Raw genomic sequence first — 57,671 nt, forward strand, 5'->3', positions numbered from 1 at the left:
TCTTTACCTGAGCGGCATTCCACCTTGCCACAGTGCGGCCACGAAGACAGTTTCTTCGTCACGGGTGTCGTGCAGGACGACTATTGAGCTTCAGATTCCCTCGGGCGCATCGACGGCGCTCGCCTCCCCGGTGACCACGACGCCGTGCTACGAGGGTCTTTGGTTTGTGGCGCTACAAGACCTGTGGTCAGGGAAGGAGATCTGCGGGGCCGCCGGGTTGCTGCCGCCCGGACGGCGGCAACCCGGCATTGGGTCGGTGGGGCGTCGTGGCGGTGGTCGCTTGCGCGCTGGTGACGATTGGCTTGCTAATGGGCCGCCGTCACGGGGGGAGGGGCGGTGATGGGCGGCGCGGCGACGGCCAGCCACAACTTGGCGACCAGTTCGCTCCGCCCATCGGGCACTGGAGTTCAATTGACGATTAATGGCGACTCCGCTTGAACTTGACGAGAGCGTCTGCCGCTGCCGGTGTCTGACACCCTTGGGAGACGCACTTGGTATGAAGCGAATCTCACCAGGCTGTCAGACACCTGATTCGGTCTTACGAATTTGTGAGTGTCAGACACCGGAATCGGTCCTACGAATCTGCGGGTGAAAGGCACCAAGACCAAAGGCAGCCACACGCGAAGCGTCATCGCTACGCCGCAAGACGCTGAGTAAGTCGCCGGAGGCCGCCCGCGCGGCCGAACGGAGACGGGCACCGCAAGGTGCTTCTGACCCGAAGAGTTCTACACAAAAATGCCAAGCACGCCGACCGCCCCAACGGCTTGAAGACTTGAATTGCCAGAGTCCGGTGCGGTGGCGGCCCGGGGCGCGCGGGGCGTCGATAAGCCCGAGGGAATCGGAAGGCAGTCGCCGGAGGCGACAACGACGATGACGACGGGGCAGTCCGGAGCGAAGGCTCCGGACCGCAATCGTGGCCCCGCGCGCCCCGGGCCGCCACCGTGCCGGACGTCTTAAGAACCCAAGCCTAGGGGAAGCCACGGGACCATCCCAAACGCCTCAAACCAATACACACTCCGAAGCCTCAGGCCCACTCAACCGCACCCGAAACTCCCGGAGTTCATCCCGCCGAAAAACATGCACATTCACCCGATCCCCAGCCCGGTACTGCGCCAACAGCAACTCCAACCCCGCCGGCGCATCCACCCGCAGCCCATCGATCGCCACCAACACATCCCCGGCAGACAACCCACCCTTATGTCCAGCCCCGCCTTCAAGCACGGTCGCCAGCGTCAGTGACTCACCTTGCTTGCGCGTCCGCACGTCCAATGACGGGATATTGGCCGACGCCTTCCACTGCAGCTTTACACCCTGCGTTTCAAGCAAGTCAGCCAACGGCACATCCGCCGTCCCGTAAGCATGCCGAGCGATGAACCGCCGCGTATCCACGCCCGTCGCTTCCTCGATCAGCGCGGGCAATCCATCCTCCGGCAACCCTTGCGGCTTGCCTCGATAGAAATCCCGCCCATAGCGATCCCACAACAACCGCATCACATCATCCAGCGAACGCGCGCCAGAGGATTCGTCCCGGATCAGCAGGTCCAACCCCAGCGCCACCAACGCGCCCTTCGTGTAATAGCTCACCAACGCGTTCGGCGAATTCTCGTCCTGCTTGTAATACCGCGTCCAAGCATCGAAAGAGCTTTCGGCAACCGACTGCTTATGCCGCCCCGGCGTGCGCGCCACGCTCGTGATCGTCTTGCCCAGCAGACGCAAGTAATCCGCACGCGTGATCGCGCCCGAGCGCAACAGCAGCAGATCGTCGTAGTAAGACGTAAAGCCCTCAAACACCCACAACAACCGCGTCAGATCCGGCTGCGAAAGATCGTAAGGCGCGAACACATCCGGCTTGATCCGCTTCACGTTCCAGGTATGGAAATACTCGTGGCTCACCAGCCCAAGGAATCCCCGGTAGCCGTCGCCCTGGCCTTGCTGGCCCAGCACAGGCAGGTCCTTGCGCGCCGTCATCAGTGCCGTGCTTGCGCGATGCTCCAGACCCCCGTAGCCGTCGCCCGTCACCATCGTCATGAACACATAGCGGTCCGCGCTGTCCAGGAACGGCGCCCGCTTCGTGCGCGGTTCGAAAAACGCAATCTGCGTCTCGCAGATCTTCTTCACGTCTTCCGTAATCCGCGCCAGATCCAGATTCGGCGCAACCCCCGTGAACACCAGCTCGTGCTCCGCGCCGTGCGCCACAAAGCGCGACACCTGCGGCGTGCCCATTTCGACAGGGTGATCGATCAGCGCGTCATAGTCCGGCGCCAGATACAGCCCGAAGCCGTGCCGCCGTGCCGCGCCCTTGTGGCCTGCGGCCTCTGGCAGGCTCGTGTACACCTTCCAGCCGTCGATGCCTCGCGGCGGCGCCAGGTCCACCAGGCAGGGTTCATGGTCCTGGCCCTGCACGCGCAGGAACACGCTCGTACCGTTGAAGAACCCGTGCGTCTCGTCCAGATGCGCGCCGCGCACCGACAGATCCCACGCATACACCGTGTATTCAATCCGCAGCGGCCCCTCGCAAGGCGCTGCCTGCCACGTGTGGTTGTCTGTTTTGTCGACATTCACCCGCCGCGTTCCCGAATAGGCGGTCAGCGACTCGATCTGCCGCGAGAAATCGCGAATCAGGTAGCTGCCCGGAATCCATGCCGGCAGCGACAGGCGCTGGCCCGCGGGCGAGGGCGATGCGATCGTAAGGGTTATCCGGTAGCGGTGGCCGGCGGGATCGTGCGGCGCAAGGCGGTAAAGTATGGGCGGTACGTCATCAATTTTTTTCATGGCTCATATCTTATTACCGGAGACATTCATGAGCGAGTCGTTTGTACTGGTCGAAACCCGGGGCCGAGTCGGCCTGCTGACGCTGAATCGTCCCAAGGCGCTCAACGCGCTGAACGATCAGCTCATGGATGAACTCGGCGCCGCGCTGCTCGCGTTCGAGGCCGATCCCGAAATCGGCTGCGTCGTCATCACCGGCAGCGAAAAGGCCTTTGCCGCCGGCGCTGACATCGGCGCCATGAAAGACTGGTCCTACATGGACGTCTACGGCAGCGAATACATCACCCGCAACTGGGAAACCCTCAAGCGCATCCGCAAGCCCGTCATCGCCGCGGTCGGCGGCTATGCGCTCGGCGGCGGCTGCGAACTCGCCATGATGTGCGACATCATCATCGCCGCCGACACCGCCAAGTTCGGCCAGCCCGAAATCAAGCTCGGCGTCATCCCCGGCGCCGGCGGCACGCAACGCCTGCCGCGCGCCGTCGGCAAGGCCAAAGCCATGGACCTCGCGCTGACCGCCCGCATGATGGGCGCCGAAGAAGCCGAACGCGCCGGTCTCGTCTCGCGCGTCGTCGCCGCCGACAAGCTGCTCGAAGAAGCCCTCGACGCTGGCACCGTCATCGCCTCCATGTCGCTGCCCTCCGTCATGATGGCCAAGGAATGCGTCAACCGCGCATTCGAGGGTTCGCTCAACGAAGGTCTGCTGTTCGAACGCCGCGTCTTCCACTCGCTCTTTGCCACGGAAGACCAGAAGGAAGGCATGGCCGCGTTCACCGAAAAGCGCAAACCCGACTTCAAACACCGTTAATCCTTGTTACGTCCGGGCCTGCATCCCCAGCAGGCCCTTCATTGCCCCGCGCGCCCTATGACGGCGCGCTTTTTCATGGTCATCTACGGGCAATCCCCAGGTTTCGCCTTGAAACTTCTGGCTAGCACCTTGTTGCAGACTTCGGCCCTATCCTGATTGAGCGTCATCCCGAGGTGCCGCGCCAGAGCGGCTTGCCCCCCACACTGGCAAGTCCCGCGCGGCGGCTCGATTGCAAACAAAATCAAGAAGGAGCCTTGCATGCGTATACCTACCGCTACCCGCCGGCTGTCCACGGCTGCGCTCGCCGGCGCGCTCAGCGTCTGCTTTCTCAATGTTGCCCAGGCTCAATCGCCGCAGTCCACGCTGCGGCTGGTCTCCGAGACGCCTTATCAGGCCGGCCAGGCCGCCGCTCCTCAGATGAGCGAGGCCGAGTTGCGCGACACCGCCATCGACGCCTACGTCTATGCGTATCCCATGGTGCTGATGGAACTGGCCCGCCGCCAGGCCACGGCCGTGCAAAGCCCGCTGGACGGCAAGGCGCCGATGAACCAGTTCGGCCACAAGGCCGCGTTCCCCGACCCGCGCGCCACCGACGCGCCGTGGCCTAGCGCCGACGCGCTGTATTCCAGCCTGTGGTTCGACGTCTCGCGCGCCCCGCTCATCATCAGCCTGCCTGACACCGGCGGCCGCTACACCGTGCTGTCCGCGCTGGACATGTGGAGCGACGTCTTCGCCTCGCGCGGCACGCGCACCAACGGCCATGGCGCCCAGTCCTTCGCCATCGTCGGTCCGCACTGGAACGGCACCGTGCCGGCGGGCGTCGACGTGATCCGCGCCCCGACCTCGACCGGCTGGCTGATCGGCTGGACGCAGGCCGGCGGTCCGCAGGACTACGCCGCGGTCAATCAGATCCAGTCCGGCATGACGGCGCGGCCGCTGCTGGTGCCCGTGACCCCGGCCACCACGCCGCGCGGCCGCAATGCCGGCAACGCCTTCCCGCAGACCGGCTCCAGTGTCGGCACCGCACCGATCGGCAGCACGCTGCCCATGCCGGCCCCGGCGACCACCGTGCCCGATGGCACCCCGGCCGAGCAGGTCGCGGGCATGGATGCCGCCTCGTTCTTTGCCGTGTTCTTCGACGCGCTGCGCAACAACCCGCCGCATGCCAACGACACGCCCATGCTGGACCGCATGCGCCGCATCGGCCTGGATGACCGTCAGCCCTTCTCGTATGGCCGTCTGAGCCCGGCCGTGCAGCAGGCCCTGACGGATGCGCAACCGCTGGCGGGCCGCCGTATCGCCGACAACGTCTCGCGCCTGGCCACGCCGATCAACGGCTGGAACACCGTGCTGACGGGCATCGGCACCTACGGCACCGACTACACGCGCCGCGCCGCCATCGCCTACGCCGGCCTGGGCGCGCCGACGCCGGAAGACGTGCTGTATCCGGTCACCGTGTCTGATTCGAAGGGCCGTCCGCTGGACTCGAACGAAGACTACGTGCTGCACTTCGACAAGGGTCAACTGCCCCCGGCGCAGCTCTGGTCGCTGCATGTCTACAACAGCAAGTACGGCTTTGCCGAAAATCCGGCTAACCGCTACGTGATCCGCAGCACCGACGGCCTGAAGTACAACGCCGACGGCTCGCTCGACATCTACGTCCAGCGCCGTGATCCGGGCGAGTCCAAGCGCGCCAACTGGGTCAGCACGCCGGCCGCCGATGGTCCGTTCGTGCTCAGCATGCGTCTCTATGCGCCGCAGAACAGCGCCCTGGACGGGCAGTGGGCGCCGCCGCCGGTCAAGGAAGACTAAGGTCCGGCAAGGGCGCGTCCGGCAGACGCGTATCTGTTAAGCCCATCGGGCGCGCGGTTTCCTGCAAGGGGCCGCGCGCCTTTTCATGAGCGGCGCGCGCTTGCGGACACGACTCGGCGGGCCGCTCGCTCGTCCCCAATTTTCCCGCCGCAAGCGGGCGTTGTTGCCGCCTTACAAACGGCCGAAAGTTCATTTGCTAGGGTGCAAAAAACCAAGCTATACTCTGCGGGTTTGACGCTTGCGGGATAAGAAACATGCGCCTAAAAAAGCGCGTCGATTCCCTCAGGGCCAAGTTAAGCGGGGAAGTTTGATGCAGCAGAGCTCCATGCAGCAAGGGCAGGGGAAGAAACCCGGTCTGAGGCCCGGCCTGGATCAGGATTCGATCGATCCGGATGTGGTGGAAGTTCTGGTACTCAGTGACGCGGATCGCGCGGCGCTGAATGCACAAGCTAGCCGTGGGCTCTTGTTGGCATTGGCGGCGCAAGGCGCCATGGGGCTCGCAGCAGCAGTAATAGCGGGGGTTGTCGGAGGGGCGGCGGCAGGTTGGTCGGCGCTGGCGGGGGCAGGAGCGTATTTCATACCCAATGCGTTGTTCGCATTGCGCCTGGCTGTCAGCGTTCGGGCCGGTAAGGCCAGTCCCTTTACCTTTCTCTCTGGTGAGTTGATCAAGTTGTTCGCAACGGCATTGCTGTTGTGGCTGCTTTCGCGTGTAACGCATGACTGGCTTGTCTGGCCTGCCGCGTTGCTCGGTCTGATACTCACATTGAAAGGCTATCTCCTGCTTCTGATGTTCCGCAGGCTGTCTTAGCGCCGAGTAAGTTGCGGCAAACGAAATCGTGGAATCGTCCGGTTCGCAAGGACCGGGCATACAGCAAATAGGATAGGTTCAAATGGCTGCTGCCAGCGACGTGTCGCCTCAATCCGCGTATATTCAGCATCACTTGGTGCATCTGAACAATACGGGTGAGAAACAGAGCGCTATTGCTCAGTTCGACATCATCAATTACGACTCGTTGTTCTGGTCCGGCCTGATGGGCCTGATCGTCATTTTCTTCCTGTGGCGCGCCGCGCGCCGCGCCACCAGCGGCGTTCCTTCCCGCTTCCAGGCCTTCGTGGAAATGATCGTCGACATGGTCGACGACCAGGCCAAGGGCATTGTCCACAACGCCAAGAGCCGTCTTTTCATCGCCCCGCTGGCCCTGACCGTGTTCCTCTGGATCATCCTGATGAACGCGCTGGACCTGCTGCCCGTCGACCTGCTGCCCTCCATCTGGCGCCTGACCGGTCTGGGTGCTGAGCACGGCGATCCCCTCTATTACCACCGCATCCTCCCGACCGCCGACCTGAACGTGCCGATGGGCATGTCGCTGGGCGTGCTGCTCCTGATGTTCTACTACGGCATCAAGATCAAGAAGCCGGGCGGTTTCGTCAAAGAACTGTTCACCGCGCCGTTCCATGCGCATGGCCTGGGCGCCATCGTGCTGGCCCCGTTCAACCTGCTGCTGAACATGATCGAATACGCCGCCAAGTCCGTGTCGCTGGGCATGCGGTTGTTCGGCAACATGTTCGCCGGCGAACTGATCTTCATGCTGATCGCCCTTCTGGGCGGCGCCTGGACCGGCTTCAACGGCGCCAGCATCGGCTTGGGCATCGGCCACATCCTGGCCGGCTCGATCTGGGCAATCTTCCACATCCTGATCGTTCTGCTCCAGGCCTTCATCTTCATGATGCTGACGCTGGTGTATCTCGGTCAGGCTCACGAAGGCCACTGATCCCCCGAATTTCCGGCGTCGGCCACCCGGCCGGCACCGGATAGCAAGATTATCTTGCATTGAGCTGTACCTCTTATTTTTCAATTTTTGACTTCAGATTTCTAACCAAGGAGTTGTCATGACCAACGTCGCTTTCGTTGCCCTCGCTTGCGGTCTTATCATCGGTCTGGGCGCTATCGGCGCTTGCATCGGCATCGCACTGATGGGCGGCAAGTATCTGGAAGCTTCGGCTCGTCAGCCTGAACTGATGAACGCTCTGCAAACGAAGATGTTCCTGCTGGCTGGCCTGATCGACGCGGCATTCCTGATCGGCGTGGGTATCGCCATGCTGTTCGCCTTCGCCAACCCGTTCGTCGGCTAAGGCACCGCCCGCCGGCAAATAGGTGGGTCATGACGCTGGCGGCGATGAGAGCAACGGCTCCATCGCCGGTCAGCAAAGTATCGAGTGCTCCGCGACGCCCCTTTCCGGGTGCGGTCGGAGCCGAAAGGTGTTAAAGGAACGACCGTGAATCTGAACGCGACGATCATTTTCCAGATGCTCGTGTTCTTCGTTCTGGGCTGGTTCACGATGAAATTCGTGTGGCCTCCCCTGACGAAGGCGATGGACGAGCGCCGCCAAAAAATCGCCGACGGCCTGGCCGCCGCCGAGAAGGGCAAAGCCGACCTGGCTCAAGCCCAGGCGCGCGTCAGTCTGATCGAGGCTTCTGCCAAGTCCGAAAACCACGCACGCATCATCGAGGCCGAGAAGCAAGCCGCCTCCCTGATCGAGCAGGCCCGCCGCGAAGCGGAAGCCGAACGTGCCCGCATCGTGGCGCAGGCTGCCCAGGATGCCGCGCAGGAAGTCCAGCGCGCCCGCGAAGCGTTGCGCGACGACGTCGCCGCGCTGGCCGTCAAGGGTGCTGAACAGATCCTCAAGCGCGAGGTTGACGCCCGCGCACACGCCGAGCTGCTGAACCAGCTCCGCGCGCAGCTCTAATCCGGGACCGTCATGGCTGAACTTTCCACTGTTGCCCGGCCCTACGCTGAAGCGCTCTTCAGCGCAGCGCGCGACGACAAGGCCGGTCTGCCGGCGTGGGCCGACCTGGTCAGCGAAATGTCGCAGGTCGCCTCCAACCCCGACGTGCGCGAGGCCATGGCCGATCCGCGTCTGGGCGACAAGCAGCGCGTCGAACTGTTTACCGGCCTGATCAAGGCCGATTTGCCGCAAGCCGCCCATAATTTCATCGAGCTGCTGGTCGAAAACGACCGGCTGCTGCTGCTGCCCGAGATCGCCTCGCAATTCGTCGCGCTGCGGAATCGTCACGAAGGCACGGCGCAGGCGGAAATCACCAGCGCGTTCGAGCTCAGCGATGCCCAGGTCAAGGATCTGGTCGGCGCGCTTGAACAAAAATTCGGCCTCAAGCTCAAGCCCAGCGTTACCGTCGACCCGTCGTTGATCGGCGGCGTGCGCGTGGCCGTCGGCGACCAGGTGCTCGATACTTCCGTACAAGCCCAATTGGTCCGCATGCGCGATCAGCTCGCCGCTTAAGGCTACTAACAGGATTCCAGGAGTCAATATGCAACTCAATCCCTCCGAGATCAGCGAACTGCTCAAGAGCCGCATCGAGGGCCTGGGCGCTTCGGCTGATGTCCGTACTCAGGGCACCGTCGTGTCCGTGACCGACGGTATTACCCGCATCCACGGCTTGTCCGACGTGATGCAGGGCGAAATGCTCGAATTCCCCAACAACGTTTTCGGTCTGGCGCTCAACCTCGAGCGTGATTCCGTCGGCGCCGTTATTCTGGGCGACTACACCGGCGTTTCCGAAGGCGACCAGGTCAAGACGACCGGCCGCATTCTGGAAGTTCCGGTTGGTCCGGAACTGAAAGGCCGCGTGGTCAACACGCTGGGCGAGCCGATCGACGGCAAGGGCCCGGTCAACGCCAAGGCCACCGACATCATCGAAAAAGTGGCGCCTGGCGTTATCGCCCGCCGCTCGGTGTCGCAGCCGCTGCAAACCGGCATCAAGGCTATCGACTCGATGGTTCCCATCGGCCGTGGCCAGCGCGAACTGATCATTGGCGACCGCCAGACCGGCAAGACCGCCGTGGCCGTCGACACGATCATCAGCCAGAAGGGCAAGGGCGTCACCTGCGTGTACGTCGCTATCGGCCAGAAGGCTTCGACGATCAACAACGTGGTCCGCAAGCTCGAAGAGCACGGCGCGATGGAATACACCATCGTCGTGGCCGCCTCGGCTTCCGACTCCGCCGCCATGCAGTACCTGGCCGCCTACGCCGGCTGCACGATGGGCGAATACTTCCGCGATCGTGGCGAAGACGCCCTGATCGTTTATGACGATCTGACCAAGCAAGCCTGGGCCTACCGCCAGGTCTCGCTGCTGCTGCGCCGTCCGCCGGGCCGCGAAGCCTACCCGGGCGACGTGTTCTACCTGCACTCGCGTCTGCTGGAGCGTGCTGCTCGCGTCAACGAAGAGTACGTCGAGAAGTTCACCGAAGGCGCCGTCAAGGGCAAGACCGGCTCGCTGACCGCGCTGCCGATCATCGAAACCCAGGCAGGCGACGTGTCGGCCTTCGTTCCGACCAACGTGATCTCGATCACCGACGGCCAGATCTTCCTGGAAACCGACCTGTTCAACGCCGGTGTCCGCCCCGCAATCAACGCCGGTATCTCGGTGTCGCGCGTCGGTGGCGCTGCCCAGACCAAGGTCGTCAAGAAGCTGTCCGGCGGTATCCGTACCGACTTGGCGCAGTACCGTGAACTGGCCGCCTTCGCGCAGTTCGCCTCCGACCTGGACGACGCCACCCGTCGCCAGCTCGAGCGCGGCAAGCGCGTCGTTGAACTGCTCAAGCAGCCGCAATACCAGCCGCTGCAAGTGTGGGAACTGGCCGTCACGCTGTACACGGTCAACAACGGCTACCTGGATGACGTGGACGTGGCCCAAGTGCTGTCGTTCGAGAAGTCGCTGAAGGATCAGCTCAAGAGCAAGCACGCTGCTCTGATCCAGCGCATCGAAGACACCAAGGAACTGTCCAAGGACGACGAGGCCGAACTGGCCGCCGCCGTTCAGGAATTCAAGAAGCACGGTGCTTTTTAAGAAAGTGATGGGTTAGGCGTCCCAGGCGCCTCACCCATCCTTCCCGGATGGTTGAGGCGCGAGCGGAACCCATCGGCCAGTCTTCACAGGAAAGCGCAATGCCCGGAATTAAGGAAATCCGAACCAAGATCAAGAGCGTGCAAAACACGCGCAAGATCACCAAGGCGATGGAAATGGTCGCCGCATCCAAGATGCGCAAGGCGCAGGAGCGGATGCGTGCAGGCCGTCCGTACGCCACCAAGGTGCGCGAGATTGCTGCGCACCTGATGCAGGCCAATCCCGAGTACAGCCACCCGTACCTGGTCGAACGCGAAATCAAGGCGGTCGGCGTGGTCATGGTGACGACCGACAAGGGTTTGTGCGGCGGCTTGAACACCAACATCACCCGCGTGATGTTGGGCAAGCTGAAAGAGTTCGAGAAAGCCGGCATCGCCGTGCAAGCGACCGCTTTCGGCAACAAGGGCGTGGGTGTGCTGACCCGTATCGGCGCCAAACTGGTTTCCCAGGAAGTGCAACTGGGCGACAAGCCGCAACTCGACCGCCTGCTGGGCGCGATCAAGGTGCAGCTGGACGCCTACCTGGAAGGCCGTATCGACGCGCTGTACGTGGCCTCGACCCGCTTCGTCAACACGATGAAGCAAGAGCCGCTGTTCCTGCGTCTGCTGCCGTTGGCCAGCGGTTTGGAAGATCCGTACCAGACGGGCGCCGATAGCCTGGCCAAGACCTCGGAAGTGAAGTCGGAATACAGCTGGGATTACATCTACGAACCCGACGCCCGTAGCGTGATCGACGACCTGCTGCAGCGTTACGTTGAAGGCCTGCTGTACCAAGCCGTGGCCGAGAACATGGCTTCGGAGCAGTCGGCCCGGATGGTCGCCATGAAGGCGGCGTCGGACAACGCCAAGAAGGTCATCGGCGATCTGCAACTGGTCTACAACAAGACCCGTCAGGCCGCGATCACCAAAGAAATTTCGGAAATCGTAGGGGGCGCTGCCGCCGTTTGAGGCAGGCAGCATCCCGTCAAAAGCTATCAAGCAAGGAATCGACATGAGCAACGGAACCATCGTTCAGTGCATCGGCGCCGTGGTGGATATTCAGTTCCCCCGCGATCAAATGCCCAAGATCTATGAAGCGCTTACTCTGGCCGACGAGGGTTCCTCGTTCGCCGAAAAGGGTCTGACGCTGGAAGTGCAGCAACAGCTGGGCGACGGCGTGGTGCGTACCATTGCGCTGGGCTCCAGCGACGGTCTGCGCCGCGGCATGAAGGTCACCGGCACGGGCGCCCCGATCTCGGTGCCCGTCGGCACCGGCACGCTGGGCCGCATCATGGACGTGCTGGGTCGTCCCATCGACGAAGCCGGCCCGATCCAGCACGAAGAAAAGCGTGGTATTCACCAAGCCGCTCCCCGTTTCGACGAACTGTCGCCTTCGGTGGAACTGCTGGAAACCGGCATCAAGGTTATTGACCTGGTGTGCCCGTTCGCCAAGGGCGGCAAGGTCGGCCTGTTCGGCGGCGCCGGCGTGGGCAAGACCGTGAACATGATGGAACTCATCAACAACATCGCCAAGCAGCACAGCGGTTTGTCGGTGTTTGCCGGCGTGGGTGAGCGTACCCGTGAAGGCAACGACTTCTACCACGAAATGGAAGAGTCGAACGTTCTGGACAAGGTCGCCATGGTGTTCGGTCAGATGAACGAACCCCCCGGCAACCGTCTGCGCGTCGCGCTGACCGGCCTGACGATGGCCGAGAAGTTCCGTGACGAAGGCCGCGACATCCTGTTCTTCGTGGACAACATCTACCGCTACACCCTGGCCGGTACCGAAGTGTCCGCACTGCTGGGCCGTATGCCGTCCGCCGTGGGTTATCAGCCCACGCTGGCCGAAGAAATGGGCAAGCTGCAAGAGCGCATCACGTCGACCAAGACCGGCTCGATCACCTCGATCCAGGCCGTGTACGTCCCTGCGGACGACTTGACCGACCCGTCGCCTGCCACGACCTTCCAGCATTTGGACTCCACCGTCGTGCTGTCGCGTGACATCGCCGCCCTGGGTATCTACCCGGCCGTCGATCCGCTCGATTCCTCCAGCCGCCAGCTCGACCCGCAAGTCGTCGGCGAAGAGCACTACTCGGTTGCCCGTGGCGTGCAGCAGACGCTGCAGCGCTACAAGGAACTGCGCGACATCATCGCGATTCTGGGCATGGACGAACTGTCGCCGGAAGACAAGCAGGCCGTGGCCCGCGCGCGTAAGATTCAGCGCTTCCTGTCGCAGCCGTTCCACGTTGCTGAAGTCTTCACCGGTTCGCCCGGCAAGTACGTTCCGCTGGCCGAAACCATCCGTGGTTTCAAGATGATCGTCAACGGCGAGTGCGACTCCCTGCCGGAACAGGCGTTCTACATGGTCGGTTCGATCGACGAGGCCTTCGAGAAGGCCAAGAAACTGCAATAAGGAACCGATATGGCTACCCTGCATGTGGATGTGGTCAGCGCAGAGGAAGCGATCTTCACCGGCGAGGCGAAGTTCGTGGTTCTGCCTGGCGAGTCGGGTGAACTGGGCATTCTGCCCGGCCACACCCCGCTGATCTCGCGCATACGCCCCGGAACGGTCAAGATCGTTCGTGCCGACCAAGGCGAGGAAAACATCTTCGTCGCCGGGGGTATCCTGGAAGTTCAGCCGGGCAGCGTGACGGTCCTGGCCGACACGGCTATCCGTGCCGCCGACCTCGACGAAGCCCGCGCCCTGGAAGCGCGCCAGAAGGCCGAACTGGCCCTGGCCAACGCCAAGGACAAGGCTGACATCGCTGTCGTCGAAGCCGAGCTCGCCATGCTGGCTGCGCAAGCCATCGCGGCGCGCAAGCTGCGCCAAGGCGGCCGCTCGCACTAAGCGGCAATGCGGTTTCCGGGCTTGTCCCGGCGTACAAAAAAAGCGGCCCTCGGGCCGCTTTTTTTCATTCCTCTTTGTTGCAGGGTGTCTGACACCTGAATGCGTCCGATATTTTGCCGAGCCCGCGTCAACCTGCGCTGCCCCTCGGTGCTACGCCCTGTAGCGGCCTGCCGCAATGCGTTCACTACGAATAGTCGGCACGGGGTCTGCAACAGTAGCCTTCAGTTTTTGCGATGCAAACGAGGAAGGCATGCGAGACGTGCTGGATTGCGGGGTGCTGCTGGCGCCCGGTCATGAATCGACGATGGACGCCTGGATCGCCGGCCATCAGGCCAAGGTGACGCGTGTGCGGCTGCATCCGGTGTCCCTGGCTTCGCCGGCGCTTGCCGAGGCGCCGCCGGACTCCCTTGCACAGCAGGCGTTGTCGCTGCGGCGCTATGACGCTTGCATTCTTCCCGTGGCGCCGTCTTCGCTCGCCTGGGCCCGCATGGCCTTGCAGCAGGCGCGCGGCGCGCTCACAACGCCCGTTCTGCTGCTCATCCACGACGTCAAGGCGCCCGCCATTCTGGACTTGCTCAGCCTGGGCGCGGCGGACTTCATCTCGCAGCCGGTGTGCGTCGAGAGCCTGCGGGTGCGGCTGGTTCGCCTGGCTCGCCGCGGCGCCGTGCGCCGTGCCGGCGTGACGGGTAGCGTCCATGAGCATCCCGTCAACTATCTGGGCGAGCATGCAGAGGCGCAGGGTGCCGAGCACGCGGCATATCCGCCCCACGCGTCACGCGCGGGATCCGCGCGTCCAAAGGTGCCGGCCGACATCGTCGAGCACGCTTTGAGCAGCTTGCGGCACCAATACCGGCGCGGCGTGCCAGAAACATTCCGGGCGGCGAAGGCGCAGGTGGTGAACGGCTTCGAGCGCGAATACATCCGTCACGCGCTGTCGCGCCACGGCGGCAACGTCGCACAGGCCGCACGTGCTTGCGCCAAGCACCGCCGCGCGTTCTGGGCGCTGATGCGCAAGCACGGCATTGAAGCCGCGCCTTACCGTCAGGCGGCGCTGGCCGCGGCGCGGATGCACGACATGGGTTGACGCTAACCAGGCGGCACGCCCGCAGCCGCCGCCCATTGCGCCCGCTCAACCCCGTCAACGCGGGCGCGACCCGCCTTGTCAGCCAGGGGAAGTAAACTCACGGCTTCCGATCATCGAGGTTAGCCGTGTCTGCTCCCCGTTTGAAGAACGATGTGTTCTTGCGCGCCCTGATGCGCGAACCCGTGCCCTACACCCCCATCTGGCTCATGCGCCAGGCGGGTCGCTATCTGCCCGAGTACCGCGAGACGCGTGCGCGTGCAGGCTCGTTCATGGGGTTGGCGCAGAATCCGGACTATGCCTCGGAAGTCACGCTGCAGCCGCTGGAGCGCTACGACCTGGACGCGGCCATCCTGTTTTCGGACATCCTGACCGTGCCCCACGCGATGGGCCTCGGGCTGGACTTCGCTGAAGGCGAAGGCCCGCGCTTTGCGCATCCCATCCGCACCGAAGAAGACGTCGCGCGCCTGGCGGTGCCCGACATGGACAAGCTGCGGTACGTGTTCGATGCGGTCAGCACGATCCGGCGTGATCTTGACGGCAAGGTGCCGCTGATCGGCTTTGCCGGCAGCCCGTGGACCATCGCCTGTTACATGGTCGAAGGCAAGGGCAGCGACGACTACCGTCTCATCAAGACCCTGCTGTATTCGCGTCCCGATCTGCTGCACCGCATCCTCGAGATCAACGCCGAAGCCACGCTGCAATACCTGAACGGCCAGATCGCGGCCGGCGCTCAGGCAGTGATGCTGTTCGACAGCTGGGGCGGGGTGCTGGCCGACGGCCTGTTCCAGCAGTTTTCGCTGGCTTACACGAAGAAGGTCGTCGCCAGTTTGACCCGCGAACACGAAGGGCGGCGCGTGCCGGTCATCGTCTTCACCAAGGGCGGCGGCCAGTGGATTGAAGACATTGCGGCCTGTGGCAGCGACGCAGTGGGCCTGGACTGGACCGTGGATCTGGCGGCGGCCCGGCGCCGCACCGGCGACTCGGTCGCGTTCCAGGGCAATCTGGATCCGATGGCGCTTTTTGGCGCTGGCAGCGCCATTCGCGCGGAAGCGCGTCGCGTGCTGGACGCGTTTGGCCCGGTGGGCAAGGGCGGCCATGTGTTCAATCTGGGACATGGCATTTCGCGCTTCACTCCGCCAGAAGCTGTAGCTGAATTGGTCGATGAAGTCCACCAGTACAGCCGCGCCTTCCACGCGTAAGTAAGTGAACGCTTCGGCCCCAAGGGCCGAAGCAGATGGGCCGCCCGGGGGCGACTTGTGCACATAAAATCCGGGGTCGGGGAAAACCCTCCCCAAGCTGGCTTACAATCTGGAAACCGGCTTCAAGTGCCTGTTTTATATCGGAAAATGTCGCTTATCAACAGGGATGCAATAGTTTGTGCATTCTTGCCATATTCCATTTTCTGATGTTGCTCTCGCCTTTTCCCCAAAGTTATCCACAGGCGCCGGTGGATCAATGGCGCGGCGGCGAGCGAGAATCCTCCAACGTGGCGCCGTGCGTTCCTCATCCTTTCGGCTAGTCCTATTTCATTAGATGAATGTCCCCAGACTCCATGCCTGACGCGCAAGCGAATCCCGACACCGCAGCGGTGTGCTGGGTGCGCGTCGCGCTGGACGTGCCGCTGCCTGGCCCGTTCGATTACCGCAGCGACGCGCCGATTCCGGCCGGCCTGCGGGTGATCGTTCCGTTCGGCCGGCGCAAGATGATTGGGGTGGTCGTCGACAACCCCGCAGAGCCGTCTTTCGAGCCCAAACAGATCCGTCCGATCGAGGCGGTGCTGGACGATCTGCCCCCTTTTGACGAAGCGTGGTTGCGCATGGCGCGCTTTGCGGCGGACTACTATCAACGCCCGTTGGGCGAGGTGATGCTGCCCACGCTGCCGCCGCCGCTGCGCAAGCCCACGTCCTACCAGGGCAAGCGGTCCGGAGAAGGGCCCGTGGCGCGCATGGATGCGCGCAAGCGCAAGACCGCGCGCGCGCCGGCCACGCCCGACCAGCCGCCGGCGCTGAACGAGGCCCAGGAGGCGGCGGTGCAGGCCATCGGCGCGCTGGGCGGATTCAAGCCGGTGCTGCTGCACGGCGTGACGGGCAGCGGCAAGACCGAGGTCTACCTGCGCGCCGCCGAAAAAGTTCTGGCGGCTGGGCGGCAGGTGCTGCTGCTGGTCCCCGAAATCAATCTGACGCCGCAGCTCGAAGCCGCGCTGCGGGCGCGCCTGGAAACGCTGGTCGGACCCGAGGGGCTGGCGGTGATGCACAGCGGGCTGTCCGACGGCGAGCGGCTGCAGGCGTGGACTCGCGCCCAGCGCGGCCAGGCCCGCATGCTGCTGGGCACGCGCATGTCGATCTTCGCCCCGCTGACCGAGCTGGGCCTGATCGTGGTCGACGAAGAACACGATACGTCCTACAAGCAGCAGGACGGACTGCGCTATTCGGCGCGCGACCTTGCCGTGTGGCGCGCCCACGATCTGAACATTCCGGTCGTGCTGGGGTCCGCCACGCCGTCGCTGGAAACCTGGCAGCACGCCGAGCGTGGCCGTTACCTGCGCCTGACGTTGCCCGGCCGCGCGCGGTCCAGCGAGCTGCCCAAGATCCGCCTGGTGGATACGCGCCGCCTGCAGATGAAGCAAGGGCTGTCGCCGCAGCTGCTCGAGGCCATCGGCCAGCGGCTCGAGCGCAAGGAACAGGTGCTGATCTTCCTGAACCGGCGCGGTTATTCGCCGGTGCTGCATTGCCAGTCCTGCGCGTGGGTCAGCAATTGCCCGCGCTGCACGGCCTTTACCGTGCTGCATCGCACGGACTTTCGCGGCCATCGCCTGCAGTGCCACCACTGCGGCTATCAGGCCCCCGTGCCGCGCGCCTGCCCCGAATGCGGGGACCAGGATCTGGCGCCCATGGGCCGCGGCACGCAGCGGGTCGAGGAGCACCTGGCCGAACTCTTTCCCGAGGCGCGCATCCTGCGCATTGACGCCGACAGCACGCGCAAGAAGGGCAGCGCCGAAGCGCTGTTCGCGTCCGTCCACGCCGGCGAGGTCGACATTCTGGTCGGCACGCAGATGGTGGCCAAGGGGCACGACTTTGCGCGGTTGGGGCTGGTCGGCGTGCTGAATGCGGACTCCATGCTGTTCGCTCATGATTTCCGCGCGCCCGAACGCCTGTTCGCGCAGCTGATGCAGGTGGCCGGCCGCGCGGGCCGCCATCAGGGCAACGGCGAAGTGCTGATCCAGACCGGCTATCCCGAGCAGCCCGTGTACCAGGCCTTGCTGCGCCACGACTACGCCGGGTTTGCGCGCCACGCGCTGCACGAGCGCGAAAGCACCGGCTTGCCCCCTTACGTCTACCAGGCGCTGCTGACCGCCGAGGCGCGCGAACTCAAGGTGGCGCAAGCGTTCCTTGAGCAGGCCCGCGTGCTGCCCGAGGGCGAATGGGCGGCCGATTTTCCCGGCATGGAAGCGATCATGCTGTACGACCCCGTGCCGCTGCGCGTCGTGCGCGTGGCCAACATCGAGCGCGCGCAGCTGCTGGCCGAAAGCAGCAGCCGGCCGGCGCTGCAGGCGTTTCTCGCATCGTGGTCGCATCACCTGCCTTATCTGGCGAACGAGGCGCGCGTGCGCTGGCAACTGGAAGTCGATCCGCTGGAAATCTGATAAGCGATAGGGCGGCACGCTCGTGCGACGGGGCGCCGCGGCCCCGCGCCGCTGGCTGGCTGTCGCGCATCGCAGGACTCCCCGTGTACCGTTCGCCGCTGCGACGATGCGCCGGTGTTGCGCACCTGCGGCCACGTGGGGCGCCTCTGCGGCAACCCCCCGATGCGCCTTCGACCCGATTGTTCTATGATCGTCTTCCTCTATCGCACCGGCGCGGCAGACCCGTTGCGGCGGCTGCGCCCGTCCCCTTTTTCTCGCGTTTTTCCGGCCCATTGACGGGCAGCGGCAGGCCTCTTGCTTGCCGGCTGCGTTGGCATGGCCGCCGCGACGCATGACGATCTGAATCTCCAATGTCCGCAAGCGAACCGATTGGCCACGGCATGAATCCCGCGCAGCGGGAGGCGACGCTCTACCTGGACGGCCCTTGCCTCGTCCTGGCGGGCGCCGGCAGCGGCAAGACGCGCGTCATCACGCAAAAGATCGCCTACCTGCTGCGCGAATGCGGCTACATGGGCCGCAATGTCGTCGCGCTGACCTTCACCAACAAGGCCGCCCGCGAAATGGACGAGCGCGTGAAGACGCTGGTCGACCGCAAGCTGTCCAAGGGCCTGATCATCAGCACCTTCCACTCGCTGGGTGTGAAGATGCTGCGCGAAGAAGCGCGCAACGCGGGCCTGAAACCCACGTTCTCCATCCTGGACGCCGACGACGCCATGGGCATCATCCAGGAACTGCTGGCGACCACCGACAAGGCCCGCCTGCGCCACGTGCAGGGCATCATCTCGCTGTGGAAGAACGCGCTGCTGGAGCCGGACGACGCCGCGCGCGAAGCCATCACCCCGGGCGACGTCGAAGCCGCCAACGTCTATCGCAGCTACGCCGCCACGCTGGCCGCCTATCAGGCGGTGGACTTCGACGACCTCATCCGCATTCCCGCACAACTCCTGGCCAGCAACGAAGAAGTGCGCACCCGCTGGCAGAACCGCGTGCGCTACCTGCTGGTGGACGAATACCAGGACACCAACGTGTGCCAGTACCGTCTGGTGCAGTTGCTGACCGGCCCGCGCGCCATGTTCACCGCCGTGGGCGACGATGACCAGGCCATCTACGCCTGGCGCGGCGCCACCATCGAGAACCTGGCCAAGCTGACCACCGACTACCCGAACATCAAGCTCATCAAGCTGGAGCAGAACTACCGATCGGTGCAGCGCATCCTGGCAGCCGCCAACCAGGTCATCGAAAAGAACCCCAAGCTCTTCGAAAAGAAACTGTGGTCCGAGCTGGGCGTGGGCGAACCGATCCAGGTCTCGGCCATGGACGGCGAGGAGCAGGAGGCCGAATCCATCGCCATGAAGGTGTCCGCCGCGCGCTTCGAACGCCAGGCGCAGTGGAAGGATTTCGCCATCCTTTACCGCAGCAATCATCAGTCGCGCATCCTGGAACAGGCGCTGCGCAACCTGAAGATTCCGTACACGATCTCCGGCGGGCAAAGCTTCTTCGACAAGGCGGAAGTGCGCGACATCCTGGCCTACCTGCGTGTGCTGGCCAACGACGATGACGACCCCGCCTTCATCCGCGCGGCCACCACGCCCAAGCGCGGCATCGGCCAGGCGACCTTGCAGGCGCTGGGCCAGTACGCCGCCAGCCGTGAACTATCGCTGCTGGCCGCCGTGGCCGAGACCGGCCTCGAAAGCGTGCTGGCGCCGCGCCAGATTGACCAGCTGCGCACCTTCGCGGAATTCATCCGCCGCATGCAGTGGCGCGCCGGTCGCGGCGCGGCCTCGGGCAACGACGCGGCGCCTGCGGAACCCGCGGGCGCCATCCTCGACGACCTGCTCGAAGCCATCCAGTACGAGCGGCACCTCTTCGAACTCTTCGAAGAACGCCCGGCGCAGACGCGCTGGCAGAACGTCCTGGAGCTGACCGGCTGGCTCAAGCGCAAGGCCGAGGAAGACAACATGTCGCTCTTCGATCTGGTGCAGCACGTGGCGCTGGTCACGATGCTGGAGCGCGGCGAGGAAGAAGCGCCCGACGCCGTCAAGATGTCCACGCTGCACGCCTCCAAGGGCCTCGAATACCCGCACGTGTACTTGGCCGGCGTGGAAGAAGGCCTGCTGCCGCATCTGGGCAAGGACGACGAAGTCGGCGATCCTGCGCGCGCCGCCGAAAACCTGGCCACCCGCATTCAGGAAGAACGGCGCCTGATGTACGTCGGCATCACGCGCGCGCAGCGCAGCCTGCACCTGAGCTGGTGCAAGCGCCGCCGCCGCGCGCGTGAAGACCTGGTGCGCGAGCCGTCGCGCTTCATCGAGGAAATGGGCCTGGGCGACGTGCGCATCCAGGAGGACGACGCGACGGCCGCCATGAGCCCCAAGGAGCGCATGGCCATGCTGAAGGCGCTGCTGAACAAATAGGGGGCGGCCGCGGGCTTGAAAGAACGCGCGCCCCGCTCCTACACTGGCCTATCCGGATCGAAGGAGCGCATCATGTGCCGTTGGCTGGCTTACACCGGTAGTCCCCTGCAGATGGAGAGCGTGCTGTTCAAGGCCAAGCACTCGCTCATCGAACAAAGCCTGCATTCCCGCCTGGGCGCCACCACCACGAATGGCGACGGTTTCGGGCTGGGCTGGTACAGCCGCCCCATCGAAGGCCGCCCCATCGAACCGCCGTTCCGCTATCGCAGCGTGCATCCGGCCTGGAACGACCGCAATCTGCGCGAGGCCGCCCGCGCCATCCACGCACCGCACTTCGTCGCGCACATCCGCGCCGCCACCGATACCCCCGCGCAAGAGACCAACTGCCACCCTTTTCGGCACGGGCAATGGCTGTTCGTGCACAACGGCCTCATCCGCGACTACCCGCTGCTGCGCCGTGATCTGATGCTGATGATTGCGCCCGCGTATTTCGGATCGCTGGAAGGCTCCACGGACTCCGAGGTGATGTTTCTTCTGGCCCTTACGTTCGGCCTGGACGAAGACCCGATCCCCGCAATCGCCCGCATGGTGGGCGCGGTCGAGGAAACCGGCCGGCGCCACGGCGTGGCGCATCCCATCAACATGACCGTATGCGCGCTGGACGGCGAGCGCCTGATCGCGGTGCGTTATTCCAGCGAAGGCGACTCGCGCACGCTGTTTCACAACACCTGCGTGCGCCACCTGCGCGAACTCTACCCGGACAACGCGCAGATCGCCGCCATGGACGACGATGCCTTCCTGCTACTGTCAGAGCCGCTGTCGGACATGGCCGGTGTCTGGGAAGAAGTGCCCGAATCCACCGCGATCATCGCCGGACGCGGCGACGTGCAGCACATGCGTTTCGCGCCGATTCCGCCGGGCGAGTGATTTCCGTTCAACGTGCGGGAATTGGGGTCATCAAGCACGTAATCCGCATATGGGGGAGAATACGGCTCGCAAGACATTGCGACGTCCTGGGCCGCGATAGCACCCCAATCCATTCAGGAAGTTGCATGACAGATAGAGAAACCCCGCAGGCCATAGACGCATTCGCGGTGTTTACCCGCACGGGGAGCGCCCCGGATTGCTTTGAATTGCACGAAAACGGAGTCGTCAGCCAGGAAGGCGGCGCCCGCACCTACACCGCATTCGCGGACATCCAGGATCTCTGCCTCTACACCGGCCAGCCGGACTCGCCAGCAGGATCTGCCGACCGCCTGGCGTACCGCAGCGCTGCCCAAGGCGCCTGGACAGTCGCCGCCGGCATCGACGAATTCCCTGCGTTCATGGACGCCTTCCGCTCGCAGTACGTGGCGCGCCGGCTGCCGGTTCTGGAATCGCTGACCGAGCAGGGCGCGCGCGTCACGTTCCGCTATATCACCGGCGGCACCTTCCCCAACCTTGAAACGCGCGAAGTGTCCTTGTCCGCGCAAGGCCTGCACATCGACGGCGTCACGTGGCCCTACGAGTCGCTGCAGCCCATCGATCTGAATGACTGGACCGACACGGTCACCCTGCAGGACGACAGCGGCAAGACGGTCTTCTCATGCCGCGTGGCGCGCATCCTGAGTTCCGACCTTTTCGTCAACCTGGTGTACAACCAGCTGGGGCAAACGGCGGAATACGCCTGACGCCAAGGCGCCGGCTCAGGTAACCGAGCGCACGCCGCATGATTGATATGGCCGCTCGCAGCGGCCATATTCCATTCAGTGCCCCGAATGCAGCGCGGGATTCAACGTGCCCCACGCCGCGGTCCGCACCAGCGCTTCCACCGCGCCGGTCTGCGAGTTGCGGCGGAACAGCAGCCCGTGCTGACCGGCCAGCGACACCGCCTTGACCACCGCGCCCTCCGGCGTCAGCACCCGTGTGCCAGCGGTGACGTAGCAACCGGCCTCGACCACGCAATCGTCGCCCAGCGAAATGCCGATGCCCGAATTGGCGCCAAGCAGGCAACGCTTGCCGATGGACACCACCTGCTTGCCGCCACCCGACATGGTCCCCATGATCGACGCGCCGCCGCCAATATCGGTGCCATCGTCCACGATCACGCCCGCACTGATGCGGCCTTCGACCATGGACGCGCCGAGCGTGCCGGCGTTGAAATTGCAGAACCCTTCATGCAGCACGGTGGTGCCCGGCGACAGATGCGCGCCCAGCCGCACACGCGCCGTGTCCGCGATACGCACGCCACTGGCCACGACGTAATCGGTCATGCGCGGAATCTTGTCCACGCCACGAATTTCCAGAACCTGCCCGGTGGCGCGCAGATGCCAGCGCAGCGCGTCAACCTGATCCACCGCACAAGGCCCCACCGAGGTCCACGCGACATTGGCGAGCACGCCAAACAACCCATCCAGATTGGCGTCATGCGGCCGGATGAGCCGATGACTGAGCAGATGCAGACGCAGGTAGGCGTCGTGAGCATCAGCGGGCGGCTCGTCGAGCGAGGAAATGGCGGTGCGCACGGCAACGATATCGACCTTGCGGCGCGTGTCCCGGAAGAGCGCCGTGGCCACGTGCTCGCCAAGCGCGGCGCGCGCTTCCTCAGGCGTCAGATGACGAGTCCCGGTGGGAGGGGCGTTGTCGGCGAGCGAGGGACGCGGATACCAAGTGTCAAGGATGGTGCCGTCGGCGGCTAACGTGGCTAGGCCGTAAGCGATGGCGCTGGTGGGGGCGGCGGACATGAGAGATGGTGGGGGATGGCGATTTTGGTGGGCGACATTCTAGGCGAATGGATCTGGATGATGGTGGTATTTGGATGGTGGTGGGTTTGTCTACGGATGTAGTTATGGCTAGGTGTCTGAGACCTGCTGAGACGGTGATCCGAGCTGACAATCGTCTTCGTCAGGGTGTCTGATATCGGCCCTCGAGACATCAGCCTTCGTGGCGGCAGGTCTCCGTAGGTGGGAGTGTCAGTATTTTTGTGTTTGAGGCGTTAGAAGCCTGATAGTTGTTTCTATCAGGCTTATTGATGCTATCTCAGCGATACGGGTCAGTGAAGCGTTCTGCATAAATCACGGCGAACTGGTTCATAGCGGCCTTCCAGTCGTGCGTGGCGCTGCCCCAGGCCCCGGTGATGTTGCGCAAGACCAGCCACAGTAGCTTGGTGGCGGCTTCGTCGCTTGGGAAGTGACCTCGCGTTTTCACCGCGCGGCGCAGTTGGGCATTAATGCTCTCGATCGCATTGGTGGTGTAAATCACCTTGCGGATCGCCGGTGGGAACGTAAAGAACGGGATCACACGGTCCCAGGCCCGGCGCCATGCGTCAGCGATCGGGGCGTAGCGCTGGCCCCAAGGGCCTTGCTCGAACTGCACGAGCGCGGCCAGCGCTGCCTCCACGGTCGTCGCCGTATAGATCGGCCTCAGTGCCGCAGCCACCGTCCGGCGCTCCTTCCAGCTGGCGTATTCCAGGCTGGATCGGATCAGGTGCACGATGCAAGTCTGCAGCGTCGTGGCCGGGAACACCGCGCTCAGCGCCTGCTCCATGCCTTTCAGACCGTCAGTGACAGCGATCAGGATGTCCTGCGTGCCGCGGGTTTTGAGCTCGTTGAACACCTTAATCCAGAACTTGGCGCCCTCAGTCTGCTCGATCCACAGGCCCAGGATGTCGCGCGTGCCGTCTGGCAACACCGCCAGCGCCAAGTAAACGGCCTTGTTGCGCACCACGCCGTCCTCGCGGATCTTGACCCTCAGCGCGTCGAAGAACACCACCGGATACATCGTCTCCAGGGGCCGCGTTTGCCAGGCCGTGACCTCGTCCATCACCGCGTCGGTCACCGAGCTGACGAACTCCGGCGAGACTTCCGTGCCGTACTGCTCGAGCAGAAACCCTTGGATTTCGCGCACCGTCATCCCGCGGGCGTACATGGCGATGATCTTGTCGTCGAACCCGGTAAAGCGGCGCTCGTGCTTGGGGATCAGGATCGGAGCGAAGCTGCCATCGCGGTCGCGTGGGATCTCTACCCGAAGCGGCCCATCATCGGTCAGGACCGTCTTGGAGCTCTTGCCGTTGCGTTGATTGGTGGCCTGCTCGGGGCGCTCGCCGCCCGCCGGGTAGCCCAGATGGTGGCCCAATTCCGCTCCAAGGGCCCGTTCGATCAGCGCCTTCTTGAACGCCATCGACAGGTCCTGCACCGCCTCGGCGGTCATCGGGCCTTTGACGAATTGATCAACCAACTCTGCGGGAATCGCCGGCAGTTCCCTCAGCGGTGTCTTTTTCTTGGTAGCCATACATGCTCCTTGAGCAACATGTTAGGCCCCAAACACAAAATTTATGACACTCCCCCGTAGGTCGCCCGACGCCGCGGTCCCCGTGGGCACGATCGCCCACGATTGCGGTCCGGAGCGAAGGCTCCGGACCGCAATCGTGGCCCCGCGCGCCCCGGGCCGCCACCGTGCCGGACGTCTTAAGAACTCAACTCATCGCGCAAAGCAACAAGAGCTAGATCAAGCCAAATCCCGCAGCAGCAATTCCCAAAACTTCAACCGCTGCTCCAACGTAGACACCAGCACATACTCATTCAACGTATGCGCGCCATCCCCATCCGCTCCCAACCCATCCAGCGTCGGAATACCCATTGCCGACGTGAAGTTGGCATCGCTGCCGCCACCCGTCATCGGCGCATCTTCAAGCAAGAAGCCCGCGCGATCCGCAAACCCCTGCACCAAGGCCAGCAACGCAGCCGCCGCCTCCGTCTTCACCATCGGCGGACGGTTCAGTTCCACGTCGATGTCCAGTTCAACGTCCGGACCCACTGCGCACAGTTCACGCATCCGGCGCAGCACGTCTTCCGCGGCGCCCATGTCAGGCACGCGGAAATCCACCACGCAGCGGCACAGCGCCGGAACCGTGTTCGTGACCGTACCGCCCGCGATGGTCCCCACGCTCACCGTGATGCCACGGTCGTAGTCCGTCATCGCTTCCAGCGCCAGCACCTGGTGCGCCATCTCGCGGATCGCGCTGCGGCCCTTCTCGTGTTGCATGCCTGCGTGGGCCGGGCGGCCCTTCACGTTCAGATTCAGCATGCCCGTCCCCTTGCGTGCCGTCACGCACTTGCCGCCGTTGGGGCGGGCCGGTTCGCACACCAGCGCGTACTTTGCATTGGCGGCGAAGCGTTCGATATGCGCGCGCGAGGCGTGGCTGCCCGTTTCTTCGTCGGGCACCACCAGGAAATCCACCGGCAGTTGCGTCGCACCCGGACGCGCCACGCCGGCCAGCGCCGTCAGCGCCAGATAGATACCCGCCTTCATGTCATAGCTGCCCGGGCCGTAGAGACGGTCGCCGTCGATGCGCACCGGGTTTTCCAGCAGCGTGCCCACCGGATGCACCGTATCCATGTGCGCCAGGATCAGGATGCCCGGATGCGTATCGCCCGGCGCGCGGTTGGTCGCGTACAGCAGCGGGCCCGTCGTGGGCCCCAGCGACGACAGCTCCACCGTCAGGCCGGCCGCAGCCGCGTAGTCGGCGATGATGCGCGCCATCGCGGCGATGCCTTCCGGGAAGTTCGACGGCGACTCGCATTGCAGCCAGCTTTGAATGCCGGCGACGATCTGTTCAGTGCTCTGGGTGTTGGACATGGCGGTATCGGATTTCAGCAATGGAAAAGGAATTCAGGCGACCTGCTGGCCGGCCAGGCGGGCGAGCTCGGCATCGTCGGGCATCTTGCCATCGAACCACAGGCTCGCGCACACGGCAGACATCGCGCGGCCGTCGTGGCCGATGCCCGGCACCACCTGCAGCTTCCAGCCAAACGGCACGCCACGGCGCTCGGCCTCTTTGCGGCCGAATTCGAAGTAGTTTTGCGCACGGGCAAAGCGGTGCGGGCCCTGGCGCATTGCCGCGGGCTCGGACGGCAGGTTGGGATCGTTGGTCTCGATGTCCTTGTCGCCCGCCAGGATCGTCATCGGGTAGGCCAGCAGCTTCACCAGATGGTCCTCGGTCAGCCCCACGCCGTCCATGCCCTCGGGATAGGGATGATCGAACGTCGGCAGCGTGTACCAGCCCGGATTGCCCGCCGTCACCGCCTTGAACGGCGCGTGCGGTTGGCTGCTCATCAGGCGGTGGACAAACTGGCCGCCCGCGCTGTGGCCGAACAGGTAAACGTTCTGCCCGTCGGTGATCTCGCCGGCGATCATGTCCTTGATGACGTTGCCCACCAGCGCATACGTCCAGCCATCGATGTGGCGCGGATTGCCGCCGGCCGAAAACACGCGGCCGTTGTTGTAGCTTTCAACGCCCGGCCAGATTTCGTTCGAGAACGTCAGCGCCACGATCAGCAGCTTGTGCTTGTCGGCGGCTTCGACCCAGAAATCGCGGTATTCGTCGCCGTTGCGCAGCACGCCGTGCTGCACGATCACCACCGGGCGGTCCGGCGTGTAGCCGTAGGGGCGATAGGTCTGCAGCTTGAACGGACGGTCGTAGTTGCGGTCCTCGTCCACGTACAGGATCGCGTTGCGGCCCGCATGGCCCATTTCGATGGCGATGCGGTCCACGTTGGACATATCGGAAGGTTTCATCAGGCGCTCGCTTCGTTCAGGTGGCAGGCCGACCAGTGGCCCGCCGAGATTTCTTTCAGGGCCGGCGCCACTTCACGGCAGCGCGGCATCGCGTGGGGACAGCGGGGGTTGAACGTGCAGCCGGACGGCGGATTCAGCGGCGACGGAATCTCGCCCTTGATCGGCGTGAATTTGCGGCCGCGGCGCGCCACGTCCGGCACTTCGGCCATCAGCGCCTGCGTGTACGGATGATTGGCGCGGGCAAAGATTTCGGCCGACGTCGAGATCTCCACGATCTTACCCAGATACATGATCGCGACGCGGTCCGAGATGTGCTTGACCACGCCCAGGTCATGGCTGATGAACAGGTACGTGAAACCGTGCTGTTCGCGCAGGTCCATGAACAGGTTGATCACCTGCGCCTGGATCGACACGTCCAGCGCCGCCACCGGTTCATCACAGACCAGGAACTTGGGCGCCACCATCAGCGCGCGGGCGATGCCGATGCGCTGGCGTTGACCGCCCGAGATCTGATGCGGGAAGCGGTCGCGGTATTCGGTGGCCAGACCCACTTCCGTGAGCGCCTGGTCGACGCGGGCGGGGATCTCCGCCGGGGGCGCCAGCTTGTGCACCTTCAGCGATTCGCCCAGGATCTGCCGCAGCCGCTGGCGCGGGTTCAGCGAGGCCTGCGGATCCTGGAAGATCATCTGCACGCCCAGCGTGTACGCCAGCTTGTCGGCGCCGCGCAGGCGGTTGGCGTCCAGGCCCTGGTACAGCAGCTCGCCTTCGGTCTGGCGATGCAGGCCGGCCACGACGCGTCCCAGCGTGGACTTGCCGCAACCGGACTCGCCCACCAGGCCCACGACTTCGCCGCGCTTGATGGACAGGTCCACGCCGTTCACCGCGTACACGGTGCGGCGGTCGATGGGGCGGCCGGTCAGGGCGAGAATGCGTTGGGCCAGGTCAGGCCGCTGCTCGAAGCGCTTGTGGACGTTCTTGAGCTCGATGACGGGGGTATCGGCTTGGCTCATTGCTTACTGTGCCTCGCGGGCAATCGGCACGTAACAGCGATAGCTGCGCGAACCTTCGGTGGTGACGGAGGGGGCCTGCTCGGTGCAGCGCGTGACCGCGTTGACGCAGCGCGGCCGGAACGCACAGCCCGACGGACGGCCCGCCAGGCTGGGCGCCATGCCGTTGATCTGGTGCAGGCGCGCGCCCGGCTGCGTGGCGCCGGGCATCGAGTCCAGAAGGCCCTTGGTATAGGGGTGGCGCGGCGCATCCAGCACCTGTTCGACCGGACCGCTTTCCACGATACGGCCGGCATACATCACGGCCACGCGGTCCGCCAGCTCGGCCACCACGCCCAGGTCGTGGGTAATCCAGATCAGCGCGGTGTTGTGCTCGCGGCAGATCTGCTGCATGCGGTACAGGATCTGGCCCTGGATGGTGACGTCCAGCGCGGTCGTGGGCTCGTCGCAGATGATCAGGTCGGGTTTGTTCAGCATCGCAATCGCGATTGCCACGCGCTGACGCATGCCGCCCGAGAATTCGTGCGGATAGCTCTTCAGCCGCTTTTCCGGCGACGGGATGCCGACCATGGCCAGCGCCTCGCGGCAGCGTTCCTCGGCCTGGGCGCGCGGCACGTCCTCGTGCGTCAGGATGGCTTCCATCATCTGCTCGCCGATGCGCAGCACCGGGTTCAGCGTCATCAGCGGGTCCTGGAAGATCATGGCGATGCGGTTGCCGCGCAACTGGCGCATCTGCTCTTCAGACAGCTTGCGCAGGTCCGTGCCCTTGAACTTCACTTCGCCGTCGACGACTTCGCCCGGCGGGTCGATGAGGCCCAGCAGCGAAAAGCCCGTGACCGACTTGCCCGAACCGGACTCGCCCACCAGGCCTACGATTTCGCCACGGCGCACGGTCAGGTCGACACCGTCGACCGCCAGCCACGCGCCGGCCTCGGTATGGAATGCAGTGCGCAGGCCGCGCACATCAAGAAGAATGTCGCTCATGCTCGACGAGGATCCAGGCTTTCGCGCAGGCGGTCACCCACGATGTTGATGGAGAGGATGAGAACCAGCAGCGCAATGCCCGGGAACAGGCTGATCCAGTAGTCGCCCGACAGCAGGTATTGGAAGCCGTTGGAGATCAAGAGGCCCAGCGACGGTTCGGTGATCGGCACGCCCACGCCCAGGAACGACAGCGTCGCTTCCAGCGCGATCGCGGTCGCGATCTGGATGGTGGCGAACACCATCACCGGACCCAGGCAGTTGGGCAACAGGTGAAAGAGCATGATGCGCCACGCCGGAAAGCCCAGGTTGGCCGCGGCCTCGACGTATTCCTTGCGGCGTTCCTGCAGGGCGCGGCTGCGCATGATCCGAGCGTAGTGGCCCCATTGCACCAGGACAAGCGCCAGGATCACCTTGTCGACCCCCCGGCCCAGCACCACCAGCAGCACCAGCGCCACCAGAATGGTCGGAAAGCCCAGGATGAAGTCGACGATGCGCATCAGCACGGTGTCGACCCAGCCGCCGATGTAGGCGGCCACCAGGCCGATCGCGCCGCCGATGGCGGTTGCCAGCACGACGGCGGACAGGCCCACCATCAGGCTGATGCGCAGGCCATACAGGATGGCGCTGAGCATGTCGCGGCCCTGGTCGTCGGTGCCCAGCCAGGCGATGCTGCCGTCCATCAGCGCCTGGCGCGGGGCCAGGCGCCCGTCCATGAGCGACAGGTTGGCCAGGTCGTACGGATTCTGCGGCGCGAAGAATGGCGCGAAGACCACCAGGATGATCAGGACGGCCAGCGCGATGACCGAGCCGCGCACCGTGGGGCGCGCATGCAGTTTTTTCAGGATGGCGGCGCGCCGGGGCGTCTCGGCCAGAGGCTGGACGGTGCGGGTGCGGCCGGGATTGGGAGAGTTAGCCATGGCGGTTCAATGAGCGGGGGCCACGAGCTGCACGCGCGGGTCGAGCGCGGCGTACAGGATGTCCACAACCAGGTTGATGATGACGAAGATCAGCGTGACCAGCATCACGTAGGCGACGACGACGGGGCGGTCGAGCTGGTACACGCTGTCGATCAGCAGCTTGCCCATGCCGGGCCACGCGAACACGGTCTCGGTGATGGTCGAGTAGGCGATCAGCGTGCCGAACTCCATGCCGATCACCGTGACCACCGGGATCAGGATGTTGCGCAGGATGTGGCGGCGCACGATGCGGCCGGGTTTGACGCCCTTGGCGCGCGCGAACTTCACGTAGTCCTGGCTGCGGGCTTCCACCACGCCGGAGGCCGTCAGGCGCAGCACCAGGGCGATGTTGGCCAGCGCCAGGTTGATGGCGGGCATGATCAGGTGCGACCAGCCGTCGGCGGTCAGGATGGACAGGCGCACGCCCAGCACGGTCACCGTGTCGCCGCGGCCGGTGGCGGGCAGCCAGCCCAGCCAGACGGCGAACAGCAGGATCAGCATCATGCCCTGCCAGAAGTTCGGCAGCGAAAAGCCCAGCACGGACGAGGCCATGATGCCGCGGCCCACGTACTCATCGCGGTACAGGCCCGCGATCAGGCCCAGCGGAATGCCGATCACACAGGTCAGCATGATCGCGACGATCACGAGCTCGAACGTGGCCGGAATGCGCTGCACGATCAGTTCGATCGCCGGGATGCCGTGCACGAAGGACGTGCCCAGGTCGCCGTGCACCGCGCGCCACAGGAAGCCTGTGTACTGCTGCCACACGGGCAGGTCCAGGCCCAGGCGGGCGATCATCGCCTCGCGCGCGGCCTGGCTGGCTTCGGGGCTGACCAGCAGCTCGATCGGGTCGCCCACGGCATACACCGCGAAGAAGACCACGACCGAAACGGCCAGCAGCACGAACAGACTCTGTATCAGTCTGCGTAGGATGAACAAGGCCACGAGATGATTTCCTTGGTGGGCTCAGGGGTTGGGGAAAAGCCGGGGGGGTTGGCAGGCCGTACGCTACGCAATCGGCTGCGCCAGGCGCACGACGGTGACGCCGGGCCGCAGGTTGGCGGTGGAGGGCATGATGAGCACGCAGTTGTCGTACGGGGTGGTGACGGGCTCGCCTTCCGACCAGCCGATGACGGTGCCCGCCTTGGGCAGCATCTCCAGGCCCTTCCAGGCCTCGGCGAAACGGAAGTCGGCGCTCTTGGCGGCGACAGCGTGCGTGACGCGCAGCGCGCGCTGCAGCGGCGCGCCGGGCGCGAACCAGGCGGCGGGGATGTCGCTGCGGTCCACCGTGCCGGCCTGCACCAGAAAGCGCGCCATCTGGTCGGCGGCCACGCCGCGCGCCTCGGGGGCGCCATGGAAACCGCATTCAATCAGCAGGGACCGCGTGCCGTTGTCGCCGGCTTCGCCGAAACGGCCGAAATCGCGCATGCGCACACCGGCGGCGTGGCCCGCGTCGGCAATGATTGTGGCGGGATTGCCCAATGCCAGCGCCAGATCGATGTTGCGCTGTTCCAGGCCGGTCAGCTGCAGCGGCACGTCGGAATTGCTCATCGAATGGAAGTCGAGCAGCCAGTCCGCCTGCTCCACCCACGGACGGAGCTCGGCGGCGCGGCGGCGCTCTTGGGAGATCGGCGCGGACAGCTTGTCCTCGCTCCAGACGCGGTTCATGTCTTCGTCCACGAAGCGCGCGGGGGCGTAATTGCGGGCGTCGAAGCGGTCGAACGCCGCCAGGTTACAGAACGCCAGCGTCAGCGTGCCGCGGCGCGGGCGCAGGCCGGCGGCAAGCAGGTCCTTCAGCGCCCAGGCGCCGCACAGTTCGTTGCCGTGGATCAGCGCGCTCAGCATCACCCGCTTGCCGGGCGCGCCGGAATCGAAATGCCAGACGCCGGGCGTATCGGTGTTGCCCACGCGCTCGGCCGACAGGTCCGGACAGGCCAACAGGAAAGGACGGGGGGCAGGGGCGGACGAAGACGGGGGCAAAGACGTGGGCATGGCGGTTCCGATGAAGCGAGACGATTGTAGGGGATGGGGCGGGGAACTCGGGCAAAGCGGGGCGCATTTGCGCCGCCACAAGGCAAAACGGCTGCACGAGGCAGCCGTTTCTTCTTTACTCAGCCCTGCCGGCTCACTTGGCGTCGGGCTTGACCGAGGTGGCCAGGGTGTACTGGTCGCGGCGGCCTTCGTACGAGATGCCCTTGCGGTATGCCCAGATGCTGCTTTCGAAGTGCAGCGGGATCAGCGGCACGTTGTCCAGGGCGATCTGGGTGGATTCCTGCAGCAGCTTTTCGCGCTTGGCGGGGTCGACCGTCACGATGGCCTGCTTGTAGACCTTGTCGAAGTCGGCGTTCGAGAAGCCGCCGTAGTTGCTGGTGCCCAGGCTGACGGGCGAATCCAGCGTGGCGACCCACAACTGGAACAGCGCCGAGGCTTCACCGGTTTCCGCCGGCCAGCCGCCCATCGAGAAGCTGAACTCGCGCTTGGCGCGCTTGGGGAAGTAGATGGAGGCGGTCATCGCGTCCACGTTGGTCTTGATGCCGACGCGCGACAGGTACTGGGCGACTGCCTGGGCGACCTGGCCGTCGTTGACGTAACGGTCGTTGGTGGACGACAGCGTCAGTTCAAAGCCGTTCGGGTAGCCGGCTTCGGCCAGCAGCTTCTTGGCGCCTTCCGGGTCGTACTTGATTTCCGGGGCCTTGGGCAGGGCGCCGAACATGCCGTCGGGCATGAACTGGAAGGCCGGGGTGGCCATGCCGTCCATGATGCGGGCGGTGATCGTCTTGCGGTCGATGGCCATGTTGATGGCTTTCCGGACGCGCAGGTCCTGCAGCGGGTTCTTGCCGTCGGCGCTCTTGACGAACGGGCTGGGGTTGCGGCCCACGTCCGGCTGGAAGAACACCAGTCGGGTGGACGGCGTGGCCACAAAGGCGAACTTCGGGTTGTCCTTCAGGCGCGGCAGGTCACGCGCGGCGGGGTTTTCGATCATGTCGAAGTCGCCGGAGAGCAGGCCGGTCAGGCGCGGGCCGGCGGACGGCACCGGCACGAACTTCACTTCCTTCCAGTGCGGCTTCTCGCCCCAGTAGTTCTCGTTGCGGACCAGCTCGATGCCGGTGCCCTTGACGTAGGACTTCAGCATGTAGGGGCCGGTGCCGATGGCGTCCTTGCCGTTGTTGAAGTCGACCACCGTGGGCCAGGCGCCCGTCACGCCGCAACCCTTCTTGGGGTCGTACGTGAGCTTGCCGTGTTCGACGATGCCGTTCCAGATGATCGGCAGCGAGCGGGCCAGTTCGGCCGGCATCAGGGGGAAGGGTTCGCCCGTCTTGATGATGACGGTGTGCGCGTCCGGCGTCTGGACGTCGGTGATGCGCTTGGTCATGTCCATGTAGGACTGCGACACGTTGGTTTCGTTGTTCAGCGTCCGGCAGATCGTGAACAGCACGTCTTCGGACGTGAACGGCTTGCCGTTCGAGAACTTGACGTCGTCGCGCAGCTTGAATTCCCAGGTCAGGTCGTCCAGGTTCTTCCAGGAAGTCGCAAGCTGGGGAACCAGCTTCATGTCGGCGCTGCGGCCCACCAGCGAGTTGTAGACGTGCGCGGAGAACGCGTCGTTCTGCGTCATCTTGTGATAGTGGGGGTCCGCCGAGGTCGGTTCGGCCGACAGGCCGATCTTCAGCGTCTGGGCTTGGGCGGCTGCCAGGGGAATGGCGGCGGCCACAAGGGCCAGGGTGGTGCGCAACTTCATGGTGACAACTCCGGATGGGGAACGAACCGGATCGTGCAGGCGGCCACGCGCGCCAGGGGACGACTGCGTCGGCCAGGGGGCTTGCGGGGAAATGTCGCCAGGGCACGACGGCAAGGGGCCGATTATCGGTAGGGGGTTCGCGCGCTGTCAATGCGCAGCGGCAATCGGGGCGCTAGGGAAAACGCCGAGAAGAGAAGGGAGAGAGGGCGTCGCGCGGTCCCTCTTGGGACCTCTCGCGACGCGATGGCGCCGGTGAGGGGACGGGCGCCGAAACGTTGCGGCGGGAGCCTGGGGAGGGCCAGGCGGGCGCGGCAACGGCAGCGCGCCAGGCTGAGTCGCGGGAGATTGGTCGCGATTCAGCCTGGCGCGGCTGTTATTACCACTGCGATCCGGAGAAGCGCGAGCTGGCGGCGCGAGCCTTGTTCATCGATTCGTTCACTTCGTCGATGAAGGCAAAGACGGCGGCAACAGCGGCTGCTACGGATTGGCCAGCCTTCTTCAGGCTGGTCAGCGGGTGAGAATTCGGTTGGTTTTCGAGAGCGCCGCGGAGCAGGTCACGCTCCAGCGCGTCGGTCAGGCGGGCAGTGTGGTTCAGGGTCAGTTCGCTCATGGTTGGGCTCCAGTCCGTTTCGTCATGGGGTAAACCATTATAGGGATAACCCTAGGCCAATAGCAATCTCATTTTAGGGGAAAACCCTAGTATGTTGTAAAAATGTTTTGTCGGGCTTGGACTTAGCGTGCGTTGCGCAGGGCGCGGGCGGCGTCGGCAAGCTCGCCGGCCGTCAGGCCGATGGGGCCGACACCCTGGGCGACGAGTGCATCAGCGGCGGCGCCATGCAGCCAGACGGCGCCGAGCACGGCCTGGTCCAGGGGCAGCTTCTGGGCGATCACCGCGCCCAGCATGCCGGCCAATACGTCCCCGGTTCCGGCGGTGGCGAGGCCCGGGTTGCCAGTGGTGTTGACGTGCAGGCCGCCGTCCGGGGCGCACACCACGGTCCCGGCGCCCTTGAGCACCACCCACGCCTGAAAGCGCTGCGCCAGTTGCCGGGCGGCGGCGGGGCGGTCGCGCTGGATGGTGTCGGTGCCGACGCCCAGCAAACGGGCGGCTTCCGCCGGGTGCGGGGTCAGCACGACGGGCCCCGCGCCCCAGGTCGGCCGGATTTCGCCGCGGGCGAGCAGATTCAGGCCGTCGGCGTCCAGGACCAGCGGCGCGTGCCGCCGCAGGACGAACAGTTCGGACAGGGCGTTGGCGGCCAGCGCGCCCGTGCCGATCCCGCAGCCGGCGACCCAGGCGGTCACGCCCCAGTCTTCTTCCAGCAGCGAACGGAAGTCGCGCAGCATCAGTTCGGGTTGCAGCGGATCGCAGGGCAGCGGCAGCGTTTCCTGCACGAAACCCACCAGCACCTTGCCGGCGCCGGTCTTCAGGGCAGCGCGGGCGGCGAGCAGGGCTGCGCCGGTCATGCCGGGACCGCCGCCCACCACGCCCACGGTGCCGAAGCTGCCTTTGTGCGAGTCGTCCGCGCGGGGAGCGAACAGGGCGGGCAGCGCGGCGCGGTCAATGGGGACGGCGGGGGTGTTCATGGGGTGAGGCTCCGGAGGGAAATCGTCTTGGCGGGTCGGCCGTATCCACTATAGTGCGCAAAAACGCGGCCGCCTTGGGGCGGGGTGCGAACATCCAAAGACCAGACCCGGAGCAGACAATGACCGACATCACGCTGGAACACTATTCGGCCTACGAATCCCTGAAGCTGCGCCGCCATCCTGGCGGCGTGCTGGAACTGATCATGGGCGCCAAGGGCGGCGTGCCGGGCAAGCTGTCCACGGCCGACGACCGGATGCACCGGGAACTGGCCGATATCTGGCGCGACATCGACACCGATCCGGACACGCGGGTCGTGGTGATCCGCGGCGAGGGCAAGGGCTTCTCGGGGGGCGGCGACCTGGATCTGGTGCAGCAGATGGCGGACGACTTCGACGTGCGCACCCGCGTCTGGCGCGAGGCGCGCGACCTGGTCTACAACATCATCAATTGCAGCAAGCCCATCGTGTCGGCCATGCACGGCGCGGCGGTGGGGGCGGGGCTGGTGGCCGGCCTCCTGGCAGACATCTCGATCGCGGCGCGCGACGCCCGCATCATCGACGGCCACACCCGGCTCGGCGTCACGGCGGGCGACCACGCCGCCATCGTCTGGCCGCTGCTGTGCGGCATGGCCAAGGCCAAGTACTACCTCATGCTGTGCGAGACGGTGTCTGGCGAGGAAGCCGAACGCATCGGCCTCGTGTCGCTCTGCGTGGACGAGGCCGAACTGATCGGCAAGGCGTTCGAAGTGGCCAACAAGCTGGCGGCCGGGTCGCAGACGGCGATCCGCTGGACCAAATATTCGCTGAACAACTGGCTGCGCATGGCCGGACCGACCTTCGACACGTCGCTGGCGCTGGAATTCATGGGTTTTGGCGGCCCGGACGTGCGCGAGGGCATCAATTCCCTGCGTGAACGCCGGGCGCCGAACTTCCGGCCCGACTCGCCGTTCTGACGCGTTATTTCTTGAAGAACTTGGCGAATGCCGCCTGCGCCTCTTCGGTCTGCAGGCGGGCGCGGAACTGCTGGGCTTCGTAGTCCAGCGTCTCCTGGATGGCCTGGCGGTCCGCCCGCTTCATCATGGCCTTGGTCAGGCGCAGCGCGGCAGGCGGCTGGCGCGCCAGGTCCTCTGCGGTGGCTTGGGCCGCAGCCAGCGCCTCGCCCTTGGGCGTGACGGACGTGGCCAGACCGGCGTCCTCCGCCTCCTGCGCCGAAAAAGCTTTGCCCTGCATCAGCCACTGCGCTGCCCGGCGGCCCACCAGACGCGGCATCAGCAGGCTGGACGCGCCTTCGGGACACAGCCCCAGGGCGACAAACGGCATGCGCAGGGTCGCGCCTTCCCCGATGTGGACAAAATCGCAGTGCTGCAGCAGCGTCACGCCGATGCCGATGGCGTAACCCTCGACCGCGGCGATCACGGGCACGTCGGCCGTGGTCAGCGCGCGCAGGAACGTCAGCCCGGCACTGTCGCCCGCCCCGCGTTCGGCCTGGAAGTCGCGCAGGTCGTTGCCCGCCGTGAAGTGTTCGCCCGCGCCCGTCAGGATGACCGCTGAGACCGCCACGTCCGCGCTGGCGAGCGAAATCTGCTCGGTCAGGGCGGCATAGGTGGCGGTGTCCAGCGCGTTGCGGCGGTCCTTGCGGTCGATCGTCAGCGTGAGGATGGCGCCGTCGCGCGCCACCTTCAGGCCGGCGCTCATGCGTGCGGTCCCGTGGCCAGGCGGGCCTTTGCTTCGGCGTATTCATGCCGCAGCGTGTCGACGATCTTGCGGGCCGGCTCGACGCTGGCGATGCCGCCCACGCCCTGGCCGGCGCCCCAGATGTCCTTCCAGGGCTTGACGCGGGTCGTGCCGAAATTGGATGCGCCGCTGTCCGGGGCGGGCAGATTGGCCGGATCCAGGCCGGCGGCCGCGATGCTGGCCTTCAGGTAATTGCCCGGTATGCCGGTGAAGAACGGCGTGTACAGAATGTCCGAGGCGCTGGCCTCGACGATCGCGGCCTTGTAGCCGTCGCTGGCGTTCGCTTCCTCGCTGGCGATGAAGCGCGTGCCCATATAGGCGAAGTCCGCGCCCATGGCCTGCGCCGCCAGGACGTGCGCGCCCGAGGTGATGGCGCCCGACAGGATCAGGGGGCCGTCATAGAAGCGCCGCACTTCAGAGATCAGCGCGAAGGGGCTGAGCGTGCCGGCATGGCCGCCCGCGCCCGCGCACACCAGGATCAGCCCGTCCACGCCCGCTTCCAGCGCCTTTTCCGCGTGCCGGATCGTCGTCACGTCATGGAAGACCTTGCCGCCCCAGTCGTGCACGCCCTTCACCAGGTCGCCGGGGGCGCGCAGGCTGGTGATGATGAGCGGCACACGGTGGCTGGCGCATACCGCCAGGTCCTGTTCCAGCCGGTCGTTGGACTGGTGGATGATCTGGTTGACGGCAAACGGCGCGACGGGGGCGCCGGGATTGGCCTCGCGGTAGGACGCCAGGCCGGCCTGGACTTCGTCCAGCCAGTCGGTCAGAAGCGTCTGCGGGCGCGCATTCAGCGCGGGAAACGACAACACGATGCCGCTCGTGCACTGCGCGATGACCAGCTTGGGATTGGACACGATGAACATCGGGGCACTGATGACCGGCAAGGACATCTGGCCATACAAATCAGTCACGAGGGGATGGGGCATGGGGCGTCGTCTCGTTGTAGGTTTTGGAGTATATTAATTACCTACCGACCGTCCGGTAATTAATTAATCTTTATTTAACGGCATGCGCGGAATGGCTGTCAATTGCGGTTCGCCAGAACCCTCCGGCCTCGCGCGGCCCCTGCCAAAGGCGTCCATGGGCATCACCCCCCAACCCGTTCAGAAACGTGCCCGTGCGGGCCGGCCACCCACCCTGGCCGCCCCGCGCGAACGCATTCTGGAAGAAGCCGCCAAGCTGTTCGCGCGCAGCGGCTACGACGGCAGCTCCATTGCCGACCTGGCCGGCGCGATCGGCGTGTCCAAGGCGGCCATCTATCACTACTACCCCACCAAGCAGGACATCTACGACGCCATCATCCTCGAGGTGCTGGAGGGTCTGACGCACACCGTCGGCCGCGACGTGGCCGGCGCCGAGGGCGGCGTGGCCCGCCTGCGCGCTTTCATGGTGGGACATGCCCGGTACTTCGAGCAGCACCACGCCCAGTTCGTGACGATGCTGATCGGGTATTCCGGCATGGCGCTGTCCGAGCGCGAAGATGCCGCCCGCCTGCGCGACAACTACGAGAAACAGCTGCGCGACGTGATCGCGCAGGGCGTGGCCGAAGGCGCATTCCGCGCGCTGGACGTGGCCGCCACCGGGCGCGCGGTGCTGTCGATGCTGAACTGGATGGTGCGCTGGTACAAGCCCGGCCAGGGCGACAGCGCCGAATCCATCGCCGACGGCTATTTCGATCTGCTGGTGGGCGGCATGCGCGCCTGAACCGGCCGCCACCCCCATTCCTGACCCATATCCGCTTATAGAGACCTCCATCATGGCCCTCGACACCGAAACCCTGAATCTCCTGATCGACGCCGTCCGCCGCTTCGTCCACGAACGCCTGATCCCCGCCGAGGACGAACTGGCCGCCAGCGGCGAAGTGCCGCCGGACATCGTCAAAGAAATGCGCGACCTGGGCCTGTTCGGTCTGTCGATCTCGCCGGATTACGGCGGCCTGGGCCTGACGATGGAAGAAGAGGTCCGCGTTGTGTTCGAACTGGGCCAGACCTCGCCCGCCTTCCGCTCGCTGGCAGGCACCAACATTGGCATCGGCTCGCAGGCCATCGTCCTGGCCGGCACCGACGAGCAGCGCGCCAATTACCTGCCCAAGCTGGCCAGCGGCGAGCTCATCGGCTCCTTTGCGCTGACCGAGCCCGATGCCGGTTCCGACGCCATGTCGCTGCGCGTGTCCGCCGAGCGCGACGGCGACTGCTACGTGCTGAACGGCACCAAGCGCTACATCACCAACGCGCCCATCGCCGGCCTGTTCTCGGTCATGGCGCGTACCGCGCCCGAGCGCCGCGCCAATTCGATCTCGTGCTTTCTGGTCGAAGCGGGCGCGCCGGGCCTCATCATCGGCAAGCCGGACAAGAAGATGGGCCAGGCCGGCGCGCTGACCAGCGACGTCGTGTTCGACAACTGCCGCGTGCCGGCCAGCGCGCTGCTGGGCGGCGAAGAAGGCAACGGTTTCCGGACCTCCATGCGCGTGCTGGACAAGGGACGCCTGCACATTTCCGCGCTGTGCGTGGGCATTGCCGACCGCCTGTTGCGCGACGCCGTGCAGTACGCCAACGAGCGCAAGCAGTTCGGCCAGCCCATCGCCGAGTTCCAGCTCATCCAGGCGATGATCGCCGACAGCCAGGCCGAGTTGTATGCGGCCCGCTGCATGGTGCTGGACGCCGCCCGCATGCGCGACCGTGGCGAGAACACCACCATGCAGGCCGCCTGCTGCAAGCTCTTCTCCACCGAAATGGTGGGCCGCGTCGCCGACCGCGCGGTGCAGATCCACGGCGGTGCGGGCTACATGTCCGAATACGCGGTGGAACGCTTCTACCGCGACGTGCGCCTGTTCCGCATCTTCGAAGGCACCTCGCAGATCCAGCAGCTGGTCATCGCGCGCGAGACCATCAAGGCGCATTCCTGATCTTTCCGTCGCCAGACGTCCGGCCAACGCGTTCCAGAGGCTAATATCCAGTCTGACGAATGTTGATCGGAAGGCGGCCCCCGCGGGCCGCCTTCTGGCATGACGGAATCCCAGTCCGCCCGGCGCTTCTCCGCGGGGCCGGAAGTTCTCATTTCCCTTCTAGCGAAAAGATTACCGATGTCGCAACGTCCCGCTCCCCTCACCGGCATACGCGTGCTGGATCTGACCCGCGTGCTGGCGGGTCCCTGGTGCACCCAGAACCTGGCCGACCTTGGCGCCGAGGTGATCAAGATCGAACGGCCCGGCTCGGGCGACGATACGCGCGCCTGGGGCCCCCCGTACCTGAAGGACGAAGCGGGCCACGACACCACCGAGGCCGCCTACTACCTGTCGGCCAACCGCAACAAGATGTCGGTGGCGCTGGACATCGCGTCGCCGCGCGGCGCGGAGCTGGTGCGCGAGCTGGCGCTGCAAAGCGACATCCTGGTTGAAAATTTCAAGGTCGGCGGGCTTTCCAAGTACGGCCTGGACTACGAGAGCCTGAAGGAACTGAACCCGCGCCTGATCTATTGCTCGATCACGGGCTTCGGCCAGACCGGCCCGTACGCCAGCCGTCCCGGCTATGACTTCATGATCCAGGGCATGGGCGGCCTGATGAGCATCACGGGCGAGCGCGACGACCTGCCCGGCGGCGGTCCGCAGAAGGCCGGCGTGGCCGTGGCCGACCTGATGACGGGCATGTATTCCACCGTGGGCATCCTGGCCGCGCTGCACGAGCGCGCCCGCAGCGGCCTGGGCCAGCACATCGACATGGCCCTGCTGGACTGCCAGGTCGCCATGATGGCCAATCAGAACCTGAACTTCATGACCTCCGGCGTGGCCCCGCGCCGCGCGGGCAACGCGCACCAGAACCTGGTTCCCTACCAGGTGTTCGCGGCCAGCGATGGTCACCTCATCGTGGCCGTGGGCAACGACAGCCAGTTCCGCAACTACTGCGGCGCGATCGGCCTGCCCGAGCTGTCGGCCGACCCGCGTTTCGCCACCAACCCGCAACGCGTGAAGAACCGCGAGGAACTCGTGCCCCTCTTGGCCGAGCGCATGGCCACCGGCGAGCGCGACCACTGGCTCGCGGCGCTGGAAGGCGTGGGCGTGCCGGCCGGGCCCATCAACACGCTGGACCAGGTCTACGAAGACCCGCACGTCCTGGCCCGCAACATGAAGCGCGAGCTGCCGCATCCGGCCGCCGGCACCGTGCCCGTGGCCGCCAGCCCGCTGAAGTTTTCCGGCAGCCCGGTCGAGTACCGCCGCGCGCCGCCCATGCTGGGCGAGCACACCGAGCAGGTCCTGTCCGAGAAGCTGGGACTGTCGGCCGAAGAAATCCAGGCGCTGGCGCAGAGCCGGGCCTGATGCGCGCGCGAAGGCGGCCAGTCCGCCTGTCGCGCACGCCGCGCCGCGCCGGGCGCACGATCCATTCCAATACAGGCAGGAGAGAGTTGATGACGGAGATTCAAACCATCGGCGTCGTGGGCGCCGGGGCCATGGGGCGCGGCATCGCGCAGATCGCGGCGCAGGCCGGCCTGCGCGTGCGTCTGTACGACACCAGTTTGGAGGCCATTGCGGCCGCGCGCGAATCCTTGCGCCAGACCTGGGAGAAGCTGGCCCAGAAGGGCAAGCTGACCGCCGCCGACGCACAAGCCGCGCTCGAGCGCGTCGAATCGGCCACCGCGCTGACCGACATGTCGAACTGCCAGCTCGTGGTCGAGGCCATCGTCGAGCGGCTGGACGTCAAGCGTGATCTTTTCGCCGCGCTGGAAGGCGTGGTGTCCGACGACTGCATTCTGGCGTCCAACACCTCGTCGCTTTCCATCACCGCCATCGCGGCCGCCTGCAAGCGTCCGCAACGCGTGGTCGGCTATCACTTCTTCAATCCCGTTGCGCTGATGAAGGTGGTCGAGGTCATCGACGGCCTGCGCAGTGCGCCGGAGGTGGGCGACGCCCTGGCCGAGCTGGCCCGCCGCATGGGGCACACGCCCGTGCGCGCCAAGGACATGCCCGGTTTTATCGTCAACCACGCCGGCCGCGGCATGAACACCGAAGGCCTGCGCGTCGCGCAGGAGGCTGTGGCCACCTTCGCCCAGGTCGACGCCGTGATGCGCGAGCAGGCGGGCTTTCGCATGGGACCGTTCGAACTGCTGGACCTGACCGCGCTCGACGTCTCGCATCCGGTGATGGAATCCATCTACCGCCAGTTCTTCGACGAGCCGCGCTTTCGCCCGTCGCCGATCACGACCGTGCGTCTGGCGGGCGGGCTGATCGGCCGCAAGGCGGGGGAGGGCTTCTACGTCTACGCCGACGGCCAGAAGCAGGTGCCGGCCGAAGCGGCGGCGCCCGCGCTGCCCGAGGGCCTGAAGGTCTGGGTCAGCCCCAAGCACGGCGAAGGCTACGCCCGCGCTTCCGCGCTGGTTGAAAAGCTGGGCGGCACGCTGGTCACGGGATCGACGCCGGATGCCGATGCGCTGATTATCGTCACGCCGTTCGGTGAAGACGTGTCCACCAGCGTCTCCGCGCAAGGCCTGAACGCGGGCCGCACGGTTGGCCTGGACACGCTGTATGCGTTCGATAACGCGAAGCGCCGCACGATCATGGTCTCGCCCGCGACCGAGGACAAGTGGCGCGACGCGGCCCATGCACTGCTGGCCGCCGACGGCGTGCCCGTTACGGTGATCGAGGATTCGCCCGGCTTCATCGCGCAACGTATCGTGGCGCACATCGTGAACATCGCCTGCGATATCGCGCAGCAGAAGATCGCCACGCCCGAGGACATCGATCTGGCCGTGACGCTGGGGCTGGGTTACCCGGTAGGCCCGCTGGCTTTGGGCGACAAGCTGGGCGCCGATCGCATTCTGGAAATCCTGAAGAGCATGCAGCGTGTGACGGGCGACACCCGTTACCGTCCCAGCCTGTGGCTGCAGCGCCGCGTGCAGTTGGGCATGTCGCTGGTGAAGACGTCGGCGGCGGACTGATCGCTGGGTGGCGAGGTGTCTGACACCTTTGCCACGCGAAGCCGGGTCACCGGATAAAAAAAGCCCCTTGAAGATTCAAGGGGCTTTTTATCGCCTGCGATGCGGGCGGGTATTACTTGGCGGCGTTCACCATGAACTCCACGGCGGCGCGGATGTCGTCTTCCGAGGCGTTGGCTGCGCCGCCCTTGGGAGGCATTGCACCCTTGCCCGTCATGGCGACCTTGACCATCGCGTCCATGCCGGTCTTGATGTAGGGCTCCCAGGCGGCCTTGTCGCCGAACTTGGGCGCGTTGGCCACGCCCGTGGCGTGGCACGCGAAACAGGCCGTCTTGTAGAGCTGTTCGCCCGCCGGGTTGACGGCGGCGGCCTTTTGTTCGGGGGCGGGAGCGGCGGCAGCAGGAGCGGCGGCAGCCGGTGCGGCGGCGGCAGGAGCAGCGGCGGCGGGCGCGGCAGCAGCGGGAGCCGCCGGCGCCGGTGCAGCGGCTTGCGCGGCCGGTGCGGCTTCGCCTTCCTTCTTGGCGCCGTCTTCAGCGGGGGCTGCCGGTTCCGGCAGCGAGGCGCCGGACTTATTGGCCATGTAGACCACGGCGCGCGCGACTTCGTAGTCGGACAGGGCCGGGTTGCCGCCCTTGGCGGGCATGCCGCCCTTGCCGTGCAGCGCGACCTTCATCATCTCGTCGTAGCCAGCCTTGATGAAAGGCGCCCACGCGGCGTTGTCGCCCAGCTTGGGTGCGCCAGCCACGCCAGCGGTGTGACAGGCCGTACAGACGGTGGCGAAGACCTGTTCGCCGGTCTTGAAGACCTTGGGCGCGTTGGCGTCAACGAGTTCGAATCCCGCAACGGGCGCGATCCGCCGTGCGACGGCCTCGCCGGACAAAGCGTCCGAGCCGGCGCCGGTCTTGGTGCCGGTGACCACCATGTTCACCAGAAGGATGATGATGGCGATGGGAACCACGAAAGCCAGGACGATCGTGACGATCAGTTGCTTCGGGGTCTTGATGGGGGAGGAGTGCTCTTCTATGTGTTCCTGCTCGTTGCTCATGACCTAATCCTGCTAACGGGTACCGGGGGCGCCTGGCGGCGGCAACAGAAAATCAGAACTGCACAAGTCGGCGGCAACTCATGCCCGCCTGCAAGCAAACGCTGGATTATATAACGGTGTCATGGACGATCGTCCAATGAGAAAGGACGGGTTTTCGATGAGTTTGCCGGAGGATTTGATCCAGTTCATGCAGAACGCGTAAAACTGGGTACAATACCGCCTCCTTGCGCTGCGCCCGTAGTTCAATGGATAGAATGAGAGTTTCCGAAGCTCTTGATACAGGTTCGATTCCTGTCGGGCGCGCCAACTGATTAAAGCAGTGCGTTGTTCCGGGCCCTTCATGGGCCCTTTTTTGTTTTCGCCGATACTGCGGGCGAAAGCCCGTGGACAAAATCGCGCGGGCACAATCGCGAGGGCAAATCGCGAGGGCAGGATCACCGACGATTCCTAATAATCCGCCGCGAAAGAGCATCCGCCAATCATCGTGCCGTCCAAACCCGCAAAAACTCAGACGCACTCCGATCGCCCTTCCATGGGACAGCGCGACGCGGCGCAACAGTTGTCATGGGATGACCTGCGCATCATCAAGACACTGAGCGACTGCGGCAATCGGTCGATCGCTGCCGAAAAGCTCGGCATCAATGCCTCCACCGTCTCGCGCCGCGTGGCGCACGCCGAAGCCGCGTTGGGCGTCGCGTTGTTCGACCGGCGGCACGCGGGCTACAAGCTGACGTCTGAGGGCACGGAGCTGCGCGCACTGAGCGAGCGCGTCGAACTCGATGTCGTCAGCGTGGCCCGACGCATTTCCGGTGCCGCGCACGATCCGCAGGGCACGCTGCGCGTCGCCACCAGCGATTCGCTCCTGCTGTATTTCCTGACGCCCATCATTGCTGAATTCAGAGCCGCGCATCCCTCATTGACCGTCGAGGTGCTGGTCGGCAACGGCACACTGGATCTGGCGCGGGACGAATCCGACGTCGCGCTCAGGGCGACGCGGCGCCCGCCCGAGAGCTGGGTGGGACGCAGACTGGCAGGCATCGCGTGGGCGCCTTACGGGGCTGCGCAGCAATTTGGCCGCAAGACACCCGCCGCCGAACGCCTTTACGAGCTGGATTGGGTGTCGTACGCGGGCGGGCTGTCCGGGCTCAAGGCCGCGCACTACCTTGAAAGCCGTGTCGCGCCATCCCGCATTGCCTACCGGTCGGACTCGGTTGCCGCGGTAAGCGCGGGTATCTCGGCCGGCCTGGGCATGGGCTACCTGCCTTGCATGCTGGGCGACGCGATGGCCGATGTGGTGCGCGTCGGTCCCGTCGTGCCGGAGCTTCAGGATGAGCTTTGGCTGCTCACCCATCCTGACATCCGCGGATCCCGGCGCGTCCAGGCTTTCATGCGCTTTTGCGCCGCGGCCGTGGCCAAGCAGAAGGCATTGATCGAGGGCCGCTAGGCCCTTTTCCCGCCAATCAGCAGTGCCCGGTCAGCCGGCATCCTTGGGACGCAGGATGGCCTTGCAAGCGATCTCGATCAACTGCGCAGGCATCGCCAGACGCGACACGCCGATCAGGTTGCTGGCCACTTGCGGACGGTCGGTGCCGTACGCGGCCTTGCGCACCTTGCCCGCCGCTGCAAAGGCGGCATCCACATCCAGCACATACAGCGTTTCTTCGACGACGTTATCCAGCGTGGCGCCGAATTTGCCCAGCAACACCGCCAGGTTCTCGTAGGTGGCGCGCATCTGCGCTTCCATCGTGGAGAAGTCGCGCGGCTTGCCTTGGTCGTCCAGCTCGGCCGGCGCGATCAGGTTGCCGTCCTGGTCGTGGTTGAGCTGGCCCGACACATAGATTTCGTTGCCCACCTGCACCGCCTGCGCATAACCATAGGCGTCTTCCCACGGCACGCCCCAGTAGGCGGTTTTCTTGTCGAGCGGGTTCGCTTGCGTCGTCATGGTTTTCTCCTTGGGGATATGGGAAAGAAGGTGGGTGATCAGAAGGCTCCAGCGTAACCGTGGCACGAAGTTCCCGGAGCGCATTACTGCGCTTTCAAGATGCAAATTTGCACTTTGAATGCCGCCGGCATGAATACACCTTTGCCGCCGCAAACGTTCCGGTGGGCTGGCACGTTATCGAATTCAGAGCAACCGAGACTCGTCGGATTCCCAAGCGGACGTTGATCCTGATAAGCGGGTCGCGCCATCGGAGTAAACGTACTCTGGGTGTGGCCGGGGAGCTTGAACACAATCGATCACACCGACGCGATGCGCTTTGACGAACAGCCGAGCTGAACGAACAGAAGCCGCGCGTCAATCCAACACCCAGGATGATCGATTGATGCTCGTGGATTCCCGCGCGGCGCTGCGCCGCGCAGATTCAATGCTGTTTCCCAATGCCAGAACAACCGCGATCAAGCTCTGCCTTGGTCTGTTGCTGCTGTCCGTGAACATGTCACACCAACCCGATGCCTGGGGCGCGATCGTGGGTGTTTCGGGGGCCGGCGGCCTCGGCGGCGCACCCAATGGAGGCCGCGGCGGCGATGGTGGCAACGGAGATGCCGCCCTGGACCTGACGACGTCATACACCATGGTCGGCGACGTCGAGGGCGGGGCCGGCGGCGGCGGCGGGGGAGGCGGTGGCGGCGGGCATGGTCACTCCATGGGGGGAGCGGGTGGCGACGGCGGCAACGGCGGAGTCGGCGTCGTCATCTCAGGCGACGCGGTGGTATTGCACAACGATGGCTGGTCGATCCGCGGCGGCAAGGGCGGCGGTGGCGGAGGGGGAGGCGGCTCCACTTTCCACCCCTCCGTAGAGCCGGACGGCGGTCGCGGTGGTGACGGCTCGATGGGCGTTGACGGCGCCGCCGGCGGGGGCGGCGGAGGCGGCGCACACGTCCGGGCGGCCTTCGGCGGAGACGGCGGCAACGGGGGAGAAAATGGCCTGACTGCCGGCGGGGGCCCTCCAGGCGTCTCCTGGGCTGGCGGCGGGGGCGGGGGCGGAGGTGCTTCCGTCAACGGGGGGGCGCCGGGCGCAGACGTGTGGCCGATCCTGATCGAGGGCATTGGGGGGGCGGGCGGCATTGCCGGCGGGGCATCCGGCGTCAACGGAGGCGATGCCAAACCGTATGAAGGATTCGCCGCAGGGGGTGGGGGCGGCGGAGCGCCAGGCGGCGATGGCGGTGGCGGCGGGCAGTACTCGCGTTTCGATACGAATGGGGGTGGCGCAGCCGGCAGCAGCAATCACGGCGTCTATGTCACGGGGGCCGGCTCCATCATCATCAACGCGGGCTCCATTGTGGCGGGGCCGGTCAACCAGGACACCGCGATCCAGTACGCGGCGACCGCCAGCAATTCGACCTTGATGCTCCGCGAAGGCAGCCTGATTCAGGGGCTCGTCGATGCCACCGAATCGAGCGGCACAAACACGCTGGTCCTGGATGGCGGCGCTGCGCAGGCGTTTGACGTGGGCAAGATCGGCGCCGGCGCGCAGGGTCAGTATCTAGGCTTCAACGCATTCGAGAAAGCGTCTCACGGCACGTGGGCGCTCACGGGTTCGCCCGCGCTGGCGCTTACGCCTTGGACGCTTTCCGGGGGATGGCTCGCGATCACGGACGACGCGGCGCTGGGAGACACGGCGGGCGGCCTCATCTTCGAGGGCGGCGGATTGCAGTTGAACGCCAGCATCACATCGCAGCGCGATTTTCAGCTGCGCGGTGATGGCGCGGTCCACACTGCCGACGGCACCGTGTCCGTGATGCACGGAACGATCAGCGGCGCCGGCAACCTCACCAAGACCGGGGCCGGAACATGGATCATCGAACGCAACGACACCGGATCGGGCATTACCCCGCCGGCGGCACAGCTCACGCATACAGGCGCTACGCGAGTTGATGAGGGCATGCTGGTCATTAAAGGCACGAGCCTGGGGCGGGCCGATCATGCGGCCAGTGTTGCTGGCGCCAGCAATGCGGCCTTGTACCTTGCCAACGGTGCCGTGCTCGACGGCCAGATGAACGGACCGAATCTCGTCATCGATGCGACGAGCCGATGGAACGTCCTGGCCGATACCCCTCATGCCTCGGCGGGAAACAATCTCAGCACCGTCAACGCGCTTCAGCTTGCCGGCAGCATTGCCTTCGCACCGCCCGACGGGTCCAACAACGAGGTCGGCCGGACACTCACCGCCAACAACCTGGCGGGCGCGGGCGGGCAAGTCCAGTTGCACGTCAGTCCGACCGGCGCTGCGGATCATCTGACGCTGACCCAGGGCGCCACGGGGTTGACCTACCTGAAGATCATCACGCCCGGCGGCTTCGGAGATCCCATGGCCGGCGACGGGCTGTTGGTGGTCAAGGCCGGCGCCAGCACCGACCATGCGTTTCGCCAATCCCCAGGACAACCCACGCTGGCCGGCGCGTTCAACTACGGGCTGGTGCACGGCGCGCGAAACGGCGCAGCCGATCTGGCCAACAACTGGTATCTGTTCAGCGATGTCCGCCCCGAGGTGTCCATCTACTCGCAGTTGGGCAATCAGGCCTTGCGGCAGTCCGAGGTGGCGGTGGGTTCGTTCAACGAACGGATGGGTGCGACCGAAACACTGGCGCGAACGGTCTATCCGTATGTCTGGGCGCGATCGTTCGGGGTCCTCGAACGCCGGGATGGCGCACCCATGGGGATCCGGCAAGCGAACGTCGCCGTGGATTCGCGGCTGGGCGGGCTACAGGTGGGAACCGACCTGTTCGTGGCCAGCAGAGGCGCCGGCCGCCGGAGCGCGGGCGTGTTCGCTACGGCAATGGCTTCCCGCAACGACGTGGCGCACTATCAGGCGTTCACGCGTTCGACCGTGGCTGCCGGCCGCAGCGATCAGACCATGTACGGCCTGGGCGCCTACTACACGTTGATCGACGGCAAGGGCGGATACGCCGATTTCGTCGCGCAGGTCAGCCGCTACGGTGTGAAGGCCCATTCGCGCGGCGCGCAAGGTTTGTCTTTGCAGACGTCCGGATGGGGCGCCGCGTTGTCCGCCGAAGCCGGCAAAGCCTTCGACATCGACGACGCCAGCGGACTGCGCATCGAGCCGCAAGCCCAGGTGATGGTCCAGCACGTCAGACTGCGCGACAGCGAAGACCGCGTCGGGCCGGTGGCGCTGCCGGGAATGCGCGCGCTGCACTCGCGTGTGAGCCTGAAGGTTTCCAAAGTCTGGGACGCGCAACCCGAGACGCGGCACCACGGCTGGCTGATGCTGAGCTATCGGCACACGCTTGGAAAATCCTCCAGTACGTACCCCACCGCCACGCAAGGCGACATCGCGTTCGACAACGATCTGGATGGGTCGCGCGTGGGCCTGACGGCGGGCTACGACCGGCGCGCGGGCAGGAACACTTTCGTCAACGTGCAGGTGCATGCCGAACAGGGCTTGGGCGGCGCGTCAGGGTTGCGGGCGGTGGGCGGCTCGGTGGGGGTGAAGTACCTGTTCTAGCAATCGCGCGAAGCATGGGCCCGCCGGATAACTGGCAGTTTCTTGAAATTTGCGCCATAGCGATCGTCTGATTTTGTCCGGCAACTGATTCTTATAAATGCTGGTGCGGCATCGGAGTAAACCTACTCTGGGTGAAGCCAGGGCGCATAAAGAGAATCTGAGACACCGACGACACAGGCTTGAACGCTTTACAGCGTGCATCCGTCGTTCGATGTGATTAACCGGATTATTCAAACGCGCAACCGGCCACTCCGGTGTTCCACGTTCTTACGAGACCCAAATAGCAGTTCTGCCTGGAGCGTCACTTGATCCTCCGGTGCTATTGAATTCGTGAAGCCGCGCGTGAATCCACCACCCAGGATGAACCATTGATGTATACGGATTCTTGCTTGGCGTCGCGACATGCGGATTCGATCTCGAATCGAACCAACAAGGCGCGCGGTATCGCGCTCAAGCTTTGTTTTGGCCTGTCTTTCATCTCTCTCGGCATGTCCCCGCATCCCGCGGCGCGCGCGTTGATCGTCGGCGAGGCGGGGGTGGGCGGCGCAGGCGGGGCTGCCAACGGGGGCAACGGGAGCGACGGCGGGGATGGTTTTGCGGCCCTGGATGTCACTACGTCCTATACGACCTATGACGACATTGAAGGCGCGCCCGGCGGCGGCGGTGGCGGTGGCGGTGGGGGCGGGCCGGGAAACTTTGCCGGCGGCGGGGGCGGGGCGGGCGGGAACGGTGGGCACGGCATCGTGATCTCTGGCGACGGCGTGGTCCTGCATAACGCCGGCTACTCGATCAGCGGCGGCAAAGGCGGTGGCGGCGGGGGCGGGGGTGGCGGTAGCTACAGTGAGCGTGCGGTCAGCGACGGCGGCCGGGGTGGTAATGGGTCCGGAGGAGAAGGCGGCGGCGCTGGCGGGGGCGGAGGAGGCGGCGCGGATATCAACCCCAACGGGATCGATGGAACGGGTTTCGGCGGAAATGGCGGCAATGGGGGTGAAAATGGCATGCCGGGTGGCGGCGACGTCCCGGGGACGTCCCCCTATGCGGGTGGCGGTGGCGGTGGCGGCGGTACCTACAACAACGGCGGGTCGGCGGGCCAAGGGTTATTCCATAGCCAAAGTCCGGGAGTAGGCGGATCGGGTGGTATGGCTGGCGGTGAGGCCGGCGTAGACGGTGGCCGGGCAAATCCAGGAACGGGATTGGAAGGATTTGGTGGGGGCGGCGGAGGCGGCGGGGCAGCCGGCGGATCTGGCGGCAACGGCGGGCGTGGGACCGGATTCCCTGGCGGGCCTCCAGGCGGCGCTGGCGGCAACAGCGGTCACGGTGTCTATGTCACCGGCGCCAACACCATGATCATCAATTCCGGAACGATATCTCAAGGGCCGGCGAACCAGAACACCGCCATCAAGTATTCAGCCACGGCTCGCGATTCCACGCTTGTTCTGCAAGCGGGCAGCCAGATCATCGGCCTGGTCGACGCCACGGAGTCGGGTGGCAAGAATACGCTGGCTCTGGATGGCGGCGGCGCGCTGGCCTTTGACGTTAGCCAGATCGGAAGTGGCGCGCAGGCGCAATACCTGGGCTTCAATGCTTTCGAAAAAACGTCGGCCGGAACATGGACGCTGACAGGAACGCCCAGCCATACCCTCACACCCTGGACCCTGTCGGGCGGGTGGCTCGCGATTGCCGAGGACGCCAGCCTGGGCGACGCGGCCGGCGCTATCACGTTCAACGGCGGCGGACTGCAACTGGATGCCGACATCCTGACGCAGCGCGACATGCAGTTCGCGGGAGAGGGCGCGATCCGTGCGGCGGACGGCACGGTATCCGTGATGCAAGGCGCGATCACGGGATCGGGCACGCTGACCAAGACCGGCGCGGGCACGTGGATCATCGACCGCGACAATGCCTTTGCTGGCGACACGCTGATTGACGATGGCGTGCTGCAGCTCGGCACGGGTCAGACCGCAGGATCGTTGGGGGCGGGCGCTTTCGAGAACCACGCCGTCCTGGCCATCGATCGCGCCGACGCGGTCGTCATGTCCAACGCCATATCGGGTACGGGCGAACTGCGACAGGCAGGCCCGGGCACGACCACGCTGACCGGACCGCTCACCTATACCGGCGTCACGCGGGTGGACAATGGCACGCTGGTCCTCGACGGCACGTCGTTGGGCCAGGCCGATCATGCGATCGCCCGGGTCATCGGTGCGGGCAGTGCGGGCCTGGGCCTGGCCAACGGCGCCACGCTCGAAGGTTGGGTGGATGGGCCGAGTCTTTCCATCGACGCGTCCAGCCGGTGGCACATCTTGACCGACGCGTCCAACCCCGCGCAAGACAACAACCTCAGCACGGTCAACGAACTCCAGCTTGCCGGCAGCGTTGCCTTTGCGCCACCCGCCGAATGGACCACCGATGCGATCGGACGCACGTTGTCCGCCAACAACCTGGCAGGGGGCGGTGGTGAAGTGCAGCTGCACATGATTCCCACTGCCGCCGGCACCGTGGATTACCTGACCTTGAACGCCGGAGCGACGGGCTTGACCAATCTGACGCTCAACGCCGAGGGCGATTTTGGCGATCCGCTCCGAGGAAACGGCTTTCTGGTGGTCAAGGCAGGCGCCAGCACGGACAACGCTTTCAGGCTGACGCCGGGACAGGCTCCGCGGGGCGGTGCGTTTCGCTATGTATTGGCGCATGGCGCGCAGGACGGCTCGCCGGAACTCGCCAACAACTGGTACTTGATCAGCGAAGTCCGCCCCGAGGTCTCCATCTACTCGCAGTTGGGCGGGCAAGCCCTGCGGCAGTCCGAACTGGCGGTCGGCACTTTCAACGAACGTATGGGCGCCACCGAAACGCTGTCTCGGAAGGTATACCCGTTTGCCTGGGCCAGAACGCTCGGGGGCTGGGAAAACCGCGACGGCGCGTCGCGCGGCATTCTGCAATCACAGGTCGCAAGCCGCACGACGCTGGGCGGGCTGCAGGTGGGAACGGACTTGTTCGTGACCAACACAGGGATTCGCCGCAACAGCATTGGGGTGTTCGGGACTGCGATGGTCTCGCGCGCGCAGGTGGATCATTATCAGGAATCCACGCGTTCAACGATCGATGCCGGCCGCAGCGATCAGACGATGTACGGCCTGGGCGCGTACTACACGATGATGGACGGCAAGGGCGGATATGCCGACTTCGTCACGCAGATCAGCCGGTATGGCGTCCAAACGCAATCGAGCGGCGCGGCCGGCATGTCGCTACAAACATCGGGATGGGGCGTGGCGCTGTCGGCCGAAGCCGGCAAGGCGTTCGACATCGGCGACGCGTCCGAAGGGCTGCGAATTGAACCGCAAGCGCAGGTGATGGTCCAGCACATCAAGCTGCGCGACAGCGATGATGACCTTGGCCGCGTGGCGCTGCCCAAATCTCATGCGCTGCATTCGCGCGTGAGCCTGAAGCTGTCGAAAGCCTGGGGCGAGCAGGACGATGCGCAGAACCATGGGTGGCTCATGCTGAGTTACCGGCACACGCTGGGGGACTCGACCAGCTCTTACCAGACGCTGACGCAAGGCGATATCGCGTTCGACAACAAGCTGGATGGATCGCGCGTGGGCCTGTCGGCGGGCTATGACCGGCGGGCGGGCAAGAACACGTTCATCAATGTTCAGCTGAATGCCGAGCAGGGCCTGGGGGGCGAGTCGGGGTTGCTCGCCGTGGGTGGATCGGTCGGCATCAAGTATCTGTTCTAGCGAACACAGAACATCCCTCGCGTAGGCGCCCCGCCGCATAGCGGCTGCGCGGGTATTCGCTCATTTAGGATCAGTCGCATTTCGACGGCTGGAATCGGTGGCTTTGGAAGATTGCGGGCCAACGGAGTAAACGTACTCTCGGCGAATCCTGCGCGCATACACAGAATCAATTGCGCCGACGATATGGGTATCAATAATTACTTGAGACTACTCAGCCGACGTCGCGCGATGTCATTAATCGGAATTCAGCGCGCAACCGGCAAGTCCGGTGTTCCACGTTCTTAAAACCTCAAGCAGACGATTTCGCCTGGTGCAGCCCGATGCGCCGGGTGCCATTGTTTTCGTGAAGCCGCGCGTGAATCCACTACCCAGGATGAACCAGAGATGCACACGGATTCTTGCTTGGCGTTGCGACACGCACATTCGACCCCGACTCAAATCCACAAAGCGCGCGGCATCACGCTCAGGCTTTTCTTTGGCCTGTCCTTGATCTCTCTCGGCATGTCCCCGCATCCCGCTGCGCGCGCGCTGATCATTGGCGAGGCGGGCGTTGGCGGCGTTGGCGGGGCTGCCAATGGCGGCAGGGGCGGGGACGGCGGGGATGGCATTACCGCCCTGGATATCACGACGTCCTATACGACCTATGACGACATTGAAGGGGCGCCCGGCGGCGGGGGGGGCGGCGGCGGGGGCGGTGGACGCGGCGGTATCGTGGGGGGCGCGGGAGGCTCGGGAGGTAACGGCGGGCACGGCATCGTGATCTCGGGCGACGGCGTGGTCTTGCATAACGACGGGTACGCGATCAGCGGCGGCAAGGGCGGCGGCGGCGGGGGCGGTGGCGGGGGCGCTTTTCATATGACCGTGTCCAGTAATGGCGGCCGCGGTGGTGACGGAGGCGGGGGCGCGGGCGGCGGTGGCGGCGGCGGGGGTGGCGGCGGCGCGGACCTCACCTTTGGCGGCGCGTTTGGGGCAGGCTTTGGCGGAGATGGGGGCCACGCGGGTGGCAATGGTTCGTCGGGCGGAGGCAATATTCAGAGCCCAGGGGCCAGCAAGTTTGCAGGCGGTGGCGGCGGGGGCGGTGGCACCTACACCCATGGAGGAACGCCCGGCCAGGCTTTGTTCGAGAGTCAGATTTCCGGCATGGGTGGCGGGGGCGGCATTGCCGGCGGAGAGTCGGGGGTAGACGGCGGCATCGCCAACCCTGAAGCGGCCGAAGCGCTGGAGTTGGGGTTGAGCCGGCAAGAAATCGACGCCGTCCTGGACGGCTACGGCGGTGGCGGAGGCGGCGGCGGGGCGGCTGGCGGATCGGGCGGCAACGGCGGGCCTGGCAGCTACGTCGAGGGCGGCCCCGCGGGCGGCGCCGGGGGCACGAGCGGTCACGGCGTCTACGTCACGGGCGCCAACTCCGTAATCATCAATACGGGCACGATATCGCAGGGCCCGGAGAACCAGGACACCGCCATCAAATATGCCGCGACCGCCCGCGATTCCACGCTGGTGCTCAAGGCGCAGGGCGGCTGGGACAACCCGGACAGCCAGATCATCGGCCTGGTCGATGCCACGGAATCGGGCGGCACGAATACGCTCGTTCTTGATGGTGGCTGGGACGCCCGCCTGGACTACGACAACAACGTCTTCGATGTCAGCCTGATCGGAACCGGTGCGACCGGACCGGCCCAATATCTGGGCTTCAATGCCTTCGAGAAAACGTCGGCCGGAACCTGGAAGCTGATAGGCGGGACCGGCCAGGTCGGAACGCCGTGGACGCTGTCGGGCGGGTGGCTCGCGATTGACCACGACATCAATCTGGGTGATCGGTCAGGCACGCTTACCTTCAACGGCGGCGGGCTGCAGGTGGAGGCTGCGACGGTGATGGACCGTGACATGCATTTCGCCAGAGACGGCGTGATCCGGACAGGAAATCCAGAGCTGGCGACGCAAGGGCAGGCGGCGGACGTACACCTGTTCGGAAACATCACCGGATCGGGCGCGCTTATCAAGACCGGCGCGGGAACCTTGTCCATCGGTCGTGACAATGACGCCTTTTCCGGCGCGGTCGTCATCGAAGAAGGGGTGCTTCAGCTTGGCGCCGGCGGCACGCAATACGGTGGATCTCTGGGCGCAGGTGCGATCGAAAACAATGCCGTCCTGGCGATGTCTCAGCACCGAGGCGCGTTCTCCAATGCCATATCGGGTAGCGGCGAGCTGCATCAGTTGGAAGGCATGACGACGCTGACGGGCCCGCTCACGTACACCGGCATCACGCGGCTATTCGACGGCGCGCTTGAGATCCGGGGGACGTCGCTGGGCCATGCCGATCATGCGTTCGCCCGGGTCGTGGGTGCGGTTGGCGCCGATTTGCGTCTGGCAGGTGGCGCCACGCTCGACGGTTGGGTGGATGGACCCAGTCTCGCCATCGACGCGACCAGCAAATGGAACGTGCTGACCGATGCTTCCAACCCCGCGCAAGCAAACAACCTCAGCACCGTCGGTGAGCTTCGGCTTGAAGGCAGCGTCGCGTTTGCACCGCCCGCGGACTGGGCCCACGATGAGATCGGCCGAACGTTTACCGCCAACAATCTGGTGGGCAGTGGCGGCGAAGTGCAACTGCACTTGGGCCCCCCCGCCAACGGCGCAGCGGATTACCTCACCTTGAACGCCGGGGCCACGGGGCTGACCAACCTGACGATCAACACCGACGGCGGCTTCGGCGATGCCTTCAGCGGAAACGGCTATCTGCTGGTCAAGGCCGGCGCCAGCACGGACAACGCATTCCAGCAAACGCCTGGACAAGCTTCGCGGAGCGGCGCGTTCCACTACGTGCTGACGCATGGCGCGCTGGATAGCTCACCGGAACTTGCCAACAACTGGTACTTGATCAGCGAAACCCGCCCCGAGGTCTCGCTGTACTCGCAGCTGGGCGGCCAAGCGTTGAGGCAGTCCGAAGTGGCGGTGGGGACGTTCAATGAACGCATGGGCGCCACCGAAATGCTGGCGCGGAAGGTTTACCCGTATGCGTGGGCCAGAACGCTGGGCGGATGGGAAAACCGCGATGGCGCTTCGCGCGGCATCCTGCAGTCTCAGGTGGGAAGCCGCACGACGCTGGTCGGCCTGCAGGTGGGCACGGACCTCTTCGTGACCAGCCAGGGCATCCGCCGCAACAGTCTGGGCGTGTTCGGCACCGCGATGGTATCCCGAGCCGACGTGGATCATTTCCAGGCATCCACGCGTTCGACCATCAATGCCGGCCGCAGCGATCAGACGATGTACGGTCTGGGCGCCTACTACACGATGATGGACGGCAAGGGCGGGTATGCCGACTTCGTCACGCAGATCAGCCGCTATGGCGTGAAAACCCAATCGAACGGCGTGGATGGCATGTCGATGCAGACGTCGGGTTGGGGCGTGGCGTTGTCGGCCGAAGCCGGCAAGGCGTTCGACATTGGCGATGCGTCCAACGGACTTCGACTCGAACCTCAGGCGCAGGTGATGGTCCAGCACGTCAAGCTGCGCGACGGCGATGATGACGTTGGCCAAGTGGCGTTGCCGGCATCGCATGCGCTGCATTCGCGCGTGAGTCTGAAGCTGTCCAAAGCGTGGGGCGAGCAGGACGGCGCGCAGAACCACGGATGGCTGATGCTGAGCTACCGGCACACGCTGGGGGAATCGTCCAGTTCCTACCAGACGCTGACGCAAGGCGATATTGCCTTTGACAACAAGCTGGACGGATCGCGCGTGGGGCTATCGGCGGGCTACGACCGTCGGGCCGGCAAGAACACGTTCGTCAATGTGCAGTTGAACGCCGAGCAGGGATTGGGCGGTGCGTCGGGCTTGCGCGCGGTGGGTGGCTCGGTGGGGATCAAGTATCTGTTCTAGCGTTCGCAGATCAGGCGTCTGCGAATGACCGGCCCCACAGAGGTACTGGCCGCGTGCTGGCATTGCACGCCAAGCCATTGAATCGCCCGCCCCGCGTGCATGCGGGGCGGGCGATTTCCGTTGGCTAGTCGTCCAGTGAAGGCACGGTGCCGATCTGCATCAGGATGCGCGGCGATTCCATGTCGCCGGTTTCCTTGTCGATCATCACTTCATAGGCCGCGACGCCGGCAAATTTGGAGGCCATGGAATTCGCGATGCGGATGGCTCCGAATTCGCTGCTGGCCGGGCGGATTTCCCCGGGGGCGACGCCATTGGCGGCGGCGCGGTAGGGAACGACGATGTACTGAACGAGATGAGCAGCTTCTGACACAGGAATTCTCCCCTGGACGACAGTTTTTCGGGCGAGCGCAATGTATCACGTCGCACTGTGTTTTTGTACAGTATTTTTGCCACGGTCGCCAAGATATTTTTGCGAAGCGACTCCGCCGTTCAAGGAAAACCCCTAGCGTTTCGCCATTGCCCGCCCTCCGGCCCCGCGCTTAGTATTTTCGAAAATCCTCAGCGTTTTATAAAACCAGGGGCACGGAATGGAAGGGAACCGCTACGACGCCTACCGCGAAGACACCGCGGGCCGCGCCAATGTGGCCGACTCGCCGGAGCGGGTGGCCTATTACCAGGAGCTGGCGCGGCTGGAGACCGGCGCGCTGTGGACGGTGGCGAACAAGATCGAGCCGTGGGCGCCGCGGTCGGCGTCCGTGCCCGTGGTCTGGCGCTATCAGGA

46 protein-coding genes and 1 tRNA gene (1 of these 47 running past the window's edge) are annotated in these 57,671 nt (G+C 65.3%); 28 read left to right on the forward strand and 19 right to left on the reverse strand.

Annotated features, from left to right (window positions below):
* Positions 1 to 999 precede the first annotated feature (999 nt).
* On the reverse strand, positions 1,000 to 2,772 hold the full coding sequence (locus tag HV681_RS22520) for a M61 family metallopeptidase (protein ID WP_175125095.1): 1,773 nt from the start codon (positions 2,770 to 2,772) through the stop codon (positions 1,000 to 1,002).
* 28 nt (positions 2,773 to 2,800) lie between these two features.
* Here HV681_RS22520 and HV681_RS22525 point away from each other — a divergent pair, with 28 nt between their 5' ends.
* From HV681_RS22525 to HV681_RS22605, 17 genes are all read left to right on the forward strand, one after another.
* Entirely contained in the window at positions 2,801 to 3,577 is a 777-nt protein-coding gene (locus tag HV681_RS22525) for an enoyl-CoA hydratase (protein WP_175125096.1), read from the forward strand.
* A 258-nt stretch (positions 3,578 to 3,835) separates the two neighbouring features.
* On the forward strand, positions 3,836 to 5,389 hold the full coding sequence (locus tag HV681_RS22530; RefSeq protein ID WP_175125097.1) for a DUF1254 domain-containing protein: 1,554 nt from the start codon (positions 3,836 to 3,838) through the stop codon (positions 5,387 to 5,389).
* Positions 5,390 to 5,783: 394 nt separating this feature from the next.
* Entirely contained in the window at positions 5,784 to 6,197 is a 414-nt protein-coding gene (locus HV681_RS22535; protein ID WP_063955419.1) for an ATP synthase subunit I, read from the forward strand.
* A gap of 82 nt (positions 6,198 to 6,279) precedes the next feature.
* Positions 6,280 to 7,161: a F0F1 ATP synthase subunit A gene (gene atpB / locus HV681_RS22540; RefSeq protein ID WP_062840107.1), complete on the forward strand. Its 882-nt coding sequence runs from the start codon at positions 6,280 to 6,282 to the stop codon at positions 7,159 to 7,161.
* A 118-nt stretch (positions 7,162 to 7,279) separates the two neighbouring features.
* Positions 7,280 to 7,522, forward strand: coding sequence for a F0F1 ATP synthase subunit C (atpE, locus tag HV681_RS22545; protein ID WP_003815363.1), 243 nt, complete (start codon positions 7,280 to 7,282; stop codon positions 7,520 to 7,522).
* 144 nt (positions 7,523 to 7,666) lie between these two features.
* On the forward strand, positions 7,667 to 8,137 hold the full coding sequence (locus tag HV681_RS22550; RefSeq protein ID WP_008167494.1) for a F0F1 ATP synthase subunit B: 471 nt from the start codon (positions 7,667 to 7,669) through the stop codon (positions 8,135 to 8,137).
* A 12-nt stretch (positions 8,138 to 8,149) separates the two neighbouring features.
* Positions 8,150 to 8,689: a F0F1 ATP synthase subunit delta gene (locus HV681_RS22555; protein ID WP_175125098.1), complete on the forward strand. Its 540-nt coding sequence runs from the start codon at positions 8,150 to 8,152 to the stop codon at positions 8,687 to 8,689.
* Positions 8,690 to 8,717: 28 nt separating this feature from the next.
* Positions 8,718 to 10,259: a F0F1 ATP synthase subunit alpha gene (atpA, locus tag HV681_RS22560; RefSeq protein WP_056564901.1), complete on the forward strand. Its 1,542-nt coding sequence runs from the start codon at positions 8,718 to 8,720 to the stop codon at positions 10,257 to 10,259.
* 98 nt (positions 10,260 to 10,357) lie between these two features.
* Positions 10,358 to 11,263, forward strand: coding sequence for a F0F1 ATP synthase subunit gamma (gene atpG, locus HV681_RS22565; RefSeq protein WP_056564898.1), 906 nt, complete (start codon positions 10,358 to 10,360; stop codon positions 11,261 to 11,263).
* Between the two features lie 43 nt (positions 11,264 to 11,306).
* Positions 11,307 to 12,707 carry a F0F1 ATP synthase subunit beta gene (gene atpD, locus HV681_RS22570; RefSeq protein WP_175125099.1) on the forward strand — a complete coding sequence of 467 codons (1,401 nt, stop codon included), beginning with the start codon at positions 11,307 to 11,309 and terminating at the stop codon, positions 12,705 to 12,707.
* A 9-nt stretch (positions 12,708 to 12,716) separates the two neighbouring features.
* A complete protein-coding gene (locus HV681_RS22575) occupies positions 12,717 to 13,142 on the forward strand; it encodes a F0F1 ATP synthase subunit epsilon (protein WP_056327609.1) in 426 nt (141 codons plus the stop codon).
* A 250-nt stretch (positions 13,143 to 13,392) separates the two neighbouring features.
* On the forward strand, positions 13,393 to 14,226 hold the full coding sequence (locus HV681_RS22580; RefSeq protein ID WP_254595043.1) for a helix-turn-helix domain-containing protein: 834 nt from the start codon (positions 13,393 to 13,395) through the stop codon (positions 14,224 to 14,226).
* Between the two features lie 125 nt (positions 14,227 to 14,351).
* Positions 14,352 to 15,425: a uroporphyrinogen decarboxylase gene (gene hemE / locus HV681_RS22585; RefSeq protein ID WP_175125100.1), complete on the forward strand. Its 1,074-nt coding sequence runs from the start codon at positions 14,352 to 14,354 to the stop codon at positions 15,423 to 15,425.
* A 353-nt stretch (positions 15,426 to 15,778) separates the two neighbouring features.
* Entirely contained in the window at positions 15,779 to 17,869 is a 2,091-nt protein-coding gene (locus HV681_RS22590; RefSeq protein WP_254594342.1) for a primosomal protein N', read from the forward strand.
* Positions 17,870 to 18,219: 350 nt separating this feature from the next.
* Positions 18,220 to 20,283 carry a UvrD-helicase domain-containing protein gene (locus HV681_RS22595; protein WP_175125102.1) on the forward strand — a complete coding sequence of 688 codons (2,064 nt, stop codon included), beginning with the start codon at positions 18,220 to 18,222 and terminating at the stop codon, positions 20,281 to 20,283.
* A gap of 72 nt (positions 20,284 to 20,355) precedes the next feature.
* Positions 20,356 to 21,210 carry a class II glutamine amidotransferase gene (locus HV681_RS22600; RefSeq protein WP_175125103.1) on the forward strand — a complete coding sequence of 285 codons (855 nt, stop codon included), beginning with the start codon at positions 20,356 to 20,358 and terminating at the stop codon, positions 21,208 to 21,210.
* 125 nt (positions 21,211 to 21,335) lie between these two features.
* Complete coding sequence (locus HV681_RS22605) at positions 21,336 to 21,953, forward strand: hypothetical protein (protein ID WP_175125104.1); 618 nt, start codon at positions 21,336 to 21,338, stop codon at positions 21,951 to 21,953.
* A 75-nt stretch (positions 21,954 to 22,028) separates the two neighbouring features.
* Here the strand turns inward: HV681_RS22605 and dapD are convergent, their stop codons facing one another.
* The 12 genes from dapD to HV681_RS22665 all read right to left on the reverse strand — a co-directional run bounded on the left by dapD (position 22,029) and on the right by HV681_RS22665 (position 35,105).
* Complete coding sequence (dapD, locus tag HV681_RS22610; RefSeq protein ID WP_175125105.1) at positions 22,029 to 23,006, reverse strand: 2,3,4,5-tetrahydropyridine-2,6-dicarboxylate N-succinyltransferase; 978 nt, start codon at positions 23,004 to 23,006, stop codon at positions 22,029 to 22,031.
* 295 nt (positions 23,007 to 23,301) lie between these two features.
* The gene (locus HV681_RS22615) at positions 23,302 to 24,552 is read right to left on the reverse strand and encodes an IS256 family transposase (protein ID WP_175125106.1); all 1,251 of its coding nucleotides are present in this window, start codon (positions 24,550 to 24,552) and stop codon (positions 23,302 to 23,304) included.
* Between the two features lie 216 nt (positions 24,553 to 24,768).
* Complete coding sequence (locus HV681_RS22620) at positions 24,769 to 25,899, reverse strand: M20 family metallopeptidase (RefSeq protein ID WP_175125107.1); 1,131 nt, start codon at positions 25,897 to 25,899, stop codon at positions 24,769 to 24,771.
* Between the two features lie 33 nt (positions 25,900 to 25,932).
* Entirely contained in the window at positions 25,933 to 26,838 is a 906-nt protein-coding gene (locus HV681_RS22625; protein ID WP_175125108.1) for an alpha/beta hydrolase family protein, read from the reverse strand.
* Positions 26,838 to 27,848, reverse strand: coding sequence for an ABC transporter ATP-binding protein (locus HV681_RS22630; RefSeq protein ID WP_175125109.1), 1,011 nt, complete (start codon positions 27,846 to 27,848; stop codon positions 26,838 to 26,840). The genes HV681_RS22625 and HV681_RS22630 overlap by 1 nt, the downstream gene beginning before the upstream one ends.
* Positions 27,849 to 27,851: 3 nt before the next feature.
* Positions 27,852 to 28,829 carry an ABC transporter ATP-binding protein gene (locus HV681_RS22635; protein ID WP_175125110.1) on the reverse strand — a complete coding sequence of 326 codons (978 nt, stop codon included), beginning with the start codon at positions 28,827 to 28,829 and terminating at the stop codon, positions 27,852 to 27,854.
* The gene (locus tag HV681_RS22640) at positions 28,826 to 29,746 is read right to left on the reverse strand and encodes an ABC transporter permease (protein ID WP_105237134.1); all 921 of its coding nucleotides are present in this window, start codon (positions 29,744 to 29,746) and stop codon (positions 28,826 to 28,828) included. Before HV681_RS22640 ends, HV681_RS22635 begins: the two co-directional genes overlap by 4 nt.
* A gap of 6 nt (positions 29,747 to 29,752) precedes the next feature.
* The gene (locus tag HV681_RS22645) at positions 29,753 to 30,730 is read right to left on the reverse strand and encodes an ABC transporter permease (RefSeq protein WP_175125111.1); all 978 of its coding nucleotides are present in this window, start codon (positions 30,728 to 30,730) and stop codon (positions 29,753 to 29,755) included.
* 63 nt (positions 30,731 to 30,793) lie between these two features.
* The gene (locus HV681_RS22650; RefSeq protein ID WP_175125112.1) at positions 30,794 to 31,777 is read right to left on the reverse strand and encodes a M14 family metallopeptidase; all 984 of its coding nucleotides are present in this window, start codon (positions 31,775 to 31,777) and stop codon (positions 30,794 to 30,796) included.
* Between the two features lie 133 nt (positions 31,778 to 31,910).
* Positions 31,911 to 33,524, reverse strand: a complete 1,614-nt coding sequence (locus HV681_RS22655) for an ABC transporter substrate-binding protein (RefSeq protein ID WP_175125113.1) — start codon at positions 33,522 to 33,524, stop codon at positions 31,911 to 31,913.
* A 376-nt stretch (positions 33,525 to 33,900) separates the two neighbouring features.
* Positions 33,901 to 34,134: a hypothetical protein gene (locus HV681_RS22660; protein ID WP_175125114.1), complete on the reverse strand. Its 234-nt coding sequence runs from the start codon at positions 34,132 to 34,134 to the stop codon at positions 33,901 to 33,903.
* A gap of 122 nt (positions 34,135 to 34,256) precedes the next feature.
* Positions 34,257 to 35,105: an NAD(P)H-hydrate dehydratase gene (locus HV681_RS22665; protein WP_175125115.1), complete on the reverse strand. Its 849-nt coding sequence runs from the start codon at positions 35,103 to 35,105 to the stop codon at positions 34,257 to 34,259.
* Positions 35,106 to 35,224: 119 nt separating this feature from the next.
* Here HV681_RS22665 and HV681_RS22670 point away from each other — a divergent pair, with 119 nt between their 5' ends.
* Positions 35,225 to 36,058, forward strand: a complete 834-nt coding sequence (locus HV681_RS22670; RefSeq protein WP_175125116.1) for an enoyl-CoA hydratase/isomerase family protein — start codon at positions 35,225 to 35,227, stop codon at positions 36,056 to 36,058.
* A 4-nt stretch (positions 36,059 to 36,062) separates the two neighbouring features.
* Here HV681_RS22670 and HV681_RS22675 read toward each other — a convergent pair whose 3' ends face one another.
* A complete protein-coding gene (locus HV681_RS22675; protein ID WP_175125117.1) occupies positions 36,063 to 36,800 on the reverse strand; it encodes an enoyl-CoA hydratase-related protein in 738 nt (245 codons plus the stop codon).
* Positions 36,797 to 37,768 carry an NAD(P)H-dependent flavin oxidoreductase gene (locus HV681_RS22680; RefSeq protein ID WP_175125118.1) on the reverse strand — a complete coding sequence of 324 codons (972 nt, stop codon included), beginning with the start codon at positions 37,766 to 37,768 and terminating at the stop codon, positions 36,797 to 36,799. The genes HV681_RS22675 and HV681_RS22680 overlap by 4 nt, the downstream gene beginning before the upstream one ends.
* Before the next feature lie 154 nt (positions 37,769 to 37,922).
* Here HV681_RS22680 and HV681_RS22685 point away from each other — a divergent pair, with 154 nt between their 5' ends.
* The 4 genes from HV681_RS22685 to HV681_RS22700 all read left to right on the forward strand — a co-directional run bounded on the left by HV681_RS22685 (position 37,923) and on the right by HV681_RS22700 (position 42,770).
* Positions 37,923 to 38,546, forward strand: coding sequence for a TetR/AcrR family transcriptional regulator (locus HV681_RS22685; protein WP_175125119.1), 624 nt, complete (start codon positions 37,923 to 37,925; stop codon positions 38,544 to 38,546).
* Between the two features lie 52 nt (positions 38,547 to 38,598).
* On the forward strand, positions 38,599 to 39,747 hold the full coding sequence (locus tag HV681_RS22690; RefSeq protein WP_175125120.1) for an acyl-CoA dehydrogenase family protein: 1,149 nt from the start codon (positions 38,599 to 38,601) through the stop codon (positions 39,745 to 39,747).
* 177 nt (positions 39,748 to 39,924) lie between these two features.
* Positions 39,925 to 41,154, forward strand: a complete 1,230-nt coding sequence (locus tag HV681_RS22695) for a CaiB/BaiF CoA transferase family protein (protein WP_105237142.1) — start codon at positions 39,925 to 39,927, stop codon at positions 41,152 to 41,154.
* 89 nt (positions 41,155 to 41,243) lie between these two features.
* The gene (locus HV681_RS22700) at positions 41,244 to 42,770 is read left to right on the forward strand and encodes a 3-hydroxyacyl-CoA dehydrogenase (RefSeq protein WP_175125121.1); all 1,527 of its coding nucleotides are present in this window, start codon (positions 41,244 to 41,246) and stop codon (positions 42,768 to 42,770) included.
* Between the two features lie 112 nt (positions 42,771 to 42,882).
* Here HV681_RS22700 and HV681_RS22705 read toward each other — a convergent pair whose 3' ends face one another.
* Positions 42,883 to 43,812: a c-type cytochrome gene (locus HV681_RS22705; RefSeq protein WP_175125122.1), complete on the reverse strand. Its 930-nt coding sequence runs from the start codon at positions 43,810 to 43,812 to the stop codon at positions 42,883 to 42,885.
* 231 nt (positions 43,813 to 44,043) lie between these two features.
* Between HV681_RS22705 and HV681_RS22710 the strand changes: the two genes are divergently transcribed.
* A tRNA-Arg gene (locus HV681_RS22710) sits at positions 44,044 to 44,118 on the forward strand.
* Between the two features lie 226 nt (positions 44,119 to 44,344).
* Complete coding sequence (locus tag HV681_RS22715; protein WP_175125123.1) at positions 44,345 to 45,256, forward strand: LysR family transcriptional regulator; 912 nt, start codon at positions 44,345 to 44,347, stop codon at positions 45,254 to 45,256.
* A gap of 30 nt (positions 45,257 to 45,286) precedes the next feature.
* On the opposite strand, the gene HV681_RS22720 is transcribed toward HV681_RS22715, so the two are convergent.
* Positions 45,287 to 45,754 (reverse strand): Rid family hydrolase, encoded by a 468-nt coding sequence (locus tag HV681_RS22720; RefSeq protein ID WP_175125124.1) that lies wholly within the window; start codon positions 45,752 to 45,754, stop codon positions 45,287 to 45,289.
* Positions 45,755 to 46,136: 382 nt separating this feature from the next.
* Here HV681_RS22720 and HV681_RS28045 point away from each other — a divergent pair, with 382 nt between their 5' ends.
* Positions 46,137 to 49,277, forward strand: coding sequence for an autotransporter outer membrane beta-barrel domain-containing protein (locus HV681_RS28045; RefSeq protein WP_302478750.1), 3,141 nt, complete (start codon positions 46,137 to 46,139; stop codon positions 49,275 to 49,277).
* 230 nt (positions 49,278 to 49,507) lie between these two features.
* Here HV681_RS28045 and HV681_RS22730 read toward each other — a convergent pair whose 3' ends face one another.
* Positions 49,508 to 50,371 carry a hypothetical protein gene (locus HV681_RS22730; RefSeq protein WP_175125126.1) on the reverse strand — a complete coding sequence of 288 codons (864 nt, stop codon included), beginning with the start codon at positions 50,369 to 50,371 and terminating at the stop codon, positions 49,508 to 49,510.
* Positions 50,372 to 50,620: 249 nt separating this feature from the next.
* Between HV681_RS22730 and HV681_RS22735 the strand changes: the two genes are divergently transcribed.
* Both HV681_RS22735 and HV681_RS28050 read left to right on the forward strand, forming a co-directional pair.
* Positions 50,621 to 53,014, forward strand: coding sequence for an autotransporter outer membrane beta-barrel domain-containing protein (locus tag HV681_RS22735; RefSeq protein ID WP_175125127.1), 2,394 nt, complete (start codon positions 50,621 to 50,623; stop codon positions 53,012 to 53,014).
* A 501-nt stretch (positions 53,015 to 53,515) separates the two neighbouring features.
* Positions 53,516 to 56,890, forward strand: coding sequence for an autotransporter outer membrane beta-barrel domain-containing protein (locus tag HV681_RS28050; protein WP_175125128.1), 3,375 nt, complete (start codon positions 53,516 to 53,518; stop codon positions 56,888 to 56,890).
* A gap of 124 nt (positions 56,891 to 57,014) precedes the next feature.
* Here the strand turns inward: HV681_RS28050 and HV681_RS22745 are convergent, their stop codons facing one another.
* Positions 57,015 to 57,260, reverse strand: coding sequence for a hypothetical protein (locus HV681_RS22745; protein ID WP_056327580.1), 246 nt, complete (start codon positions 57,258 to 57,260; stop codon positions 57,015 to 57,017).
* 217 nt (positions 57,261 to 57,477) lie between these two features.
* Here HV681_RS22745 and HV681_RS22750 point away from each other — a divergent pair, with 217 nt between their 5' ends.
* Positions 57,478 to 57,671, forward strand: the beginning of a protein-coding gene (locus HV681_RS22750) for a cupin domain-containing protein (protein WP_175125129.1). Its footprint extends 931 nt past the window's final position; the window shows 194 of its 1,125 coding nt (coding positions 1-194); it begins with the start codon at positions 57,478 to 57,480; its stop codon lies off the right edge, out of view.

It is taken from the genome of Achromobacter animicus (assembly GCF_902859585.1).
GTDB lineage: Bacteria > Pseudomonadota > Gammaproteobacteria > Burkholderiales > Burkholderiaceae_B > Achromobacter > Achromobacter animicus.

Coding starts and splice junctions, on each gene's coding strand:
- HV681_RS22520 (WP_175125095.1), bottom strand. CDS start 2,772: ATGAAAAAAATTGATGACGTACCGCCCATACTTTACCGCCTTGCGCCG.
- HV681_RS22525 (WP_175125096.1), top strand. CDS start 2,801: ATGAGCGAGTCGTTTGTACTGGTCGAAACCCGGGGCCGAGTCGGCCTG.
- HV681_RS22530 (WP_175125097.1), top strand. CDS start 3,836: ATGCGTATACCTACCGCTACCCGCCGGCTGTCCACGGCTGCGCTCGCC.
- atpB (WP_062840107.1), top strand. CDS start 6,280: ATGGCTGCTGCCAGCGACGTGTCGCCTCAATCCGCGTATATTCAGCAT.
- atpE (WP_003815363.1), top strand. CDS start 7,280: ATGACCAACGTCGCTTTCGTTGCCCTCGCTTGCGGTCTTATCATCGGT.
- HV681_RS22555 (WP_175125098.1), top strand. CDS start 8,150: ATGGCTGAACTTTCCACTGTTGCCCGGCCCTACGCTGAAGCGCTCTTC.
- atpA (WP_056564901.1), top strand. CDS start 8,718: ATGCAACTCAATCCCTCCGAGATCAGCGAACTGCTCAAGAGCCGCATC.
- atpG (WP_056564898.1), top strand. CDS start 10,358: ATGCCCGGAATTAAGGAAATCCGAACCAAGATCAAGAGCGTGCAAAAC.
- atpD (WP_175125099.1), top strand. CDS start 11,307: ATGAGCAACGGAACCATCGTTCAGTGCATCGGCGCCGTGGTGGATATT.
- HV681_RS22575 (WP_056327609.1), top strand. CDS start 12,717: ATGGCTACCCTGCATGTGGATGTGGTCAGCGCAGAGGAAGCGATCTTC.
- HV681_RS22580 (WP_254595043.1), top strand. CDS start 13,393: ATGCGAGACGTGCTGGATTGCGGGGTGCTGCTGGCGCCCGGTCATGAA.
- HV681_RS22590 (WP_254594342.1), top strand. CDS start 15,779: ATGCCTGACGCGCAAGCGAATCCCGACACCGCAGCGGTGTGCTGGGTG.
- HV681_RS22595 (WP_175125102.1), top strand. CDS start 18,220: ATGTCCGCAAGCGAACCGATTGGCCACGGCATGAATCCCGCGCAGCGG.
- HV681_RS22600 (WP_175125103.1), top strand. CDS start 20,356: ATGTGCCGTTGGCTGGCTTACACCGGTAGTCCCCTGCAGATGGAGAGC.
- HV681_RS22605 (WP_175125104.1), top strand. CDS start 21,336: ATGACAGATAGAGAAACCCCGCAGGCCATAGACGCATTCGCGGTGTTT.
- dapD (WP_175125105.1), bottom strand. CDS start 23,006: ATGTCCGCCGCCCCCACCAGCGCCATCGCTTACGGCCTAGCCACGTTA.
- HV681_RS22615 (WP_175125106.1), bottom strand. CDS start 24,552: ATGGCTACCAAGAAAAAGACACCGCTGAGGGAACTGCCGGCGATTCCC.
- HV681_RS22620 (WP_175125107.1), bottom strand. CDS start 25,899: ATGTCCAACACCCAGAGCACTGAACAGATCGTCGCCGGCATTCAAAGC.
- HV681_RS22625 (WP_175125108.1), bottom strand. CDS start 26,838: ATGAAACCTTCCGATATGTCCAACGTGGACCGCATCGCCATCGAAATG.
- HV681_RS22630 (WP_175125109.1), bottom strand. CDS start 27,848: ATGAGCCAAGCCGATACCCCCGTCATCGAGCTCAAGAACGTCCACAAG.
- HV681_RS22635 (WP_175125110.1), bottom strand. CDS start 28,829: ATGAGCGACATTCTTCTTGATGTGCGCGGCCTGCGCACTGCATTCCAT.
- HV681_RS22640 (WP_105237134.1), bottom strand. CDS start 29,746: ATGGCTAACTCTCCCAATCCCGGCCGCACCCGCACCGTCCAGCCTCTG.
- HV681_RS22650 (WP_175125112.1), bottom strand. CDS start 31,777: ATGCCCACGTCTTTGCCCCCGTCTTCGTCCGCCCCTGCCCCCCGTCCT.
- HV681_RS22655 (WP_175125113.1), bottom strand. CDS start 33,524: ATGAAGTTGCGCACCACCCTGGCCCTTGTGGCCGCCGCCATTCCCCTG.
- HV681_RS22660 (WP_175125114.1), bottom strand. CDS start 34,134: ATGAGCGAACTGACCCTGAACCACACTGCCCGCCTGACCGACGCGCTG.
- HV681_RS22665 (WP_175125115.1), bottom strand. CDS start 35,105: ATGAACACCCCCGCCGTCCCCATTGACCGCGCCGCGCTGCCCGCCCTG.
- HV681_RS22670 (WP_175125116.1), top strand. CDS start 35,225: ATGACCGACATCACGCTGGAACACTATTCGGCCTACGAATCCCTGAAG.
- HV681_RS22675 (WP_175125117.1), bottom strand. CDS start 36,800: ATGAGCGCCGGCCTGAAGGTGGCGCGCGACGGCGCCATCCTCACGCTG.
- HV681_RS22680 (WP_175125118.1), bottom strand. CDS start 37,768: ATGCCCCATCCCCTCGTGACTGATTTGTATGGCCAGATGTCCTTGCCG.
- HV681_RS22685 (WP_175125119.1), top strand. CDS start 37,923: ATGGGCATCACCCCCCAACCCGTTCAGAAACGTGCCCGTGCGGGCCGG.
- HV681_RS22690 (WP_175125120.1), top strand. CDS start 38,599: ATGGCCCTCGACACCGAAACCCTGAATCTCCTGATCGACGCCGTCCGC.
- HV681_RS22695 (WP_105237142.1), top strand. CDS start 39,925: ATGTCGCAACGTCCCGCTCCCCTCACCGGCATACGCGTGCTGGATCTG.
- HV681_RS22700 (WP_175125121.1), top strand. CDS start 41,244: ATGACGGAGATTCAAACCATCGGCGTCGTGGGCGCCGGGGCCATGGGG.
- HV681_RS22705 (WP_175125122.1), bottom strand. CDS start 43,812: ATGAGCAACGAGCAGGAACACATAGAAGAGCACTCCTCCCCCATCAAG.
- HV681_RS22715 (WP_175125123.1), top strand. CDS start 44,345: ATGGGACAGCGCGACGCGGCGCAACAGTTGTCATGGGATGACCTGCGC.
- HV681_RS22720 (WP_175125124.1), bottom strand. CDS start 45,754: ATGACGACGCAAGCGAACCCGCTCGACAAGAAAACCGCCTACTGGGGC.
- HV681_RS28045 (WP_302478750.1), top strand. CDS start 46,137: ATGCTCGTGGATTCCCGCGCGGCGCTGCGCCGCGCAGATTCAATGCTG.
- HV681_RS22735 (WP_175125127.1), top strand. CDS start 50,621: ATGATCATCAATTCCGGAACGATATCTCAAGGGCCGGCGAACCAGAAC.
- HV681_RS28050 (WP_175125128.1), top strand. CDS start 53,516: ATGTCCCCGCATCCCGCTGCGCGCGCGCTGATCATTGGCGAGGCGGGC.